At 51.6% G+C, this 44,015-nt stretch carries 45 protein-coding genes (1 of these 45 only partly in view); 29 read left to right on the plus strand and 16 right to left on the minus strand.

The window, feature by feature from the left end; translation table 11 throughout:
- The 6 genes from HMPREF1141_RS08215 to HMPREF1141_RS08240 all read left to right on the plus strand — a co-directional run.
- Window positions 1–549, plus strand: the 3' portion of a protein-coding gene (locus HMPREF1141_RS08215) for a CoA-acylating methylmalonate-semialdehyde dehydrogenase (protein WP_009063076.1). Its footprint begins 969 nt before the window's first position; the window shows 549 of its 1,518 coding nt (coding positions 970–1,518); its start codon lies beyond the left edge, outside the window; the stop codon is at window positions 547–549.
- 21 nt (window positions 550–570) lie between these two features.
- Window positions 571–1,875: a sugar ABC transporter substrate-binding protein gene (locus HMPREF1141_RS08220; RefSeq protein WP_242824576.1), complete on the plus strand. Its 1,305-nt coding sequence runs from the start codon at window positions 571–573 to the stop codon at window positions 1,873–1,875.
- Window positions 1,876–1,981: 106 nt separating this feature from the next.
- A complete protein-coding gene (locus HMPREF1141_RS08225; RefSeq protein WP_009063099.1) occupies window positions 1,982–2,860 on the plus strand; it encodes a sugar ABC transporter permease in 879 nt (292 codons plus the stop codon).
- Between the two features lie 2 nt (window positions 2,861–2,862).
- Window positions 2,863–3,699 (plus strand): carbohydrate ABC transporter permease, encoded by an 837-nt coding sequence (locus HMPREF1141_RS08230; protein ID WP_009063015.1) that lies wholly within the window; start codon window positions 2,863–2,865, stop codon window positions 3,697–3,699.
- A gap of 17 nt (window positions 3,700–3,716) precedes the next feature.
- Window positions 3,717–4,535: a transketolase gene (locus HMPREF1141_RS08235; protein ID WP_009063114.1), complete on the plus strand. Its 819-nt coding sequence runs from the start codon at window positions 3,717–3,719 to the stop codon at window positions 4,533–4,535.
- A complete protein-coding gene (locus HMPREF1141_RS08240; RefSeq protein WP_009063082.1) occupies window positions 4,528–5,460 on the plus strand; it encodes a transketolase family protein in 933 nt (310 codons plus the stop codon). The genes HMPREF1141_RS08235 and HMPREF1141_RS08240 overlap by 8 nt, the downstream gene beginning before the upstream one ends.
- Window positions 5,461–5,857: 397 nt before the next feature.
- Here the strand turns inward: HMPREF1141_RS08240 and HMPREF1141_RS08245 are convergent, their stop codons facing one another.
- Window positions 5,858–6,664, minus strand: coding sequence for a 5-deoxy-glucuronate isomerase (locus HMPREF1141_RS08245; protein WP_009063053.1), 807 nt, complete (start codon window positions 6,662–6,664; stop codon window positions 5,858–5,860).
- Between the two features lie 858 nt (window positions 6,665–7,522).
- Between HMPREF1141_RS08245 and HMPREF1141_RS08250 the strand changes: the two genes are divergently transcribed.
- Window positions 7,523–8,083, plus strand: a complete 561-nt coding sequence (locus tag HMPREF1141_RS08250; protein ID WP_009063048.1) for a hypothetical protein — start codon at window positions 7,523–7,525, stop codon at window positions 8,081–8,083.
- A gap of 152 nt (window positions 8,084–8,235) precedes the next feature.
- Here the strand turns inward: HMPREF1141_RS08250 and HMPREF1141_RS08255 are convergent, their stop codons facing one another.
- Window positions 8,236–9,072 (minus strand): MurR/RpiR family transcriptional regulator, encoded by an 837-nt coding sequence (locus HMPREF1141_RS08255; RefSeq protein WP_009063169.1) that lies wholly within the window; start codon window positions 9,070–9,072, stop codon window positions 8,236–8,238.
- Between the two features lie 511 nt (window positions 9,073–9,583).
- Here HMPREF1141_RS08255 and gltS point away from each other — a divergent pair.
- The 4 genes from gltS to HMPREF1141_RS08275 all read left to right on the plus strand — a co-directional run bounded on the left by gltS (window position 9,584) and on the right by HMPREF1141_RS08275 (window position 12,956).
- A complete protein-coding gene (gltS, locus tag HMPREF1141_RS08260) occupies window positions 9,584–10,804 on the plus strand; it encodes a sodium/glutamate symporter (RefSeq protein WP_009062963.1) in 1,221 nt (406 codons plus the stop codon).
- Window positions 10,805–10,877: 73 nt separating this feature from the next.
- On the plus strand, window positions 10,878–11,876 hold the full coding sequence (locus HMPREF1141_RS08265) for an aminopeptidase (protein WP_009063146.1): 999 nt from the start codon (window positions 10,878–10,880) through the stop codon (window positions 11,874–11,876).
- A gap of 189 nt (window positions 11,877–12,065) precedes the next feature.
- Window positions 12,066–12,377, plus strand: coding sequence for a hypothetical protein (locus HMPREF1141_RS08270; protein ID WP_009062982.1), 312 nt, complete (start codon window positions 12,066–12,068; stop codon window positions 12,375–12,377).
- Window positions 12,378–12,533: 156 nt separating this feature from the next.
- A complete protein-coding gene (locus HMPREF1141_RS08275; protein ID WP_009063108.1) occupies window positions 12,534–12,956 on the plus strand; it encodes a DUF523 domain-containing protein in 423 nt (140 codons plus the stop codon).
- Between the two features lie 97 nt (window positions 12,957–13,053).
- On the opposite strand, the gene nspC is transcribed toward HMPREF1141_RS08275, so the two are convergent.
- From nspC to speD, 6 genes are all read right to left on the minus strand, one after another.
- Complete coding sequence (gene nspC / locus HMPREF1141_RS08280; protein WP_035316815.1) at window positions 13,054–14,190, minus strand: carboxynorspermidine decarboxylase; 1,137 nt, start codon at window positions 14,188–14,190, stop codon at window positions 13,054–13,056.
- A 2-nt stretch (window positions 14,191–14,192) separates the two neighbouring features.
- Window positions 14,193–15,392, minus strand: coding sequence for a saccharopine dehydrogenase family protein (locus tag HMPREF1141_RS08285; protein ID WP_009063003.1), 1,200 nt, complete (start codon window positions 15,390–15,392; stop codon window positions 14,193–14,195).
- A gap of 97 nt (window positions 15,393–15,489) precedes the next feature.
- Window positions 15,490–16,389, minus strand: coding sequence for an agmatinase (speB, locus tag HMPREF1141_RS08290; RefSeq protein ID WP_009063049.1), 900 nt, complete (start codon window positions 16,387–16,389; stop codon window positions 15,490–15,492).
- Complete coding sequence (gene speE / locus HMPREF1141_RS08295) at window positions 16,370–17,230, minus strand: polyamine aminopropyltransferase (RefSeq protein WP_009063042.1); 861 nt, start codon at window positions 17,228–17,230, stop codon at window positions 16,370–16,372. Before speE ends, speB begins: the two co-directional genes overlap by 20 nt.
- 3 nt (window positions 17,231–17,233) lie before the next feature.
- Window positions 17,234–18,664 (minus strand): aminotransferase class I/II-fold pyridoxal phosphate-dependent enzyme, encoded by a 1,431-nt coding sequence (locus HMPREF1141_RS08300; RefSeq protein WP_009063122.1) that lies wholly within the window; start codon window positions 18,662–18,664, stop codon window positions 17,234–17,236.
- Between the two features lie 43 nt (window positions 18,665–18,707).
- The gene (speD, locus tag HMPREF1141_RS08305) at window positions 18,708–19,496 is read right to left on the minus strand and encodes an adenosylmethionine decarboxylase (RefSeq protein ID WP_009062947.1); all 789 of its coding nucleotides are present in this window, start codon (window positions 19,494–19,496) and stop codon (window positions 18,708–18,710) included.
- A gap of 997 nt (window positions 19,497–20,493) precedes the next feature.
- On the opposite strand from speD, the gene HMPREF1141_RS08310 reads away from it, so the two are divergent.
- From HMPREF1141_RS08310 to HMPREF1141_RS08330, 5 genes are all read left to right on the plus strand, one after another.
- A complete protein-coding gene (locus HMPREF1141_RS08310; RefSeq protein WP_009062880.1) occupies window positions 20,494–21,942 on the plus strand; it encodes a 4Fe-4S dicluster domain-containing protein in 1,449 nt (482 codons plus the stop codon).
- A 130-nt stretch (window positions 21,943–22,072) separates the two neighbouring features.
- Complete coding sequence (locus HMPREF1141_RS08315) at window positions 22,073–22,981, plus strand: ABC transporter ATP-binding protein (RefSeq protein WP_009063092.1); 909 nt, start codon at window positions 22,073–22,075, stop codon at window positions 22,979–22,981.
- On the plus strand, window positions 22,978–23,781 hold the full coding sequence (locus tag HMPREF1141_RS08320; RefSeq protein WP_009062966.1) for an ABC transporter permease subunit: 804 nt from the start codon (window positions 22,978–22,980) through the stop codon (window positions 23,779–23,781). Before HMPREF1141_RS08315 ends, HMPREF1141_RS08320 begins: the two co-directional genes overlap by 4 nt.
- Window positions 23,782–24,151: 370 nt before the next feature.
- Window positions 24,152–24,997, plus strand: coding sequence for a PHP domain-containing protein (locus tag HMPREF1141_RS08325; RefSeq protein WP_009062958.1), 846 nt, complete (start codon window positions 24,152–24,154; stop codon window positions 24,995–24,997).
- A gap of 102 nt (window positions 24,998–25,099) precedes the next feature.
- On the plus strand, window positions 25,100–25,363 hold the full coding sequence (locus HMPREF1141_RS08330) for a TIGR03905 family TSCPD domain-containing protein (RefSeq protein WP_035316816.1): 264 nt from the start codon (window positions 25,100–25,102) through the stop codon (window positions 25,361–25,363).
- Between the two features lie 245 nt (window positions 25,364–25,608).
- Here HMPREF1141_RS08330 and HMPREF1141_RS17540 read toward each other — a convergent pair whose 3' ends face one another.
- On the minus strand, window positions 25,609–25,749 hold the full coding sequence (locus HMPREF1141_RS17540) for a hypothetical protein (protein ID WP_009063155.1): 141 nt from the start codon (window positions 25,747–25,749) through the stop codon (window positions 25,609–25,611).
- Window positions 25,750–26,096: 347 nt separating this feature from the next.
- Here HMPREF1141_RS17540 and HMPREF1141_RS08340 point away from each other — a divergent pair, with 347 nt between their 5' ends.
- The 5 genes from HMPREF1141_RS08340 (at window position 26,097) to HMPREF1141_RS08360 (ending at window position 31,419) form a co-directional block, all read left to right on the plus strand.
- Window positions 26,097–26,546 carry a CtsR family transcriptional regulator gene (locus HMPREF1141_RS08340; protein WP_009063133.1) on the plus strand — a complete coding sequence of 150 codons (450 nt, stop codon included), beginning with the start codon at window positions 26,097–26,099 and terminating at the stop codon, window positions 26,544–26,546.
- Window positions 26,547–26,565: 19 nt separating this feature from the next.
- Window positions 26,566–27,093, plus strand: a complete 528-nt coding sequence (locus HMPREF1141_RS08345) for a UvrB/UvrC motif-containing protein (RefSeq protein WP_009063130.1) — start codon at window positions 26,566–26,568, stop codon at window positions 27,091–27,093.
- Complete coding sequence (locus HMPREF1141_RS08350; RefSeq protein ID WP_009062870.1) at window positions 27,090–28,109, plus strand: protein arginine kinase; 1,020 nt, start codon at window positions 27,090–27,092, stop codon at window positions 28,107–28,109. Before HMPREF1141_RS08345 ends, HMPREF1141_RS08350 begins: the two co-directional genes overlap by 4 nt.
- 17 nt (window positions 28,110–28,126) lie before the next feature.
- Window positions 28,127–30,592 (plus strand): ATP-dependent Clp protease ATP-binding subunit, encoded by a 2,466-nt coding sequence (locus HMPREF1141_RS08355; protein WP_009063046.1) that lies wholly within the window; start codon window positions 28,127–28,129, stop codon window positions 30,590–30,592.
- 176 nt (window positions 30,593–30,768) lie between these two features.
- Window positions 30,769–31,419 (plus strand): hypothetical protein, encoded by a 651-nt coding sequence (locus tag HMPREF1141_RS08360; protein WP_009062985.1) that lies wholly within the window; start codon window positions 30,769–30,771, stop codon window positions 31,417–31,419.
- Window positions 31,420–31,470: 51 nt separating this feature from the next.
- On the opposite strand, the gene HMPREF1141_RS08365 is transcribed toward HMPREF1141_RS08360, so the two are convergent.
- Window positions 31,471–32,400: a S1 RNA-binding domain-containing protein gene (locus HMPREF1141_RS08365; RefSeq protein ID WP_009062864.1), complete on the minus strand. Its 930-nt coding sequence runs from the start codon at window positions 32,398–32,400 to the stop codon at window positions 31,471–31,473.
- Between the two features lie 195 nt (window positions 32,401–32,595).
- On the opposite strand from HMPREF1141_RS08365, the gene HMPREF1141_RS08370 reads away from it, so the two are divergent.
- The 6 genes from HMPREF1141_RS08370 to HMPREF1141_RS08395 all read left to right on the plus strand — a co-directional run bounded on the left by HMPREF1141_RS08370 (window position 32,596) and on the right by HMPREF1141_RS08395 (window position 37,976).
- Window positions 32,596–33,366: a peptidylprolyl isomerase gene (locus HMPREF1141_RS08370; RefSeq protein ID WP_051044291.1), complete on the plus strand. Its 771-nt coding sequence runs from the start codon at window positions 32,596–32,598 to the stop codon at window positions 33,364–33,366.
- 87 nt (window positions 33,367–33,453) lie between these two features.
- Window positions 33,454–33,777: a thioredoxin gene (gene trxA, locus HMPREF1141_RS08375; protein WP_009063071.1), complete on the plus strand. Its 324-nt coding sequence runs from the start codon at window positions 33,454–33,456 to the stop codon at window positions 33,775–33,777.
- Between the two features lie 345 nt (window positions 33,778–34,122).
- Window positions 34,123–35,739 carry a CTP synthase gene (locus HMPREF1141_RS08380; protein ID WP_009062900.1) on the plus strand — a complete coding sequence of 539 codons (1,617 nt, stop codon included), beginning with the start codon at window positions 34,123–34,125 and terminating at the stop codon, window positions 35,737–35,739.
- 119 nt (window positions 35,740–35,858) lie between these two features.
- Complete coding sequence (locus HMPREF1141_RS08385) at window positions 35,859–36,548, plus strand: GntR family transcriptional regulator (protein WP_009063010.1); 690 nt, start codon at window positions 35,859–35,861, stop codon at window positions 36,546–36,548.
- Window positions 36,549–36,796: 248 nt separating this feature from the next.
- Window positions 36,797–37,555, plus strand: a complete 759-nt coding sequence (locus HMPREF1141_RS08390; protein WP_009063021.1) for an RNA polymerase sigma factor — start codon at window positions 36,797–36,799, stop codon at window positions 37,553–37,555.
- Window positions 37,556–37,667: 112 nt separating this feature from the next.
- Complete coding sequence (locus HMPREF1141_RS08395; RefSeq protein WP_035316819.1) at window positions 37,668–37,976, plus strand: carboxymuconolactone decarboxylase family protein; 309 nt, start codon at window positions 37,668–37,670, stop codon at window positions 37,974–37,976.
- A 274-nt stretch (window positions 37,977–38,250) separates the two neighbouring features.
- Here HMPREF1141_RS08395 and HMPREF1141_RS08400 read toward each other — a convergent pair whose 3' ends face one another.
- From HMPREF1141_RS08400 to HMPREF1141_RS08415, 4 genes are all read right to left on the minus strand, one after another.
- Complete coding sequence (locus HMPREF1141_RS08400) at window positions 38,251–38,712, minus strand: GNAT family N-acetyltransferase (RefSeq protein ID WP_009062989.1); 462 nt, start codon at window positions 38,710–38,712, stop codon at window positions 38,251–38,253.
- A 246-nt stretch (window positions 38,713–38,958) separates the two neighbouring features.
- Window positions 38,959–39,627, minus strand: a complete 669-nt coding sequence (locus tag HMPREF1141_RS08405; protein WP_009063031.1) for a redox-sensing transcriptional repressor Rex — start codon at window positions 39,625–39,627, stop codon at window positions 38,959–38,961.
- Between the two features lie 140 nt (window positions 39,628–39,767).
- Entirely contained in the window at window positions 39,768–40,499 is a 732-nt protein-coding gene (locus HMPREF1141_RS08410; RefSeq protein WP_009063013.1) for a TraX family protein, read from the minus strand.
- 199 nt (window positions 40,500–40,698) lie between these two features.
- Entirely contained in the window at window positions 40,699–41,637 is a 939-nt protein-coding gene (locus HMPREF1141_RS08415) for an AEC family transporter (protein WP_009063037.1), read from the minus strand.
- Between the two features lie 377 nt (window positions 41,638–42,014).
- Here HMPREF1141_RS08415 and HMPREF1141_RS08420 point away from each other — a divergent pair, with 377 nt between their 5' ends.
- On the plus strand, window positions 42,015–42,920 hold the full coding sequence (locus HMPREF1141_RS08420; RefSeq protein WP_009063083.1) for a glycoside hydrolase family 25 protein: 906 nt from the start codon (window positions 42,015–42,017) through the stop codon (window positions 42,918–42,920).
- A gap of 21 nt (window positions 42,921–42,941) precedes the next feature.
- Window positions 42,942–43,397: a phage holin family protein gene (locus HMPREF1141_RS08425; RefSeq protein ID WP_009063148.1), complete on the plus strand. Its 456-nt coding sequence runs from the start codon at window positions 42,942–42,944 to the stop codon at window positions 43,395–43,397.
- 54 nt (window positions 43,398–43,451) lie between these two features.
- Here the strand turns inward: HMPREF1141_RS08425 and HMPREF1141_RS08430 are convergent, their stop codons facing one another.
- Window positions 43,452–43,718, minus strand: coding sequence for a hypothetical protein (locus HMPREF1141_RS08430; RefSeq protein WP_155863559.1), 267 nt, complete (start codon window positions 43,716–43,718; stop codon window positions 43,452–43,454).
- 31 nt (window positions 43,719–43,749) lie between these two features.
- Window positions 43,750–44,015, minus strand: a 266-nt coding sequence (locus tag HMPREF1141_RS17625) for a hypothetical protein (protein WP_207636036.1), incomplete at its 5' end; no start/stop codon positions are given.

Consider the following 44,015-nt stretch of genomic DNA (forward strand, 5'->3'; position numbering starts at 1 on the left):
ACAAATTTAGGCCCTGTAATCAATGCGGATCATAAAAAGTCAGTCCTCGATTGGATCGAGCTGGGGATCAAAGAAGGCGCCCGTCTTGTTTTGGATGGACGAAACCCTTCCGTTCCCGGTTATGAAAATGGGTTTTACTTGGGCCCGACGATTTTTGATCATGTCGAGCCCGGTATGACAATCGGCGAGAGAGAAATATTTGGGCCCGTACTTTGCTTTAAGCGAGTAAAGGACTTTGAAGAGGGGATTGCGGTCATGAATACCAACCCGTTTGCCAACGGTTCGGTCATTTTCACGCAGAGCGGGCACTATGCGCGTGAGTTTGCAAAACGTACGGACGGCGGTATGGTAGGCGTTAATGTCGGCATCCCGGTTCCTGTCGGCGTATTCCCGTTTTCAGGCCATAAAAGATCCTTCTTTGGCGATTTGCATTGTTTGGGAAGAGATGGAATCCGTTTCTATACGGAGACAAAATCGGTAACCACAAGGTGGTTTGATGAGGAGGAAAAAGCGAAAAGTACAGTCTCCACATGGGATGGAACCATTTAACAGGAATATTGTGATTTAAAAATGGGAGGAAAGAAAATGTCTGGATGTAAAAAAGCGTTGACTATGATCTTGGCATTCGCGTTGTCCATCACTACACTGGCCGGTTGCCAGTCTGGATCCCAAAGCATTTCCTCTGCTGCAAAATCGGAAAGTCCCAATCAGCCCATTATTCTTAAGCACTGGTTTTGGCCTGACAGCGACATGCATACCCAGGTTATGCAAAGCATGGTGGATGATTTCAATGCGACCAACGGAAAAAACATTAAGGTCGAGCTTGAAATCCATCCGTGGGATGGCGGTCAGTATAGCCAGGATTTGTTTACCGCCGCGATGGGTGGAGGCGCACCGGATACCGCCGGGTTCAAGCTGACATCCACTCCTTTGTTTACAGCCAATCATTTATTAGAGCCGTTGGATTCTTACATTGATTCATGGGAGGATAAGGATGATATTCAGGATACGCTGTATAAAACATTGCGCAGCGTAACGAAAGACGACAATCTTTATTTAATGCCCTGGAACACACAGATCCTTTATGTTTATTACAGGCCTTCCATGTTTCAGGCGGCAGGTATCGATATTCCAAAGACCTATGAGGAATTTCTGCAAGACTGTCGTAAGCTGACCCGCGATACGAACGGGGATGGAAAAACAGATGTATACGGGTATGGCATTCGCGGTTCAAAAGGCGGCCAGGAGCCTTGGGGAAGCTTTATCTATGCCCGCGGCGGAAGCTTCGATAACCTGACATCGGACGCGTCAATTCAAGGCATGCAGGATTTCATTGATCTGTTTCAGGATGGATGCGCCCCGCCCTCGGCCCCCAATGACGGATTCAATGAAATCATTGCGAATTTCCAGTCGGGATTGACCGCTATGACCATACAGCATATCGGCACGTCGGTTAATATGGTAGAAAAATTCGGGGACGATGTCGGCGCCTTTGCGTTTCCGGATTCGCCTCAGGGCAGATGGACCTCCATGGGGGATACCGAAACGGTTATGTTCTCAAGCAGTAAAAACAAAGAGGCTGCTTTTGAATGGATGTCCTATCTGGCAACCGGCGCTGGTCAAAAAACATGGTGTGTGAAAACCGGGAACGTGCCTGTCAGTAAAACAGTCCAGCAGATGCCAGAGATTCAGAATAACCGTTTTATGAAGATATCGATTGAGGGCGCCCCATTTGCGGGAATCCTCCCCGTACTCGATACCACTACGGACTGGATCAACAATACATGGCCTGCGACGATTCAGGCGGCGCTGTTAGGAAAGATAACGGCGAAAGAGGCAATGGAACAATTGGACAAAGCGCTCTACTCAAAATAAATCTGTTTTCTGTAAGATAATAAGCTGAATTGAAATGACGGAATGGGTTGCTCAACGCTCAAAGAGCAGCCCATTTTATCATCAGCAGAAAAGAGGAGACTATTGTGTGAAGAAAGAGAAATTGTACATATGGCCGTACTTGTTAATTGCACCCGCATTATTCATTGTCGCGGCCGTTGTTTTTGTTCCGGTCGCCAATGCAATATTGATGAGTTTCCAAAGCTATGATCTTAGAAGACCCCGGGAAATTGTTTTTATCGGTCTTGCGAATTATATCGAGGTATTTCATGATCCGATCTTTTGGGGATCTTTGTTAAGAACCGCCCTGTGGGTGATATTCGGTGTGGGATTCCAGTTCCTTTTCGGTTTTATCCTGGCGAATTTTCTCAACAAGAGCTTTAAAGGGCGCGGCATCATTCGTTCCGTTAGTCTGATCCCCTGGGTTACCCCCGGCGTCCTGATCGGACTGATGTGGCGATGGATTTATGACGGCAGCTATGGCGTGCTGAACGATCTGCTGAAGAAGGTCGGCCTGATCGATATGCCGATCCCCTTCTTGGCGCAGGAATCCACGGTGATGCCATCGGTGATCGTGACGATCATCTGGCAGGGCATCCCGTTTTTCGCTCTGATGCTGCTTGCGGGCCTGCAGGGAGTCCCCGCCGAGTTGTACGAGGCTGCCGACATCGACGGTGCGAACGGCGCTCAAAAGCTGTTTCGCATTACGATCCCTTCCATTAAAAACACGATCTTCGTCACCACGCTGCTGCGTATCATCTGGGTGGCGAACTCGGTGGACGTTATTTTCAGCATGACAGGCGGCGGGCCGGCATATGCCTCCCAGACCCTGAGCGTTTACATCTTTAACAAGGCCAACTCGCTCAACCTGGGGTATTCCTCCACCATGTCGCTGCTGCTGACGCTGCTCTTGCTGGTGGTGGCGGTTCCATATCTGAAAAGTATGTTCAGGAATCAGGAGGGTTAAAAATGAAAAAAAGACACAGTGGTCTGATTGATTTTTTTGCCCTTTATCTCCCGCTGGGCGTGATCCTGCTGTTCTTGCTTTTCCCGTTTTACTGGACATTCGTGACGTCCATCAAACCGAAATCAGAGCTTTACGGCAGCGTAGTTACCTATTGGCCGCAGAACGTGGTTTTTGATTCTTACCATAAGCTTTTTGTGGATTTCAATTTTATCAAACCTATGGGGAACAGCCTGCTTGTTGCGGGCGTCACCACATTGGTCAGCCTGCTGGTTTCCATGCTGGCGGCATACGCGTTTTCGCGTTTCCGCTTTCCCGGCAGAAAAATATTTATGATTATGTTTTTGACCAACAATATGTTCCCAACGGTGCTGCTGCTCATTCCTCTGTATTCCATCATGCGCTCTATGGGAATCCTTTATACTCCAATCGCTCTCATATTATCCTATACTACGTTTACCATTCCGTTTTCCGTGTGGCTGCTGAATGGTTATCTGAACGATCTTCCCAAATCGCTTGAAGAAGCGGCCATGGTAGACGGAGCCAGCCGATCACAGGCGTTCATGCGCATCATATTTCCCGTATTAATCCCATGTCTTGTTGCCACCGGCGCTTATATCTTTATGACGTCCTGGAATGAATACACCTTTGCCGTCTTGTTTACCAATGAAACCAGCCGTACGATCCCTGTGGCGCTTAAAAACTTAATCGGCCAGTTGGGAGTGCAGTGGGATCTTCTGACGGCGGGCGGCATAATCACCATAATCCCTGTCTGCATCATGTTCTTTTTTGCACAGAAGCGGTTAGTCGCGGGACTTACTGCCGGAGCGGTAAAAGGATAAATAAAGGAGTTACAGCAATGAATCGTGAAATTCAGCAAGAAAAGGCAAGACAGTTGAGGGCCGATATTCTAAAGATGCTTTATCTCTGTCAGTCGGGCCACCCCGGCGGATCACTTTCCTGCGTCGAAATTCTTCTGGCTCTTTACTACAACAGTATGAAGATCGATCCGAAGAACCCTCAGATGGCCGACCGCGACCGTTTTGTCCTGAGCAAGGGCCACGCGTGTCCCGCTTTGTATGCCGTTTTGGCGGATCGGGGCTTTTTCCCGCGCGAGGATCTTTGGACGCTTCGCCAATACGGATCTCATCTGCAGGGGCATCCCGATATGAGAAAGACCGTGGGTGTTGACTGCAACACGGGGTCTCTGGGCCAGGGCGTTTCCATCGCGACTGGCATGGCAATGGCGGCCAAGCATGCAAAGGCGGATTATAAGGTGTACGTGCTCATCGGCGACGGTGAGATGCAGGAGGGCCTTGTCTGGGAGGCGGCGATGGCTGCGGCTCACTACCGGCTCGACAATTTGACCGTCCTGCTCGACTTCAACCACTTGCAGATCGACGGCTCCAACGATGAGGTTATGGGGGTCGGCAGCCCGATGGCCAAGTATGAATCGTTTGGATTTGAATGCTTTCGGGTGAACGGCCACGATGTCGACGCGATCACGCAAGCGCTGAAGGTTTCTGTCTTCGGCAAACCCAAGTTCATCTGCTGCGACACCCATAAGGGGCAGGGCGTTTCCTTTATGGTGGATCAGTTCGGGTGGCACGGCAAAGCGCCGAACAAAGATCAGTATATTGCCGCAATGAAGGAACTGGGGGTAGAAGTCGATGGCTGAGAGCAAATCTTTAAGAGTGGCGTACGGCGAAGCTCTGGTAGAGCTCGGCGCAAAAAACGATAAAGTTGTGGTCATGGATGCCGATCTGGCGCACGCGACCATGACAAGTACCTTCGCCGCAAAATATCCGGATCGTTTCTTCAACTTCGGCATCGCGGAGGCAAACATGGTGTGTGGAGCTGCGGGCTTTGCGCACTCGGGCTTTCTGCCGTTTGTCAGTACGTTCGCACTGTTCGGCGCGGGCCGCGCTTATGAGCAGATTCGCAATTCCGTCAGCTATGTCAATGCAAATGTGAAATTTGGCCTTTCACACTCCGGCCTGTGCGTCGGCGAGGACGGCGGCAGCCACCAGTCCATTGAAGATATCGCGCTGATGCGGGTGCTGCCCGACATGACGATCTTTGTTCCCTGCGACGCAGTTGAGATGAAAAAAGCCGTCTTCGCGGCCGCCGGGATTGATGGGCCGGTGTATATTCGCGTCGCGCGCCCGGTCTGCGATATTCTCACCAAAGAATCCGATCCGTTTATCCCCGGCAAGGCAAATGTTTTGAGGGATGGCGGCGACGTGTGCGTTATTGCAGCTGGCCTGATGATCCCGGAAGCCCTGAAAGCCGCCGAGCTGCTGGAAAAAGACGGTGTGAGCGCCGCGGTCGTCAACATGCACACCATTAAACCCATCGACAGCGAGATCATTTTAACAATGGCCGGGAAATGCGGGGCGATCGTTACCGCGGAAGAACATTCCATTATCGGCGGTCTTGGCTCCGCTGTGGCGGAGGTTCTTGCGGGCAGATCAGCGGCCAAATTTGCCCGCGTCGGTATCCAGGATAAATTCGGTCAGTCCGGCAAGCCTGCCGATTTGTTCAAAGCTTACGGGTTGACCGCAGAAAATATAGCCGAAACCTGCAGAATGATTCTGAAATAGAATACAGGCGAAGACAGGGGAATGGGCCGATTGTTCCTACCATTCGTCCGGTGGTGATCCAACCGTCCGCGTGGTGGAGACTGATGAGGACATACCGGGAACTCCGGATAGCTCGGTTGTTTTTTCTCCACATATTCGGGGTGCCCTAAAACCCGCGTTTTTTGTATCTGTATTACATTTGCAAAGCGAAGCCTCTCTGAAATCGGAGTGATTTCAGAGAGGCTTCGCTTTGCCGCTGGACAGGTGATTCAACTTTGCAAATCAGAATGAAAGCTGACTGGCAGGCCGAAATAATGGGGATATGGAAAAAGCCCAAAGTTGGAGGCATTCCGGTGAATCAGGAAAGGAAATGCAGGGCAAGCCGAGAAATCATCGAACCGGATTCATTCGATCCGAATCACTTCTTTTTCGGCTCCCAGATTTCAGTGCCTGGCTCCTTAATGTATGCATGCTCGGGCAGAAAATAAGGTGCGATATAGGGATTACCATCCAAATGGCGGATACACCACATATACCACAGGGCATATCCCGGCCCTGCAACCTGGGGATGTGTGTAGTTGGCTTCGAGGAAAACTGTATCGTTATTATGGACTTTAATGACGTCATCGCCCACTTCGCTGAAGCCATAACCGTTGGCCGGATTAAACTTATAATAATAGATTTCCGGCTGCGGATGAATATGGGGAGGATAGCTGGACCACTTGCCCGGAATATTAATGACTTCGCCCAGAATCATATTGGACCAGGGAGCATTGCTTTTATCAAATACAGTGCGTACGATACGGGTGCAGGTTTCTTTCATGGTACCGGCACCGCGAAATTCATCCGCCGTATCTTCAGGAGCGTAAAGGTTGGCGTCAAAAGCGGTATCGTTGTTGGTACGATGTACGGTAACCTCGCTGTCTTCGGCCTCGCCGGTGATGGAAACCTTTGTTCCGGCAGGCACATGCAGTACCCAGGGGGATTCATCAAAACAGTTTTTCCTGCGGATGGTTTTCTGCTTGCCTTCCCATTGAATGGTGACTTCGCCATAAATAAGCATATAAGCGCATTCCAAGGGCTGTTCTTCTTCAAAGTTTTGATTCTTCTTTAACCTTAGAACGCCAAAGTCCATGAGCATGCTGGCATGCGGTCCATTCATTTCGGCAATGCGCGTGTACCCATATGCCATTTCTTTTTCCCCTTTTCTAATACAATCGTACATTGCAAATCCTCCTTACAAAATAAGGGCCCTGTTTTATATTGAGTATTTTATGGTTATTTTTTGGATAACTTATTTTTATAATAGTCCGATACAATGTCTTTGTCAACCCGATTCGGGTGAAATTATTCATAAAATAATCTATTTTTTTAAAAATATGTAACTGTGTTGGTCTGGTGTTGCTAATGTTGTTCAAATTTGATCGTTTTATGCGGGCCTCAACTATAAACTCCTTGTCAAAGGACTTCCATGGATTTTGATGGGACAGGGGATGGAGGTGCTTCTTTTGCGACGCCAAGCTGCGCGCGAACCGCGATTACTGTAACGCGGTGCAATTTTCGCGCAAATGCCTGACGAATACCGCGCACGCCGGGCAGTTCTCCAGCGACCGCACGGTGCGCGAGTACGCGCGGGAGATTTGGGGCATTCCGGTTTCCCAATAAAAAACAAATGAAACAAAGAGGGCGTGCCGGTCAGCTGACACCCGATCAAGAAGTTTCGGGGAACATTCCGATTGGGCAGTCGGCAAACAGAGTGTGATAATAAAAGACGGACGATCGGCTAAAGCCGATCGTCCGTCTTTTGCGTTGTGAAGGGCAGGGCAAAACCGTAACACACTCAACGGGATTTTCAAATGAACAGCCGCTATTTTCTGATTGCACAGGCTTGGTTCTTTTACATTTGGATTTGTCAATGTTTTCATAAAAGCATAAATATCTTGCAAGTCTTTAGCGGTATTGATAAAATATACGTAAATCGATTTACATAATCAGCGCCGTCTTGGGTCGTCTTTGGTCAGTTTCGCATCACCGCAAAGACTCCGGCCCCATGGTTAATTGATAATAATAAGGAGTTTTATTCATGAAGGGGAATGTCAGTATCAAAGCAGGTCTATCTTTCGGGGGGATCATGGGCTTGTTCTTTGCTTTACTATTCGGAATAACGGCAGGTCAAAAAGACGGATTACACGGGCTTTTGTTAGGGATTCTATTGGGTTTGGCCGCAGGACTTCTTTCGGGTGTATTATTCGGCCTGTTCATGGACTTTTTTGCTATGGTACAGACAAAGAAATTTGAATCTTTACGCAGCCAAATGGCAATGAAATATAGAATTGTTTTTGAGAGTGGAGCAAACCATTTTATGAACAAAGAGAGCGTTGGCGGCTGGCTTTTTTTAACGTCTGAGGTCTTGCTTTTTAAATCGCATCAATTCAACATTCAAAATCATGAACTGTCGATTCCAATGAACATCATAAAGTCTGTCACCCCCTGCAAGGTACTTAACTTCGCAACAGGTCTGAAAATAGAAAAGACAGATGGCGAATGGGAAAAATTCGTAGTAAATAATAATAACGAATGGGCAGCAAAGATAAACGAATTGATTGTAAAGTGTGAGCAAAAAGAGAATTCCATGTGTATGTAGGCAGCAGCGGTTATATCCACTCCCCTGAGGGATATGACGCACTAGGTATCCCATTTAGCGTCGAAAAAACAGTATTTGTTCCATTAGATTTTTCTACGAAAGAAGGCCCGCACCTGCTGTCAGGTGCGGGCCTTTTTGTATCAATCCTGCTTTTACAAAAACATATCAAACGTGTTCCAGATGTTGTCGTATTCCTGAAGCCGCTTTTCCAGATCGGTGTTTTTGGCGCGGCCGATATAGGTGATCAGCATGTTGATAATGCTCAGCGGAGCTACAAAGGAATCGAGGAAGGTCGGCATTTTGGTGCAGCTCAGCAGATAATCGTCCGACCAGGGAATCAAGGGGGAGAGGAGCGTATCTGTGATCGAGATCGTTTTGCAGCCTTTTTCTTTTGCGAATTTCATCATCTGGTACGTCGCTTTCGAATACCGCTCAAAGCTCAATCCGATAAACAAATCCTCCGACGTAACGGATTCCAGCCGTTCAATGTCATCCGACAAAGAGGTGATCAGTGTGACGTTGTCGAGGATCATATTCAGGTAATACCAGAAAAAAGTGCCCAGTGAAGCGGCACTGCGGCAGCTGATGATAAAAATGTGCTTTGCAGAAATGATTTCTGCGCAGATTTTTTTCACCTTTTCAATGTCCGTGTTTTCGAGCGTCTGAAGAATATTGTTCACGTCGTCCTTCATCACGTCCAGAATCTCATTGTCCTGGTAAGCGTGGTACGACATGATCAGGCGGTCTTTGACGGAAAGATGCTGCTGCGTTGCCTCCTGCAAAGCTTCGCGCAGCTCCGGGTAGCCCTTAAATCCAAGAAACACAGAAAAACGAATCACAGAAGCTTCGCTTACTCCGGCCAATTGCGCCAGCTTGCGCACATTGTAAAAAGAAACGGAATTTCTGTTGTTCAGAATATAGTCCGCAATTTTGGTTTGCGTTTTACTCATTTGAGGCAGTTCGGCAGCCAGCTTTTGATAAATATCCATTTGATGACTCCTCTGCAAAACATATTGTACTGGAAATCATATCTTAAATAAGCAAACTGGGTTACAAAAACTCTATTATGACTTTCGTAACCGCCTGACTGATGATTCAATGCTCTCTCAGCCGCCAAAAGCTCTGCTTTTGCCTGCGGCGTGAGGTTATTATATCATCCACATCATACAAGCACGCAAAAACTTTCTTTCAGCATTCGTAATCGCCAAGCTGATGATTCAATGTTCTCTCAGCCGCCAAAAGCTCTGCTTTTGCCTGCGGCGTGAGGTTATTATATCATGTTTGCCAAAAAAAACAATGGACAAGCTTTGAAATATAAATTTCATAATTAAATAATTATGAAATTTATATTGACAAAACGAAATTTCAGTAGTATATTCAACCTATACAAATCGAAAAGCGCTTTCAAATTTGTACGGTTTACCATGGTTCCCTTTCATATGAGTGTGCACATTCCTGAGTAAGTTGAATTCGCAGGTGTCTATTGAGAGGAGGTAAAACATGGTTGTATCCCTGAATTTAATTCAAAGCGTATTTCTGGGGGTATTGGTATTCCTGATGGGAAACGCGATCGTCAAAAGGGTTCCCTTTCTGGAGAAATACTGTATTCCCGCCCCTGTGGTAGGAGGTTTGATCTTTTCCATTTTTCATCTGATCGGCGTTCAGTCAGGAGCCTATTCCTTCACCTTCGATATGGCGTTAAAAGATTTCTTTATGATCGCGTTCTTCTGTACGATCGGCTTCAGCGCCAGCCTGCGCATCATTAAAGCGGGCGGTATCGCGATTGCGATTTTGTTCGTGATTTCTTCCGTTATGCTGGTGATCCAGAATCTGTGGGGAATTACCATCGCACGCGCCTTTGGGCTGAATCCGCTTTTGGGCATGTGCGCTGGCTCCATTTCGCTGATGGGCGGCGTCGGCTCGTCCGCCGCGTTTGCCCCGATCATGGAGCAGAACGGGGCAGCGGGAGGGCTAACGGTCGCCATCACCTCCGCAACTTTCGGTCTGGTCATGGGCGGCTTGGTCAGCGGGCCGATCGCGAAGCGGCTGATCGAAAAGCACCGCCTGATGACCCGGCAGGAAAGCGATTCCACGAAGCCCCAGGTAGATTATTCCGCGCTTGCTGTGGAAGAAGAAGTGAAATCCGTTCCGACAGAGCATCTACATATGGGATTTTTCCAGATCGTAATCGCCATGGGCTTTGGAACGCTGATTTCAAAGGCAATCGAGATGACCGGCATGGTGTTCCCGGCATATGTCGGCGCGATTTTTGCCGCGGCGATCATCCTCAACAGCAGCGAAAAGCTGGGCATCCGCATTTATACCAAAGAAATCGAGGTATTCGGCAGTCTGTTCCTGAATGTGTTCCTCGCGATGACGATCATGTCCCTGGAAATCTGGAAGCTTGTCGAAGTCGCCATACCGCTGATTATCATATTGATCGGTCAGGTGATTCTGCTCGCGCTGTACGCCTATTTCATCGTTTACCGCGCGGTCGGGCGCGATTACGATGCAGCCGTGATGAGCGCCGGATTTTACGGGTACGCCATGGGGGCGACGCCGAACGCGATGGCCAGTATGAGCGCGGTGGTTTCCCACTTTGACAGACCTTCGCCAAAGGCCTTTTTCACCGTGCCGATTGTCGGCGGCTTCCTGATGGATTTTGCCATGGCGGTTTTGATCATGACGCATATGAATCTGATCCTGCAGGGAGTCTTATAGCAAAATGCCACGCTTGCGGCTTCTATAAGCCATAAGCTTTCTATCAAAATCATTGAAAGAGAGGTTTTTCATTATGGACAACAGAATCATTGAGTGTGTAGAGCGCGCGGACTATTTACTGTCGAATCTGATGGCGGTCAAACCGGGGGAAGAAGTGCTGATCGCCATAGACCCGCAGACGGATATGCGCATGGCAAATGCGATCGCGGCGGCGGCTCTGAAATGCGGCGCGGAATACAACATCAGCATGATGCCGATCCGCGGAAAAGATAAGGCGACGATTTTCCCCAAAACGCTGGAGAAAGCGATGGAGGCCTGCGATGTGTTTGTCGGCATGACAACGGCGTCCGGCGCGGCGATTTACAACAACCGCCTGAAAGAGCTGATCAACGAAAAGCGCCTGAGAGAGGTTTCCATCTGCCTGCGGAATATCGATAACTTTACCCGTGGCGGCGCGCTCGCGGACTATGAAAAGGTTTATGCCGACGGGCTTCGGCTCCAGGAAATTTGGAGAGGACATAAGATCGCGCGGGTGACGACTCCCGCCGGTACGAACATCACGATGGAAATGAACCAGATGGAACCGATCATTGAGTGCGGCATCGCCAGAAACCCCGGCGACGCCATGGCATGGTCGGACGGAGAGGTCTCCCTTGGCCCGGTCATCGGCACGACGGAGGGCACCATTGTGGTAGACGGGCCGATCTGCTATTACGGCTGCCCCACCATCCCCGTGGAGCTGCGCGTGGAAAAGGGACGGATCGTAGAAGTAGTCGGCGGCGATCCCAAAATCTGCAAAGAAATCCGCCGCCAGATCAAAGAGATCAAAGACAGCGACAATATCGCTGAAATTGGTCTCGGTCTGAACCCGGCCTGCATGTTCAACGGCGATTTTGAGGAAGAGAAAAAGGCCAGGGGAACCCTGCATTTTGCCATGGGCAACGGCTTCTATTACGGCCAGCCGCCGCGTTCCACGGTTCACATCGACATGGTGCTGTATAACCCCACCGTGTATTTTGATGATGTCCTGATCGAAAAAGACGGCAGGCTGATTTGCCTGGGCGAAGAGTAAAACATGAATAAATCATAAGAAGAGCGGCCGTGAATGAAGTTCACGGCCGCTCTTCTTTATGTCCCATATTGAGCATAACACTATCTGCCCATGATGCGGTATAATGGAGGGAATGAAGAGAGTGAGGGAAGAATCATTTCTAAATACTCTTAAAAAGCAGGGAATCAATCATGGAAAGGAATGAGAAAAATGATTGTCCGCAGTGTTCATCAAGAGCAGTATGAGCAGGTATGCAGTTATTTAAATCGGCAAGGGAAATCAGGTGCGTTTGACGCAAGCTATGAGGTGACGATACCGGTGGATGACTGCGAGTATCTGCTTCGGCTCCAGCCCTGCAAGAAACGGAAGCTTGCCGCCTTGCAGGCGGTACAGGTTTGCCGGGATGGAAAAGAGCGGCGTTTCAAACTGATTACGGATAACCTGCCGCTGTCTGCTCTGCTGGAATTGTTTCTGTTTCAGCAAAAGAAAAATACTGCTGAATCGAACCTCAGTGAGCGATGAAAAAAGGGGGCGGTACGTCACCACTCCCTTATTTTGCCGGGTGAATAGCGACTGACGATAGAAATCTGCCGCAATGCGTGTTATGATAGGACAAAGTAAAACGCGAGATTCCAAAGCGTTGCTTCGGAACCCCGCGAAAGAAAAGGGGGCCTTTCCGTGACGGTACTGGTCAGCGCATGCCTGCTCGGCGAAAACTGTAAATACAACGGCGGCAATAATAATAACCCGCACGTCGCCGCGTTTTTGGCGGATAAAGAGATTATCCCTGTCTGTCCCGAAATACTGGCCGGTTTGGGCGCTCCGCGCAATCCCGCGGAAATCCAAAACGGAAGAGTCGTGGATTGCCTGGGAAATGATGTGGATCAAAAGTTTCGGGAGGGGGTTCGTCTTGCACTTGAAAAGATCAGGGACGTGCCGGTCGATCTGGCCATTTTGCAGCCGAGGAGCCCCACCTGCGGCGTTCGGCAGATTTATGACGGCAGCTTCTCCGGTAAATTGATTCCCGGTCAGGGCCTGTTTGCCAAGGCGCTGCTCGATATGGGCATAAAAGGAATGGACGCCGACGAATTTTCAGAATAAAAACGCCTCCTGCCGCAGTCTTATTCTGCGATAGGAGGCTTTTTTCGTTATCATCCATTTTTTGCGGTATGGTTCCTTACGCAGGGGCTTTTACGGCTTATGACAGCCGCCCTTTAAAATCCTCATACCCAAAGGTTTTCTGTACCCGCAGCTTGCCGCTTTGGTCAAGAATCGCGATCGACGGCAGAGCCATCCCGTTGAACGTATTGGTTTTCACCATTGAATAATGGGCCATGTCGCCGAAAATCAGCCGGTCGCCGGGGGCAAGCGGATGATCAAAGGAGTAATCCCCGATGATGTCGCCCGCAAGGCAGGTAGGCCCGCCCAGACGGTAGCAGTGCGGCTTTTCCTCTGGAAGTCCCGCACCCGGCAGGGGCGGGCGGTAGGGCATTTCCAGCACATCCGGCATGTGGCACGCGGCAGAGGTGTCTAGGATCGCGTTGGCAATGCCGTTTTCCACGATCTCCAGCACGGTGCACACGAGAAAGCCAGCGTTCAGCGCGACGGCCTCGCCCGGCTCCAGATACACCCGCACGCCGTAGCGCTGCTGTGTGCGGTCGATCAGGGAAACCAGCTTCTCCACATCGTAGCCCGGGCGGCTGATGTGGTGCCCGCCGCCGAAATTCAGCCATTTCATTTGGGGCAGATAGGCCCCGAATTTTTCTTCCACGGCATCCAGTGTCCGCTCCAGCGCGTCGGCGTCCTGCTCACACAGCGTGTGAAAATGCAGGCCCGAAATGCCTTCCAGCAGCTCCGGGTGAAAATTCGCGGCCGTTACCCCCAGCCGCGAACCGGGGGAGCAGGGGTCGTAGATCGCGTGATCCTGCGTCGAGCATTCCGGGTTGATGCGGATGCCGCATTCACACCCGGCGGCCAGCGCGCGGCCCCCGAACTTCTGCCACTGAGAAAACGAGTTGAATACAATGTGGCCGCAGATGCGGGTGATCTCGTCAAACTCCTCGTCGCGGTACGCGGGGGAGAACACGTGGTTTTCCTTGCCCATTTCCTCAAAGCCGAGCCGCGCTTCATATAAGCCGCTGGCCGTCGCGCCGCTCAGATACTTCCCGATCAGCGGGTACAGCGAAAACATGGAAAAGGCCTTCTGCGCCAGCAGAATCCTGCAGCCGGTGCGCTCCTGCACCATTGCCAGCAGCTCCAGATTTTGAATCAGCAGGGCTTCATCCACCACAAAACAGGGGGAGGGGGCCTGTAAATAAAGCTCTGTTCGTTCCATCATCAGTCAACCAGCTCAGGGGCAAAGCTCTCCTGCCACGGCAGGCCCCATTTGTTCAGCGCGTCCATAAAGGGATCGGGATCGAACTCCTCAATGTTGTGCACGCCGGGCTTGTTCCACACGCCGGTCATCAGCAGAGCCGCGCCGATCATGGCCGGAACGCCTGTGGTGTACGAAATGGCCTGCGAGCCTACCTCGCGGTAGCACTCCTGATGGTCGCATACATTATAAAGGTAATAGGTTTTCTCTTTGCCGTCCTTCTTGCCCTGAAAGATGCAGCCGATGTTCGTCTTGCCCTTGGTGCGCGGGCCGAGCGAGGCCGGGTCGGGCAGAACGGCCTTCAAAAACTGCAGCGGCACAATCTGCTTGCCCTCAAATTCGATCGGCACAATCGAGGTCATGCCCACGTTCTCCAGGCATTTCAGGTGGGTCAGGTAGCTCTGGCCGAACGTCATGAAGAAGCGGATGCGGCGGATTCCCCTGATGTTGAGCGCAAGGGATTCCAGCTCCTCATGGTGCAGCAGGTACATATCCTTTTCGCCGATTTCGGGGAAGTTGTACACGCGCTTGATCTCCATCGGCTCGGTCTCGACCCATTCGCCGTTTTCCCAGTAGCTGCCCTTGGCGCTCACTTCGCGGATGTTGATTTCGGGGTTGAAGTTGGTGGCAAAGGGATAGCCGTGGTCGCCCGCGTTCGCGTCGAGAATATCGATGTAGTTGATCTCGTCGAACTGGTGCTTCTGCGCATAGGCAGAGAATACGCCGGTCACGCCGGGGTCAAAGCCGCTGCCGAGCAGCGCGGTGATGCCTGCCTTCTCGAAGCGCTCTTTATAGTCCCACTGCCATTTGTATTCAAATTTCGCGGTGTCGAGCGGCTCGTAGTTTGCGGTATCCACATAATTGGTTTTGGTCGCAAGGCACGCGTCCATGATGGTCAGATCCTGATACGGCAGGGCCAGATTCAGTACCACATCGGGCTTGAATTGTTCGATGAGCGCAATCAGCTCGTCCACGTTGTCGGCGTTGACCTGCGCGGTGTGAATGACGGTTTTCCCGCCGGAGAGTTTTTCTTTGAGCGCGTCGCATTTGCTTTTGGTACGGCTCGCGATGCAGATTTCCTCAAAAACGTCGCTGTTTTGGCAGCATTTGTGAATGGCAACGCTCGCAACGCCGCCGCAGCCGATGATCAGTGCTTTTCCCATAATATGATACCTCCTGTATTGTTCCCTTGCGGGGATTTGCCGCCCGGTGCAATTCCCGGCGGCCTGTATCGTTTCTCAAATAGACTCAGACGAATCGTTACGAACGATTTATTTGATCTCTTCTTTTTTCATCAGAAGCGGGGACAAGCATTAAAAGCAGCTCCCGCAGGATTTTGCAGGCGACCGCGGTAGAAACGCCGCTCTGGTCATAAACGGGGGAAAGCTCGTTTACGTCGCAGCCCACGACATTCAGCCCTTTCAGCGCCAGCACCGCGTGCAGCAGCTGCAAAAAGCTGACGCCGCCCGGCTCCGGCGTTCCCGTGCCGGGGAATACCGACGGGTCGAGAACGTCCAGATCGATCGTGACGTAGACCGGTTTGCCCTCAAGGGAGGTAATGGTTTTTTCCAGCCCCTCAAAGTTGAATTTGTGGGTGGACACATGCTGCCGTCCCCACAAAAACTCGCTCCGGTCGCCGGAACGGATGCCGAACTGAAAGATTTTTCCGTCGCCCACCAAGTCCCAGCAGCGGTGCAGCACCGTCGCGTGGGAGAGGGTCGCGCCCAAATATTCCTCTCGCAGGTCGGCGTGCGCGTCAAAATGCAGAATGTGCAGATCGGGATGCTTCTTCACCGCGGCCCGAACCGCGCCCAGCGTCACCAGATGCTCGCCGCCGATCATCACGGGAAGCTTGCCGTCCTCCAATATGCCCGCGGCGAATTCTTCGATCTGCGCAAGGGCTTTTTGGGTATCGCCGAAGCAAAGCTCCAGATCGCCGCCGTCAAATACGGAAATATCCGTTAAATCCTTGTCTTGATAGGGACTGTACGTTTCCAGCCCGAACGAGTCGCCCCGCATGGCGCGGCTTGCAAAGCGTGTGCCGGGGCGGAACGACGTGGTGGAATCAAACGGCGCGCCGAACAGCACGGCCCTTGCGGATTCGTATTCGCTGTCGCAGCCCAGAAAGGTTTCAATATTTTTAGTCAATGTGTTCGACATTTTTCAGGAGCTCCTCCACATAGTTTGGCAGGGCGAACGCGCCCCTGTGCAGCTTGGTGTTATAATAGCGGGTCGGGATTCCGCGTTCCTTCCAGCGCTTGGTATCCATATCTTTCAGCGGGTGATATTCCTTCGACGCAAACCCGAACAGCCAGTGGCCGGAGGGGTACGTGGGAATATGCGCCTGATACACGCGGCTGATGGGGAAGGATTTCACGATCCGTTTGTGCGCCCGCTGCATGGCCAGCGCGTCCACCGCGTAGAACGGGCTTTCGTGCTGGTTGACCATGATGCCGTTCTCTTTGAGCGCCTTGTAGCAGTTGCCGTAAAATTCCCGGGTAAACAGGCCCTCGCCGGGGCCGAACGGGTCGGTGGAATCGACCAGAATCAGGTCGTATTCCTCGCTCTGGCGGCGCACAAATTTCAGGCCGTCCTGAAAATAGAGCTTCACTCTCGGGTCGTCAAAGCCGCAGGCCGTAAACGGCAGGTGCTCACGGCAGACCGTGACTACCTGTTCGTCGATCTCAACTAAGTCGATCCGCTCGATTTCGGGGTAGCGGATCAGCTCGCGCACCGCGCCGCCGTCGCCGCCGCCGATCACCAGCACGCGCCGCACCTTGGGGTGTACCGCCATCGGGACATGGACGATCATTTCATGATAAATAAACTCATCGCGCTCTGTCAGCATCATGTAGCCGTCGAGCGTTAAAAAGCGGCCGAATTCTTCGGATTCAAACACATCGATGCGCTGAAACTCGCTCTGTCCGCTGTACAGCTGCCGGTCCACCCGGATGGAAAGCTTAACGCCGGGCGCGTGTTTTTCAGTAAACCATAAATCCACCGCTTATTCCTCCTTGATTACGTTGAGCCGTTCCAGATTCAAATCCTCCGGGCCGGTCAAAAAGCAGCCCTTTTCCTTGGCGTACTCAATATATTCCAGTATTTCGCCGGTAATCAGCTCGCCCGGGGCGAGGATCGGGATTCCCGGCGGATAGCACATGACGAACTCGCTGCAGATGCGCCCAGGGCTCTGCGCTAGGGGCAAAGCTTCCTTTTCGGCGTAAAAAGCCTTTTGCGGTGCAACCGCAACGATGGGGGAGATGTACTCCATGCGCAGCATGCCCGTTTTGTCGCGCTTGTAGTTGCGGCGGATCTCCGCGAGCGCGCCGACAAGCCGCTCCAGATCGCGGTGGCGGTCGCCGACGGACAGATACGCCAATATATTGCCAAGGTCACCGAATTCCACCTGAATATCGTATTCATCGCGCAGAATGTCGTAGACCTCGATTCCGGCCAAACCCAGCTCCAGCGTGTTGATGGAAAGCTTCGTGGTGTCGAAGTCGTACACGGTGTCGCCGTTGATGAGCTCGCGGGAGTAGGCGTAGTAATCGCCGATCTGGTTGATTTCGCCGCGGGCGTACTCGGCCATTTCCACCACCCGGCGGAAAATCTCTTTGCCCTCTGTGGCAAGCTTTTTCCGGGAAATATCGAGGCTCGACAGCAGCAGGTAAGAGCCGCTGGTCGTCTGAGTCAGGTTGATGATCTGCCGTACATATCCCGCGCTGACGCCGCCGTTTACCAGCAGAAACGAGCTTTGGGTCAGCGAGCCGCCGGATTTGTGCATGCTTACCGAGGCCATGTCCGCCCCGGCCTTCATGGCGCACAGGGGCAGGTCTTCGCCAAAATACAGGTGTGTGCCGTGCGCCTCGTCCGCCAGTACCAGCATGCCGTGCTGGTGCGCCAGCTCGGTGATGGCTTTCAGGTTCGAGCAGATGCCGTAATAGGTGGGGTTGTTCACGAGAACCGCCCGCGCCTTCGGGTGCTCGCGGATCGCCTGCTCCACGGCGGAAAGGCGCATCCCAAGCGAAATACCGAGCCGGTGGTCGGTTTCGGGATTGACATAGACGGGCGTCGCGCCGCACAGGATCAGCGCGTTGATCACGCTGCGGTGCACGTTGCGCGGCAGAATGATTTCATCCCCGTGCTTGCAGGCAGAAAGCACCATCGCCTGCACGGCAGAGGTAGTGCCGTTCACCATAAAAAAAGCGTGCGCCGCTCCGAATGCGTCCGCGGCCAGCTCCTCCGCCTCGCGGATGACGGAAACCGGGTGGCACAGATTGTCCAGCGGCTTCATGGAGTTGACGTCAAGCTGCATGCAGCGCTCGCCCAAAAACTGGGTCAGCTCGGGATTTCCGCGCCCGTGCTTATGCCCGGGTACATCAAAAGGAACCACCCGTTCCGCCTCAAAATCCAGCAGCGCCTGCCGGATGGGCATTCGGGTTTGGTCTAGTTTGCTCAACAAAGGGCCTCCTTTCCGTTCAGTACACGTTGCTGCCGGTGAAAATTTCAATCATCTCGCGCCGCAGGCTGTCTGTGATCTTCAGCCGTGCCTGGGGCGGCAGCTCGTAGACGTCGGTATTGAACAGATAGTTCTGCAGATTGATGTCTTTGATCAGCATCTTGGTATGGAACAGGTTCGATTGGTATACGTTCAGGTCGATCGCGTCGTATTTGCGCAGGGTCTTGTCATCGATAAAATCCTGAATCGACGTCATCTTATGATCCATGAACAGCTTTTTGCCGGTCACGTCGCGGGTAAAGCCGCGCACGCGGTAATCCATAGTGATGATGTCGGAGTCAAAACTGCCGATCAGGTAGTCTAGTGTGCTCAAAGGCGTGATCTCGCCGCAGGTGGCAACATCGATGTCGACCCGGAACGTTGCGAGGAAGGTGTCCGGGTGGTATTCGGGGTAGGTGTGCACCGTCACGTGGCTTTTGTCGAGATGTGCCACCATCGTTTCGCCGGAAAGCTCCGCGCGCGTGCCGGCCCTGCGTCCTGCCAGCATCGATTCCTCCGCAATCAGGAAGGTGACACTCGCGCCCTGCGGGTCGTAATCCTGTGTTGAGATATTCAGTACATGCGCGCCGATCATTTCAGTCACGCGTTCCAGAATCCCGGTCAGCCGTTCGGAATTATATTGTTCGTCAATATAAGCGATGTAATCCCGCTGTTCCCGTTCGCTTTTGGCGTAGCAGACGTCATAGATGTTAAAGCTGAGGGATTTGGTCAGATTGTTAAAGCCATATAATTTCAGTTTGTTTTCCATACCGTCACCTGATTTCCGGCGTATTTTTTGTGGGGAGAAAATAAAAAAAGACCCAAAGTGAGCGCGGCGTGTGTCGCACTTTATCACTTGAGTCACAATTCTGTCGATTTTGTTTTATTTCGAGCGGGCCATGCGCAAAGGCGCGTCAGTCCGCTGTTATTTATTCAAAAGTACAGAGAATCAGAGTCTATATAGCAATAACTTACTTTTACTACTCTTATTGATTGTTTCACAAGCGTAATGTGCGAAAAGCACACGGTTTTAAGTAACCAACTTATAAAATTTGAGCAACGGCTCAATCAATAAGGCAACGAAAGTTGCCAACCGGCATTTTGACCCAGCTGTCCGTATGGCGTTTGATTTCTCCCGCAAGGTGCGAAAGAAATGGTCAAAAAAAGTTGTTGCCGCGAGGGTGAAGGCTCACCTTCGCTCAAAATAGGCTTTGATCCTACTTTTCTTTCGAGATGCATTGTACTATAAACAACCGCAAAATGCAAGAAAAATTTTATTTTATTTTTTTAAACTTTGCGTTATATGAAGAATAATTCATCGAAAAATCAGGAACTTTTTCCCATGGCCTCTTTTGCATTTTAGCAAGTTCAGCAAATTCGCCGGAGCAGGGACTGCTGTCCTCTGTTGGAGTACATATGTATTACATAAGTGATCTGGTGAAAATTGATATTTATGAATTATTTTGAATAAAAACGTATGAAAATTGAAAGAAAGGCTGCCCAGTATTTCAGAAAACCCACATGGAATCACAGAAAAAACCAAAGAATCCTGTGCGGTTCACAGGATATATCATTTCGTTTTTTTTTCTGTTTTTTTGCAGATCATTTTTATTTCTCTCTTGTTATTATACAGTTGAAATGTTATAATAATCACAAAGATAACATGAAACTGTTTCCGCAACCCTTTGTGAAAGCTGCGGAACGTTTCTTATGCTTTTAATTGTACGCAATAAAAATACAATGATAAAAGTAGGGTGGATTTTAGCATGAAGTATGACAATGACGCAAAGCAGCTCAAGTATAGAGTGCTGTCTTCGGTGGCACGCCTGAGTTATGACAATCAGTTGTCAGAGCATCTGGGGGATATTCCCTATGAAATCATCCCCGGCCCGCAGCCCGCATTTCGCTGCTGCATTTACCGTGAGCGCGAAATCATCCGTGAACGCGTTTCGGCGGCCTGCGGCGAAGATCTCCCCCGCCAGGAGGACAAGGCCGTAATGGGTGTGCTTCCGGCCGCGTGCGAGGGGTGTCCGATCAACCGCTTTAATGTTACGGATAACTGTCAGAAATGTCTGGCGAAGAAATGCGTGGCGGCCTGTCCCTTTGGGGCGGTCAGCGTTACCGGACGCGGCGCGTATATCGACCCGGCAAAATGTAAGGAGTGCGGCCGCTGTGCCGCTGCCTGCCCGTACAACGCAATTTCAGACACCATGCGCCCTTGTCTGCGGTCCTGCCCGGTCAACGCCATCACCATGGACGAGTACCGTCTGGCCGCGATCGATTACAGCCGCTGCATCAGCTGCGGCGCGTGCATGGCCGGCTGCCCGTTCGGCGCGATCACAGACCGTTCCAGCATGGTGAGCGTCATCCGTGAGATTCAGTCCGGCGAAAAGGTATACGCCGTGTTTGCCCCCGCCATTGAGGGCCATTTCGGAACCGCGAATGTCGGTCAGCTCAAAGAGGGCCTGCGCCGGCTTGGCTTTGCCGATGCGGTAGAGGTTTCTCTGGGCGCGGACGCCACCGCCTACCACGAAGCGCAGGAGCTCAAGGAAGTGGTTGCGGAGGGCAAGAAGATGACCACCTCCTGCTGCCCGGCGTTTGTGGATATGATCGAAAAGCATTTCCCGAAGCTCGAGCCCAACATTTCTCATACGGCGTCTCCCATGACGCTGACCGTGCGGTACTTAAAGGAAAATGAGCCGGACATAAAGGTTGTCTTTTTTGGCCCCTGTGTGGCGAAGAAGCTCGAAATTCAGAAGGCGGAGAATACTGCCGATTATGTGATGACCTTTGAAGAGCTGGCCGCCATGTTCAGCGCCAAAGAGATCGAGGTAGAAACTCTTGAGGTGGAGAACGTGCAGGACGGCAGCATCAAGGGCAAGAACTTTGCCGTTAGCGGCGGTGTTACCGCGGCGGTAGAGGCTGCTCTGGCCGAGGACGGCTTTGACCAGCCGGTTTCCTGCGTAAAATGCAGCGGCGCCAAGGAATGCAAAAAGCAGCTGATGGTGATGAACGCCGGCCGTATGCAGGAAGACCTGATCGAAGGCATGGCCTGCGAGGGCGGCTGTGTTGCCGGGCCTGGCGGCGTAGAGCCGGTGCAGAAGCTGATGAAGAACCGTCAAAAGCTGCTGGCCGCTGCCGACAAACGCGGCATTAAAGAAAATTTGGAGCAAATTCACGATCTGACGCACATTCACATGGAGCAGAGAGCATAATAGATTCATGTACTTTCAAACGGTCTGATACCAATATAGCGGTTTCTTCCTCCGCCGCAGGCGGGGGAAGAAACCGGCCGCTTTATCATGCGGCATGACTGATCGTATCGAAAAGGAGGCGGATGACCCAATGAACGCCATAGCTGCGCAGGGCCTGGGAAAATCGTATGACGGGAAGACCGCCGCACTCTCGGAGCTGACTCTTCGGGTGCCGCAGGGGGGCGTGTGCGGTTTTCTGGGCCCAAACGGCGCGGGCAAAACGACGACCGTCAAGCTTTTGACCGGGCTTCTGCGTCCCACCGCCGGCGAATGCTCCGTGATGGGCCTTTCGCCGCAGAACGAGCCGGAGAGGGTTCACGCCCTGTGCGGGGTCATGACGGAAACCGCCCATCTATACGGTAATATGACCGGTCAGCAGAATCTGGAGTTTTTCGGCCAGACGGCCGGGCTCGTCCGGGCCCAGGCCAAAGAGAGAGCCGAGCTGCTGCTGCGCGAGCTGGAGCTTTGGGAGGCCCGGGATCAGAAGGCGGGCCAGTATTCCACCGGAATGATGCAGCGCCTGTCTTTGGCCCGCGCGCTGATGCACGAGCCGCAGGTTCTGTTTCTGGACGAGCCCACCAGCGGCCTTGACCCCGAATCGGCCCAGGCGGTGAATGAAATGATCTCCACCCTGGCGAAAAAGAGCGGCGTTACCGTCTTTTTGTGTACGCATCAGCTGCGCTATGCGCAGGATCTGTGCACCACCTACGGGATTTTGTACCGCGGCCAGATGATTCTGCAGGGGGATTTTGCCGCCCTGTGCGAAGGCGCCGGGTGCCATATCAAAGCGGGCATCCGCACAGAGCCGGAGCAGACCCTGCACGGCTTTGTCAAAAACGGGGAGTACTGGGAAACGGAAATCGCGTCCGAGGCCGAAATGCCCGCGATTCTGCGTGATCTGGTCGCGCAGGATATTCCGGTGTATGAGGCGAGGCTGATCCGCCCCACACTCGAGGATGTTTATTTTTCCTGCCTGCAAAGTCAGGAGGTGGCGAAATGAAATTGCTGTCTGAGCCGGAGCTCGCTGTTTTTAAGAAGGATTTTAACGAGGTCTGGCATATTCGCAGTGTGCGCGGCACGCTGATTGGCGTGCCGATCTGCATGGTGGTGCTTCTGCCGGCGCTGTATCTGTTTCTGGTGCTGTACGCTCCGTCCGATCAGCTCAACGGGGTGGACAACATGATGAAGCTGATGCCGCCGGAGCTTTTGGACGATTTTGATCTGAAGCAGTCCATGTTCTATTTGATGGTGAACTTGGTTTGTCCCATGTTCTTCCTGATGATCCCGCTGATGTCCTCCACCACGTCGGCCGCGGCCAGCTTTGTGGGGGAGAAGGAACGGGGAACGATGGAGACGCTGCTGCTGACTCCGCTTTCGGCCCGCAGCCTGTTCAAGGCAAAGGTAGCGGGGTGCGCGGCGCTGTCCTTTCTGATTTCGACCATTTCCTTTGTCACGTTTTCCATTGTGGTCGGGGCAGGCAACCTGATTCTGAACATGCCGTTCTTTCTCAACTGGAACTGGCTGGCGCTTGTGTTTGTGCTCTCGCCCGCCGCAACGGTGTTCGGCGTCATTTTCATGGTGCTGCTTTCCGGCCGGTCGAAAAGCTATCTGGAATCCATGCAGCTTTCGGGTTATATCGTCCTGCCGCTGGTGCTGGTGCTGATCGGCCAGTTTACAGGGCTGATTTACCTCGATGCGTTCTGGACTCTGCTGGCCGGCCTTGTGCTGATTCTGGCAGATGTGCTTCTGCTGTTTTTGTCCGCGAGAAAGTTCAATTCAGAGTTGCTTCTGAAAAAATAGAGCTCTGTCTGTATTGCGAATTTATTTGAAAATAATTTTCTGTGAAAATAGTAATTTTCCCTTGCCAAAGGCGAGGGAGCATCCAATGGCTTTTTTGAAAGTAAAATTACTGTATGATTGCGCAGGGACAAGCCGGGCTTGTAAAAGCTTTGGCTTGTTCCCTTTTTCCTGTGTCCTCATCTGATGATAACGGATTAGAAACAATGTAACTTTAAAATGACTGCGGTTTCTTCCCCGCTCTCGGCAGGGAAGAAACCGCCATTTTCAGGGAAGCCCGCTTCGATCCGTTGATGATACACGAAGAAATGGCTTACATTTTATTTTTCGATTTGATATACTAAATATGAAGGATTGATGGGGGGATTATGATATGGCAGCGGATTTGCATTGTCATACAAGAATGTCGGACGGCGCGGTTTCTATTGATGAACTGGTGATGCTGGCGAAAATAAAAGGGATCGGTACGATTGCGGTAACCGATCACGATACCTTTGCGGGCGCGACCCGCGCGAAGATTTTTGGGGATCGCCAGGGGGTAGAGGTCATTCCCGGAATCGAAATCTCTGCTTACGATAACGCACGGGGCAGGAAAGTACATATTCTGGGGTATGACTGTGAAAGCCCCGACCGGCTGGAGGGGCTGTGCAAGCGCATCGGTGAATCGCGCAAACGGGCCGCCAATATTATGATGCAGAAGGTCATGCGGCTGTATCCGATTCCGGCAGAAATGATCCTGCGCCGCGCGCAGGGCTGTACGAATATTTACAAGCAGCATATCATGCACGCGCTGATCGACGCGGGGTATACCACCGAAATGTTCGGTTCGGTGTTTCATAAGCTGTTCAGCCCGCGCGGCGGCCTTGCTTACTGCGCGATCGAATATCCCGATGTGCACGATGTCATCCGGCAGATTCACGAGGCGGGCGGCGTTGCGGTGATGGCGCATCCCGGCCAGTATGACGGCCACGATCTGATGCTGGAGCTGGCCGATCGGGGAGAGATCGATGGGATTGAGGTATGGCACCCTCTTCACAAGGAAGAGGATGTCCCCCAGTACATCGCGCTGGCGCGCCTGCGGGGCCTGCTCATGACCGGCGGCTCCGACTTTCACGGAATGTACACCTCACATTCCTGCGCGCTGGGGGCTTTTACCGCTCCCGACGAGCAGCTCGAGGCGCTCAAAAAGAAAAGCCGCAAGATCAAATCCGGCGGCTGATTGGCAGCTGATCTAAAAAAATGATGATTTCTTCCCCGCCGAAAGAAGAGGGAAGAAATCACCGGTTTGAGCATTCTGAAAAACAGAAAAGGGGGCAAAGCAATGCAGTATGAATTTCGTCCCAGCGGTGTATGTTCTTCAAAAATCGTTCTCGATGTGGACGGCGATACCGTCCAGCAGGTGCAGTTTGTCGGCGGCTGCAGCGGCAACAGCCAGGGGATCGGCGTTCTGGTGCAGGGGATGAAGATCGACGATGTGATCAGGCGGCTGCGGGGAATCCGCTGCGGGCGCAGAAATACGTCGTGTCCCGATCAGCTCGCGCAGGCGCTGCTGTTATACCAATCCAAAAACGAAACAAAAAACTAGGCCTTGTTTATCAAAGAAGAATCGGCGGATTTTCGGGATGAAATGATGCCCGGCAGGGAAGCGGCACAGGAATACTTACCGTATTCCTGGCATGGTTGACGCTGCCGGACGCAATTTTAGCCGAAACAGGCGAGACTCTTGATTTGATAAACAAAGCCAAAAGCTTGCTTGCGAAAAGGGAGCTGTGGGGTTTCCACAGCTCCCTTTTCGTGTGCGGGTTAGACGGTAGTTTGCTGATTGTGGAATTAGCAGCCGCAGCCGCCGCAATTGTTGTTGCAGCCACAATCGCCGCATCCGCTATTGCCCCAGCCGCCGCAGCAAAACAGAATGAGGATTAAAATGATGATCCACCAGCAGCCACCAAAGCCATTATTATTGTTACACATTATTGTATTCCTCCTTTCGGTTTACACTATAGTATATTGCATGCGGAGAAATGGTGTTACAATAATTTTGCTGCGTCATTTCTAGCGGGAAATTCTCCGCAAATACTTTTTTTCGGCGCTTGAAATCCGCCCAAATGAATACAATAGGAGAGGGCGGGGCAGCAAAAACGCAAGAAATAATTTATAATCGTTAGAAAATAATATGCTGAGCGAGTTAAATTGCTACTGTTTGGTAAAATAAGTGGAAATTGACTTTAACTGACTTTGACTATCGAGCGGCTGCTCTTTATAATAAGATTTATAAAGTCAAAGAAAGTCAAAATCAAACTTCGACTGGAAGGGTGATTATGAAAATCAGTGATCATGTTGCCAATTATATATTGGCACTGTTGGAAGAAGAAAACGGAAGAGCAGAAATTCAAAGAAACGAGCTGGCCGAATCGCTGGGGTGCGTTCCCAGTCAGATCAGCTATGTGATTACCTCTCGCTTTACGCCCGAACAGGGCTACCTGGTAGAAAGCCGGCGCGGCGGCGGCGGGTATATCCGCATCACACAGATTCAGATGGACGCAAGCAGCGCGATCATGCACACGGTCAACTCCGTCGGGGATTCGCTCGACAGCGCGACGGCGCGCATTATGCTCTCAAATTTGCTTCAGCGCGATATTATTTCGGAAAAAGCGGCAAACATTATGGCAGCGGCTCTGAACGACCGATGTTATCAGAATGTACCGAAAGAAAACCGGGATGTGCTTCGCGCCGCGATTTTTAAGCATATGCTGATGACACAGATCTGAGCTTTTAGGAGGGATTGTCATGAAATGTCAGATGTGCGGGAAAAACCCGGCGACCACGTATGTAAAAATCATTGTGAACGGCGAATTGACCGAATACGCTCTGTGCGGCGAATGCGCGCAGAAAGCGGGGTACGGCAATTTTTTGTACCCCTTTGCGCTGGATTTTAACAGCCTGCTTGGCAGTTTCTTCGGGAACCCCGTTCCCGAAATGACAGACACCGTCCGCTGCCCGGGGTGCGGCTCTTCCTTTGGGGAGATCGCCCAGAGCGGCAAGGTCGGGTGTGCCGAATGCTACAATACCTTCCGCGACCGCATGATGCCGTCGATCCAGAGGATACACGGCAACACCAAGCACTTTGGCAAGCGCCCGAGCAGCCGGGCCCTGCGGGTAAAGCCCGAGGCAAAGCTGAGCGTGGCCCCGCAGGAGGATACGGAGCTCAGCCGCAAAAGGAAAGAACTGCGCGAGGCGGTCGAAAGCCAAGATTTTGAGCGTGCGGCGGTGCTGCGCGACGAGATCAAAGCGCTGGAGGGGGGCGGCAAAGCATGAAGAAATGGTATGAAAAAAGCGGGCAGGAGGCCGACGTGGTCATCAGTACCCGCGTGCGGCTGGCCCGCAACCTGAGCGATTATCCGTTCCCGGTAAAGATGACCGCCGAGCAGCGGGAAAAGGTGGAGCAGGCGGTGCGCGATGCCGTGATGCGCGGCAACAGCTCCATTTCCAATGATTTTCGGTTCATCAGTCTCGACGACATCAGCCAGAACGAGGCCGTCTCCCTGGTGGAACGCCATCTGGTCAGCCCGGAGTTTATCTCGGCGCCGAACGGCCGCGGTCTTCTGCTGACGCAGGACGAAACCGTTTCGGTCATGATCAACGAAGAGGATCACCTGCGGATTCAGGTGATGTGTGAGGGCCTTGATCTGGAGGGCGCCTACGAGATGGTAGACCGTGTGGACGCTCTGCTGAATGAGAGCCTGCATTTCGCGTTCGACGAGGATTTGGGTTACCTGACCCAGTGCCCCACCAATCTGGGCACCGGCATGCGGGCGTCTTTGATGCTGCATCTGCCGGCGCTTCAGGAAAGCGGCGCCATGCGCCGGGTAGCGTCCAGCCTGTCAAAGCTGGGCCTTGTGATCCGCGGCATTTACGGCGAGGGCAGCGAGCCGGTGGGGGCGATCTATCAGCTTTCCAATCAGGTGACGCTGGGCCTGAGCGAGCAGTCTGCGATCGCGAACCTGAAAAGCATCGCGGGCCAGCTGATCGCGCAGGAGCGAGCAGCCCGGGCGGAGCTGGTGAAAACAGTGGAAACGCAGGACCAGATCTTCCGTTCCATCGGGATTCTGAAAAGCGCCCGTGTTCTCAGCAGCGACGAATTTATGCGGCTGATCTCTTACGTGAGAATGGGAGTCGCCACGGAGCTTCTCACCGGAATTTCGTACGACACCATCAACAGTTTGATCGTGCAGGTACAGCCTGCTACCATGATGCTGACAAAGAAAATGACCACAGCCGAGCGGGATGCGCTTCGCGCAAGCATTGTATCTCAGCGGCTGAATGTAACATAAAAAAGGGGGGACGATCTATGTATCGTTTTAACGGATTTACAGAAAAAGCAAACACTGCGCTGAACCTTGCCATTGAATCGGCGGAAAATCTGGGGCATACCTATATCGGCAGCGAGCATATTGTGCTAGGCCTGCTGAAAGAGGGTACGGGCGTGGCCGCCACAGTATTGAATAAGCTGCAGGTGACAGCCGCACAGCTGGAACAGCTGATGTCCGAAAAGATCGGAACCGGCACAAAAACCAGCCTTTCCGCGGATGACTTTACGCCCCGCAGCAAGCGGATTCTTCAGATCGCCGTCATGGAGGCCGCACGGCTTGGCCATAACTACGTGGGAACCGAGCATCTGCTCATCGCGATTTTGTCGGAGGGCGACAGCTACGGTGTGCGCTTCCTCCAGTCGCTTGGCGCGAAGTCCGGCGACATTCTGAATGAGATCAGCTCCGCTCTGAGCAGCGGGGAGGATTCCGCTCCCGCTCCCGGCATGTCATCGACTTCGTCCGGCAAGGGCGGTAAAAGCGCTACCAAAACGCTCGATCAGTTCGGGCGTGATCTCACCGCGCTGGCTGCAAAAGGCGGCATCGATCCGGTGATCGGCCGTCAGACGGAAATTGAGCGCGTGATTCAGATTCTGTCCCGCCGCACCAAGAACAATCCCTGCCTGATCGGCGAGCCCGGCGTCGGCAAAACAGCCGTCGCGGAAGGTCTTGCCCTGAAGATTGCGGAGGGCCAGGTGCCGGAGCTTCTGAAAAACAAGCGCGTGATTACATTGGACCTCACCGGCATGGTTGCCGGTACCAAATACCGCGGCGATTTCGAAGAGAGAATCAAGGCCGCAATGGACGAGGTGCGCAGCGCGGGGAACATTATTCTGTTCATCGATGAGCTGCATACCATCATCGGCGCCGGCTCCGCGGAGGGCTCCACAGATGCCGCGAACATTTTAAAGCCTGCGTTGGCCCGCGGTGATTTTCAGGTGATCGGTGCGACCACCATCAACGAGTACCGCAAATATATCGAAAAGGACGCCGCTCTCGAGCGCCGGTTCCAGCCCGTCATGGTCGGCGAGCCGAGCGAAGAGGAAGCGATCGAGATTTTGAAGGGTCTGCGCGACCGGTACGAGGCGCACCATAAGGTCAAGATCACCGACGAGGCGATCGACGCCGCCGTGAAGCTTTCTTCCCGCTATATCGCAGATCGCTTCCTGCCGGATAAGGCCATTGACCTGATGGACGAAGCGTCCTCCCGTGTGCGCCTGCGTGCCTTTACCGCTCCTACCGATTTGCAGGAGCTGGAAAAGAGCATCAAGGAGCTGGAGCAGGAGAAAGCCGCCGCCATCAACGCGCAGGAATTCGAGCGGGCCGCCAAGGTGCGCGACGAAGAGAAAAAGGCCAAGGAAGAGCTGGAAAGGCAGAAGAACCTGTGGACCGAGAAGCGCTCGCATGAGGGCGGAGAGGTCACTCCCGAGGATATCGCAAACGTGGTGTCTGTGTGGACAGGAATCCCCGTGGTCCAGCTGACCGAAGAGGAAAGCGAGCGCCTGCTGCATCTGGAAGAAACTCTGCATCAGCGTCTGGTTGGGCAGGAAGAGGCCGTCAGCGCTGTGTCCAGAGCCATTCGCCGCGGCCGCGTCGGCTTGAAAGACCCGAAACGCCCCGTCGGCTCGTTCATCTTTCTCGGGCCGACCGGCGTTGGTAAAACCGAACTGACCAAGGCCTTGGCCGAAGCGATGTTTGGCGACGAAAACGCGATGATCCGTCTGGATATGTCGGAATATATGGAGAAGCACACCGTGTCCCGTCTGGTTGGCTCGCCTCCCGGATATGTGGGCTACGATGAGGGCGGTCAGCTGACTGAGGCCGTGCGCCGCAAGCCGTATTCGGTGGTGTTGTTCGACGAAATCGAAAAGGCGCATCCGGATGTGTTTAACATCCTGCTGCAGATTCTGGAGGATGGCCGTCTGACCGACGCGCAGGGCCGGAAGGTCGATTTCAAGAATACCGTGATCATCATGACCTCGAACGTCGGCGCACGCCTGATCACCGAGAAAAAGGGCAGCCTTGGCTTTGCGTCGGAGGAGAACCAGAAGCTGGACAGCGAAAAGGTCAAGGAACTGGTGCTCGGCGAGCTGAAAAGCACGTTCCGTCCCGAATTCCTGAACCGTGTGGACGACATTATTGTGTTCCATAAGCTCACCGATGAGGATATCCGCGAAATCGCAGGGCGTATGCTCAAGACCTTGCAGAAGCGCCTGAGTGAAATCGGTATCTCTGCAGAGTTTGCCGAGGCCGCCGTGGCGGAAATCGCCAAAGAGGGCTTTGACCCGATCTACGGGGCTCGTCCGTTGCGCCGCGCGATTCAGACAAAGCTTGAGGATCGTCTTTCGGAGCTGATGCTGGAAGGAAAAGTGCACGCGGGGAACCGGGTTGTATGCGATTTCGAAAACGGTGAATTTATTTTTGTAGAATCCCCTCTTGAGAAATAACTGGACTGCGGATATAATAACCTCACGGCGCAAGCCGAAGCAAAGCTTCGGGCGCCTGAGAGAGCATTGAATCATCTGTTTCGTGATTCCGGAGAACCGGGCGAATCTTTTGCTGGCTTGTATCGGAATTTATGATATAATAGAGGCATTCATAGAAGTGAAAGTGGGTGTTGTCAATGGAATCCGCAGCCAATAGCCGCCCGGATTTAGCGGCAGCTTTATTCCGATTAATCGGGGCCTCGATCCCTGTCAATTATACAGAAGAGGAAGAGGCGCAGCGTTTGTATGCAAAGCTCCAAAATGATCATGAACGTCTGAGCAAGGTGATTTCTCTTTGTGGCACTCCAAAAACGCCGCAGCAGCTTTATATTGCCGCCACCGCGTGCAGCTGGCTGGGCGGAAATGACGAGCTGACGGCCAAATATGCCCAGCAGTATCTGGAAACCTCGGGATGGGACCGCCTTTCTTACGGGACGATGATCCAGGACGGCGTCACCATCAGCCGATGGGCCAAAAGCCGCGCGGAGATGTATGTGATTCTGGCGCAGGCACAGGAAAATCTGGGGAAGCACGAGGCCGCTCTCACCAATTTTGCCGAAGCCTATCGTCTGGAGCCATATGACGCGATGTACGCCGTAAAAATGGCGGGCGTGATTGAACACGCGCGCAGCCGCAAAGAAGCCCTGCAGTTTTTAAAGCAGCAGACGCTGACCCCGCATTACCGCCCGCTGCATTACAAGGATGAGCATGGCAATCGCGGCAGCAACCAGACCTTCCGCCAGATTATCGATTCTCATATTCTAAAGCTCGAGTCAAAAGAAGACTAAAAAAGGCCCGCGAAGCAGTTTGTGTTACTGCTTCGCGGGCCATTTCTGTTATTATAGAAACTCCGTTATGATTTGCTTATCGCTGCATTCCGGCGAATAGACAAAGCGATCCATGTGATCTCCCTTAAAAAAGTATTTTGGCGGAATCGGGCGGTAAGAATAATCAAAGGTATCGATAATGACAAGTTTGATTTTCATGCGCGAGGGCAAAATGCTTTTAATGTAAACGCTGGCCTGCTGCCCCGGCAGTACGCCCTCTTTGATTTCGGCCAGCCCGGCCAGATTCGGCGCCAGCTCGACGAAGATTCCATAGGGTTCGGTGGAGCGGATGATCCCCGCCACGGTTTCGCCCGTGTGGAACAGGGCGACGTTTTCTTCCCAGGTGCCGAGCAGCTCCTTTTGGGTAAGGGTAATGCGGTCCCCTTCAATCGATTTGATGATGGTGCGAACATCCATCCCCACGGTAAACCGCTCTCTGGGGTGGTCGATGCGCGAAACGGAAATCGCGTCGATCGGCAGCAGCGAGATGATCCCGCAGCCAATGTCCGCAAAAGCGCCGAACGTTTCCAGATGTGTGACCCGGGCGTCCGTCACGTCGCCGGGGCGCAGCTTCTCTATGTACTCTCTCCGGCATTTTTCCTGCGCCGCCCTGCGCGAGAGCACAGCAATCGGATTGCCCGCATCATCCTTCTGAAATCCGGTTATGATAAAGCAGACAGGCCGGTTCACGCGGGAAATGATGGCAATATCCCGGGTGGTGCCCTCCCGAATGCCCAGAGCGCCCTCTTCCCGGGGAATCAATCCTTTCATGCAGCCCAAATCCACCAGCAAATTGTGGAAGCTGTCACAAACTAGCGCCCGGCCCTCCAGTATTTTTTCATCCCGGCATGCGTCCATCAGGGCGGTCATGCTTGCCATGGCAGCCCGGTTCTCCGGCGTATCAATCTTCCAGCCCTCGGGTTTATAAGTATTCAGGCCCATTCTTTTACCTCCTTTTTCCGGTCAGAACATCTATATGCAAAAAACCGCGCGCCTAATACAGAAATCAAAATGTTCCGCCGATTCAGGCCCCCCGGCGTGCATCATATGGCATCGATTTCTGCTGGGAAAGCTTGCATATTTTCATGAAATAGACTAAAATATTACCAAATTGATCGAAAAAAGGATGGTGGTTTGATGCGCAAAAGAATCCGCGCGGCGCTGGTTGGTTTTTCCCTGCTGCTGCTTTTAACGGCCTGTGGCGGCCAGCAAAAAAAAGAGCTCGGTTATCAGCTGGACAAGCCCGCGGCCGGCGAGGAAATCGCTGTGATGGAAACCAGCATGGGTGAGATGAAGCTTCGTTTCTTCCCGGAGGCTGCGCCGAAAGCGGTAGGTAACTTTAAGCAGTTGGTGCAAAAGGAGTATTATGACGGAATTACCTTTCACCGGGTTATTGATAATTTTATGATTCAGGGCGGCGATCCCACCGCGACGGGCACCGGCGGTGCAAGCGCATCCGGCGCGCCGTTTGAGGATGAATTCAGCGAATCGCTGATCAATCTCCGCGGCGCGGTGTCGATGGCGAATTCCGGCCCCAATACCAACGGCAGCCAGTTCTTTATCAATCAGGCCCCGGCCTCTTCGTTTTCGGGCTGGGAGTATTATCAGCAGATTTACGATTTGTACAAGAAGGATTCCGATGCATTTATTGCCCAGTACGGTGAAGTCAGCTTAGTGGATATGAGCAAGATTTCGGATACCTACAAAAAGCTGTATACGGAAAACGGCGGCAATCCCACGCTCGACGGCGCTTACAGCACCACCAAGAAGGGCCACACCGTGTTCGCTCAGGTATTTGAGGGCATGGATGTGGTAGACAAGATCGCAGCGGTAGAGGTCGACGGCAGCAACAAGCCCACTGCCGACGTGACAATTACAAAGATCACTCTGGAAAAATACCAGGGCTAATTTCTGAAGCGTGTGTGCAGATCGAGAATAAACCGTTCCGGAGTTTGCCGACACGCTCTTAGGATCACAGAAAAGGAGATCATAACAATGGAACTGATTCATGCAACCGAAGAAAATTTTGATCAGCTGATCACTGAAAATCCGCTGGTGCTCGTCGACTTTTGGGCCAGCTGGTGCGGCCCCTGCCGCATGGTGGCCCCGATTGTGGAAGAGCTCGCGAAAACCTTTGAAGACAGCCTGACCGTTCTCAAGGTAGACGTTGACGATAACCAGGAGCTGGCCCGCCGCTACGGCATCATGAGCATCCCCACCATCATTCTGTTCAAGGACGGCCAGAAGCAGTGGACAGAGGTGGGAGTAAAGCCGCAGAAGCATTTTGAAGAGCAGATCCGGCAGTCACTTGAATCATAATATCCCTGCTGATTGAGGTAAGTTCCCTTTTGGAAAATCAAAATCATTCGCGGCTTAGCGTCTTCTTGTGATTTTGAAAAAGATTTTTCGTACGCCGTTCCATCTGTTTTTGCAAATTGTGATGTGAAAAATCCATTTTGCAGGTGCAATGGATTGATTGTTCCGGGAAAAAAGTGTTGTTTTTTCTCTTATCTTTGGAACTCCTTACGAATCCGACAAAATATCGCCTATCCCGATTGACACCCGCTGGGATAGGCGATATAATAAAATGCGGTAATTTGTGTTCCCCAGCAGTTTGGTGGGGAATTTATTTTTTAAAAGGGCAATTGCTGGTAGGAGGAAATTATGGCAGCGAAATTTGTATTTGTGACCGGCGGTGTAGTGTCTGGCCTGGGAAAAGGAATTACTGCAGCATCTTTGGGGCGTTTGCTGAAGTCGCGCGGACTGCGTGTGACCATGCAGAAGTTTGACCCGTATTTGAATGTTGACCCAGGTACGATGAACCCGTTTCAGCACGGCGAGGTATTTGTAACCGATGACGGTGCAGAGACCGATTTGGATCTGGGACATTACGAGCGTTTTATCGATGAAAACCTGACGCAGAACAGCAACGTGACCTCGGGCCGTGTGTACTGGAATGTTCTTCAGAAAGAGCGCAACGGCGATTACGGCGGAGCAACCGTACAGGTGATCCCGCATATTACAAATGAAATCAAGAGCCGCATCACGGCCGGCAAAGAGAATGTGGATGTAGCGATCATTGAGGTCGGCGGCACGGTGGGCGACATTGAGAGCCAGCCGTTTTTAGAGGCGATCCGTCAGTTTGCGACAGAGATCGGCCGCAATAACTGCCTGTTTATCCACGTGACGCTGGTGCCGTATCTGGCCGCGTCTCACGAGCAGAAAACAAAGCCTACTCAGCACAGCGTAAAAGAGCTGCTTTCCATCGGAATTCAGCCTGATATTATTGTTCTCCGTTCCGAACTGCCGGTCGGTGAGGATCAGAAGAAGAAGATTGCCCTGTTCTGTAATGTAAAAGAAAACTGCGTGATCCAGAATCTGGATCTTCCGCTGTTGTATTCCGTGCCGCTGGCTTTGAAAGAAGAGCGGCTGGATGATATTGTCTGCAAGCACTTTGGTCTGGATACCCACGGCGCGGATTTGACGGAATGGATCAAAATGGTCAACACCGCCATGGCGCTGACGGAAACCGTCACGATTGCCATGGTGGGCAAATATGTGGATCTGCACGACGCCTACCTGAGCGTGGCCGAAGCGCTGACCCACGGTGGCATCGGCAATCACGTCAAGGTGGATATCCGCTGGGTCGATTCCGAGCTGATCACGTCCGAAAATGTGGCGGAGGTTCTCGAGGGAGTGCAGGGCATTCTGGTACCCGGCGGCTTTGGCCAGCGCGGGATCGAGGGCAAGATCACCGCGATTCGGTATGCGCGTGAGCGCAAAGTACCGTTTTTGGGTATTTGTCTTGGCATGCAGATGGCGATTGTGGAATACAGCCGCCATGTCCTTGGCCTGGAGGACGCGAATTCTGCTGAGTTCGATCCCCAGACCAGCAACCCGGTCATCGATCTGATGCCCGAGCAGAAGGATGTGGTTCAGTTGGGCGGAACCATGCGCCTTGGCAAATATCCCTGCAAGCTGCTGGTTGGCAGCAAGGCATCTGAACTGTACGATGAGCAGCCGCTGATTTCGGAGCGCCACCGCCATCGTTATGAGGTGAACAATGATTACCGCGATCGCCTGGAGGCGGCCGGAGTCGTATTCTGCGGCAGATCCCCCGACAACCGGATTGTTGAAATGATGGAGCTTCCGAATCACCCGTGGTTTATGGGCGCACAGTTCCATCCGGAGTTTAAGTCCCGTCCGAACCGCCCGCATCCGTTGTTCCGCGGTTTTGTCGGCGCTGCCAAGGAATATAAAAGAGAAGCTTCGGTTGAATAGTATCACTTGAGACAATGAACGACTTCTTCCCCCGCCGCAGGCGGGGGAAGAAGTCGTTGAACTCACATGAGGTCATATTGTAAAGTGAATTGATGATAATACGAAAGGGTTAGAATTTCATGGAGCATAAAATCAAGGTATCTGCTCCCGTATATCAACAGATTGCGGCGGATATTGCCGCAAAGATCGTTGAGCGCAGGTACCAGGTGGGCGACAGGCTGTATGCCCGGTCTGCACTGGCCAGCCAGTACAGTGTTTCGCCCGAAACGGCTCGCCGTGCAATTGCCGTTTTGTCTGATCTCGAGATCGTTTCGGTGGTAAAAGGGAGCGGAGTCGTGATTCTCTCTTACGATAACGCGGTCCGTTTCGTTCAGCAGTTTATGGATATTAAGTCCATGTACGACCTGAAAAAGAATATTATGGACAGCCTGGATCGGCAGCGCAAAGAGGCCGAGCACATGGCGGAGTCCATTTCTGAAATATTGGACAGAACAGAACGCTTTCAGGCATTCAACCCCTTTATCCCGTTTGAAATTGAAATCACATCCAAAACACCGTATTTGAATCTTTCGATTTCCGATATTAATTTCTGGCATTATACGACCGCAACGATTCTGGGGATCCGCAGGGGAGAGATGATGATGGTTTCTCCCGGGCCCTACGCGGTTCTCTGCGAGGGCGACGTCCTCTATTACTGCGGCGATACGGACTGCCAGCAGCGCGTCCGCAACTTCCTGTACCCGGAGCATCCGCCGGAAAAGGCGATTCTTGATAAATTACGTGCTTCCCACCGAGATGGGAAGGAATAAAAACGGCATCCTTTCCTTTGCCTTTACCGGGCAAAGAAAGGATGCTGTTTTTTCATGTGGAGTTTATCCGTGTATATCGATCTTACAAAATCCAGCGATTCCGTCTGATTACAGAGAGTTTCCCTGCCTGTTATAGAAAATCAGCATCTGCTTTACGATGGTGGTTTGCTGTGCTAAAATATCTACAGCAAATATCGCAGCATTGATAAAAATGAGCATATAAATCGTGCTTCTTACGAGGATACAAAATGAATCTATGTGATGTGTATCAAAACTATTATCAGTATATTTTCAACTATGCTCTCAAATTGACCTGTCATCCTGAGGATGCACTTGATGTAACGCAGGACACTTTTTTAAAAGCAATGCAAAAGCTGGATACCCTGGAAAATGAACAGGCATTGGCAAGCTGGTTAAGAACAATCTGTTTCCATGAATTCGTTAACAGGGCCAAAAGGGACCCGAAGAAATATTTAATGGAACCAGTCGAATGGGAAAAGCTGGAGAGGGAAGGCGTTCTGCTGATCAATGCAACACCGCAGCCAGAGGATGAAGTGATCGTTGAGGAAGAAATCAGGAGCTTGCAAAACGGGTGTTTTTTGGCGATGGTAAGAAAGCTGACGCTACATCAGCGTATCGCATTTTCTCTAGTGGACATGTACGGGCTTCCGATCGAGCATGTCGCCGGAATACTGGACATCTCCAAGGGTGCGGCAAAAGGACTGTTATACCGGGCCAGAATGAATATCGATTCTTTTTTCGCCGATCACTGCAGTATCATTTATGAAAAGAACCCTTGTTCCTGTAAAGCGTGGATCGCATTTTCTCTGAACCGTTCCAACCTGCAGAGCAAGGCGAAAAAACTGATTGACAGATTAGATTTTGAACAGAAAAACTATACTTATGATGAAAGTGTCAGAAAAAGAGTCATGTACTTGTATCGTCATATGCCGGAACAAAAGCCGCCTGATGAATGGTATCAAAGTGTTTTGACCATGCTGATGTGAAGTAATCCTAATAATTTATTATTTTTTATTCAAACCGTATTTTTTGCATTTTGATTTTGTCTTTATAGGTAGTTGTTTTAAAACAATGCACAAAAGAAAGGATGAAATCATCATGGAAAAAGTAACAAACGGTTTTGAATTGTTTATGACAGAAACAAACGGTGTGGGTCAGGCATTTATGGATGCTATCTTTCAAATGTCGGAGAAAAGCGCTCTTGATAAAAAGACGCATGAATTAGCATATATTGCTGTTCTTGTGTCGACAAAGATGTATGGAGGACTGCCATTTCATATTCACCGCGCAACAGAACTCGGCGCAAGTAAAGATGAGATCAAAAGCGCCATGCTGGTATCTATGCCAATTGTCGGCATACAGGTTGCAGATGCTTTGCCCTATTTGACTGAGATGATGGAAAAATAGATATCACGTAAAATTCAGCGAAACGGGTCATCCGGAAAATTCACCCATTGTCAAAAAACGATACAGAAAAACAGCATCCTTTCTTCGACCATTATCAGGCAAAGAAAGGATGCTGTTTTTGTATAAAAGATTATCTGCGTTCCGATTTGCTCTGCAAAAAGAAAAACGCCGTGTCAGGAGCAGGTTTCAAAAGGAAATTGCAGCAAGAGCGGTGAAGCGATCTGTATCCCGTCATTCTTTGTTCGTATTCATCCCATAACCGCGCAAAATATCATTATGATTGATCGTTGGAAAGAATGCGCCATAAAATATGCGCGTTCATAACAAAACCATACTTTTCATATAATCTCTGCGCTGCGGCATTCCCATCAATTATTTTTACTTCCACATGCTTCGCGCCGTATTCACGAAAGGCTTTCATTGCCCAATCCATCAGCAGCGCCCCATAGCCCCTGCCGCGGTATTCCTCTTTGACAATCAGGTAATCAAGCTTTCCTTTTTCTCCGTGTATATCGATCTTACAAAATCCAACGATTCCGTCTGATTCTTCTATCGCAGAGATCATCGACGTTTTGCTGTTCAGAACTTCCCGAAACAGCTCCAGCGTATCCTCGATAGGGCGCCCCGGGTAGAATCCCGAATGATGGGCGGAAACCTGATTGTGGTATTCTGCAAGAGCTTTTAAACATTCCGCTAACTGATATACTTCGCCGGGCAGTATGTTTTTTGTTATCATAACGGCCACCTCTCTATGAACAATATCAATATGGAATACACACATAGCAAGCATGCGGATATGCTTGCATCAATATTTTATATGGCGGAGCGCCATCGTAAAGCAGAGGTTGATTTTCTTTGACCGGTCGCCATGTGATTTGCATGGATATCACATGGAGCCGGGATACATCCTTAAGTTCCAAGCTAAAAAAGAAAGGTGAACGGCCGAAGCTGTTCACCCTGATTTCTTTATTCCGCCTTATTCTTAAACAGCAGTATCATCCGAAGCGTCTTTTTCCTCCTGATGATCGGAAATGCGGTAGCACAGCGTCATCAGGCTGTCGTTCAAATGGACGTTTTCCACTACGGCGTCCGGGTACTTCATCGAAATGTCAAAATGACTGAAATTCCAAAAGCTGCGGATGCCGAGGCTGTACAGCTGTTCAGAGAGCTTTTCGGCGCTTTCCCGCGGGATGCAGAGGATCGCCATGGCCGGCTGCTCCGCCTCGCAGAATTCTTTCAGGCGCTGTGTGTCGGTTACCGTAATGCCGTTGATCTCGGTGCCGATTTTTGATGGCGAGTTGTCGAAGATTCCCACCAGCTGGAATCCCTGCGTGGTAAAGGCCATATGTAGCGCCAGAGCCTGTCCCAGGTTGCCGGCACCGATCAAAATGGCCTTGTAAGAGTTCGAAAGCCCGAGAATTCCCCCGATTTCCCGCTGCAGCTGATCGACAATGTAGCCGTAGCCCTGCTGTCCGAATCCGCCAAAGCAGTTTAAATCCTGGCGGATTTGAGAAGCAGTCAGACCCATTTTCTCAGACAGCTCTTTGGAAGAGATACGGGTCATCCCCATTTTTTTCAGATGCGTTAGAAAGCGGTAATAACGCGGGAGCCGCCGGATCACGGACATGGAAACGTTTTCCCGTTTAGACATTCAGTCCACCTCCAATAATTTTAAGTATTCCTTTGATACAGATTGCCCACAAAACAGTAGAAAGAAACTTTCAGTTTCTCCCCCGCCTACGGCGGGGGAGAAAGCTCTTTTTTCGCCCGTTTTATGAAAGATTAGTACACTTAGATAACAAATTGATGAATCACTGTCAAAACAATCAGGTGCAAGGGGTAAAACACGTAAAAAAACCATTTGCCCGCAGGGGAAGTGCCGCGCTGCCCATTGTAGCGGAGCAGCAGGGGAACAGCCAGAAGAAGCCCGAACTGGAAGAATCCGCCCCACGGCGGCGCGTCGCTGAGCAGAGAATTGCTCCAGGCCAAAAAACCGGCGGTGGCCGCGGCAGCTCCCGTGAACACAAACATCTGACGCTTTGGATTAAGCCGGTTTGCTGCGAAGATCATCGTAAAGATTACCGCAAAGACTGACCAGTCGCCAAAGGAAGCCAGCAGCATCAGAAGCATCAAGCCCAGCCACCAGAAAGGCTGATACCGCATCCTGTCCAGAATCGAAAGAGAGAGAAGAGCGAACAGGAGTGTGAACAGCACGTTCAGGCGAACAGGGGCAGACAGGACATTCAGGTTTCCCGTCATAAAATAGTGATAGGGTATCTGAGAAATCACCGCGAAGACAGCCAGCCTCGCCGCATATCTGGTACGGCTGCGGGTCTGGTAATATCCCTGCGCGATGAAAAAGCACATGATTGGAATTGTGGTTCGCCCGATCACGTGGAGAAGCTGGCCGGGCGCACTATAGGTTCCCAAAAACAGCCATGCAAAATGGTCCGCCAGCATGGCGGCGGCTGCGATCAGCTTCAGGGAATGCGCGGTAAAACCACGATAAGCGTTCTTTTTCAATCGGCTTGTCTTTCCCTTCTGTTGGGATGAGGGTCTCTGTTCGTGCAGAGAAACTAAAAACAAGTGAAACTTATTATGAAGTAAAACGAAAAGCTTGTCAATGCCTTTCAAAGAATCAAACGCGAGATCGATAAATTTTTATCGTTCAATTAGACGATATTTATACGTCTATGCCCAAAATTGGAAAAAACTGTGAATATTACATCACTCCAAGCTGTTTCAGACCGAAAATCAAAAGAAACATGGTCACAATGGAACAGATGGAGGTGTAAACCACCAGCTGACCCGCGAGCTTGCCGTCAGAGCCCATCTGCTGCGCCATCGTGTAAGATGACACCGCCGCGGGAGCACCCAGCATACCCATCAGTGCCGCCAGCTCTTCATTGCGGAAGCCCAACGCGACGGCGACGGAAAGAAAAAGCAGGGGGGCGAGAATCAGTCTGTTGAATACACCGATTATCAGCGGCTTGCGGTAAACCCGAGTGTCGGCGAATGAGAAGGAAGCGCCCAGACCGATCAAAGCCAGAGGAGTGGCCGAACCAGCAATATCGCCGACGATTTTCTCCGCCACATTCGGCAGGCGGATACCGAAAAACAGGCAGCTCAGACCCAATACCGCGCCGATGATGAGCGGATTTGTAACGATCTTTTTTGCGATCGAACCAATCTGGATTTTCTGGCCGCGGAACACTTCCAGCAGAATCACAGAGAGAAAATTGTACATCGGCACGATCAAAGAGATCAAAAGAGCTGTGATTCCGGCTTTCTCCGGGCCGAACAGCGAAGCGGTGACCGGCAGGCCGAAAATGACGAAATTGCTGCGGAACGAAGCCTGCGCCACAGCGCCCCGCTGGCGGTTGTCCTTCAGCGTCAGCAGAACGATCAGGATCGATAAAAAATACATGCACAACATCGCGATAAAGCCGTAAATCATCAGACGCGGACGCACCATACCGCTCAGGTGTGTTTGATAGATATTGTAAAACAGCATGGTCGGCAGAAAAATACGGAAAACCAGATTATTCAGCTGGTCTACCGTTTGGTCGCCGATCATTTTTTTCATTTTTACAAAGTAGCCAAGAGCCATTAAAGTGCAAAGAGGAGCGATTACCTCTGCAGATAAGATTAAATTATCCATTCAGGTCGTTGTATCCTTTCCAGAACAAGGGCGCGGGGAAAACAAATACTTTCTCCAGTGGTTTTTACCGGAACTGTCATCAGCGCGGCGATTTGCCCTCTGTATTCGGCGGGAGAAATCAATGCAATTTTTTCAATTATAGTATATTTTATAACAAATGGCTATACCTAACGGGGCCTATGGCAAAAAAATATCATGCAATCTCTGCCGTGGGAACTTCTGCTTTCGGACAAATCCATAAAAACCATCTGATTTTCCCAAAGGGAGAGCGAACGAAGAATTCTGCAATCAAAATATAAATAAGTGGGGGATTACTTGCATAAACAAGAGCAAGTTTCCCCTTTTTTGCATCTTATGGTAGGGAAAGGAGCGTTATCATGTCTACCAGAAAAGGAATCGATGTCTACAATGGGACAGGTAAGGTTGACTGGCTGCTTGTAAAAGAAGCCGGGTACGACTTTGCCATGATAAAATCCAGCGAAGGACACACACTGGCAGATCAAAGCATGAGTGAAAACCTGACAAAGGCCGCGGTGGCCGGGCTGCATACCGGCGTCTATCACTGGCTGCATGCCGTTACAACAGAAGAAGCGGCAAAAGAAGCCGCGTTTTTTCTCAATGTGGTCCGGGGCTGCAAAATGGAATACCCTGTGGCTTTGGATGTGGAACAGGATACTATTCTGAGACTTCCGCGAGATCAACTGACGGATATTGTAACGACCTGGTGCAATCAAGTGCAGCAGGCCGGGTATTACGTGGCAGTCTACGCAAATCTGAACGTTTTGCGAAATCATCTGGACTGGAGCCGAATCAAACAGTTTGATCTGTGGCTGGCTCAATATCATACGCAAATGTCGAATGAATTCCCCGCATCTATTTGGCAGCACAGCAATACGGGGCGTGTGCCCGGTGTAAAAAATGGAACGGGAGATGTTGATTTAAACCTTTCCTTTAAGGATTATCCCGAAATCATACGCAGGGGAGGCTTTAATAATTTTCCGGCGACCGCACCTCCGGTACAGACAGATTCCCCTCTTTCTCTTGATACCAGAAGCAAGGATATGTCCCCGGGTGAAATTTACACTGTTCTGGCCAGATGCAAAGAAAAACCGGAAGTAACTGTAACGGGCCGGGATGTCATCCAGGCTTCGGAGCCGCGTCTGGATGCAAAGGGGCGCGGGTGGCTGATCGATGTTACGGCACTGAAGCCGCCGGTGCGCCACGCGCACATTCAGGTACGATCAAAGGAAGAAACCGCCAACTGCAATTTCAATGTTTTGTAAGCGGTGTCTGGGGGCGAAAATATGGACAAAATCAAAGCCGGTCTGGCTGCCATGTTTGCGGTGCTTTCCGCCCGGCTTGGAATCCTCGCGGTTCCCGTTTATCTTTTGGTCCTTTCCAGTCTGGCCGACTATATTACAGGGATTATGGCTTCTATTTACCGAAAAGAAGCGGTCAGCTCCTACCGAAGCATCCGGGGGATCATTAAAAAGATCCTCATGTGGGCTCTGGTGGGCGTAGGGGTCGCGATTGATTACCTGCTGATGTATGCGGGCAGTCAGACCGGATTGGAACCTGTTCCGGTCCGCTTTGCGGTGGCCTCTCTGGTCGCTGTCTGGCTGACGGTAAACGAGCTGCTGAGTATCCTGGAAAATATTCAGGCGGCCGGCGTTGCGCTTCCACCCTTTTTAACACGGATTCTGCAGGGAATCCAGAAATGCGTTGAAGAGCAGCGGGACGATACGCAGCCAAAAGAATAAAGGAACAACAGAAAGCGCCTTCCTCCCATCTACTGCGGAGAAAGGCGCTTTCATTTACAATGTAAAATCATCCATGTCGTATTCCCGCAAGGGGGGCAGCGCGCGCGGGGTGCGCATCAGCGGATCATAAGCAAAGCGGCGGCAGGAGCCATCCTCCTTGATCGTCAGGCCTTTGGAACACTTGGGCTCCTCTTCGGTTCCTGTATTGTGGCTGCAATAATCGCAGTTGATTTCAATTTGACTTCCGAACAATTTTTTCTTCAGACCGAACAAAACAAATTCCTCCATTGATTGGCAGGCCAATGCTGGTGCCTGTGACATTTTAACAAATATCCTTTTGAAGCTTCGTTCTTCACAATAAGTGAGAAAAACAATTTTTACAGAGAACCTCCGCGAAGGTTTCTATTGGCGGAGGGGTTGCCCTTATGCCGGGATAAAACCTTTTTTTATTTTTGGTATAAAAGAGCAAGTTTTCAACGGGTTTCCCCGCGTGAGTTTCCGCTTGCGCGGGCATGCCCCTCGTGCCGGGGCGGGCACTTCCTTTCTTTGCGAAAAGAAAGTAAGCAAAGATTCGCCAAAGGGGAGAGTTTCGATTCTCTCCCCCTTGGAACTCCCTCA

The sequence above is a fragment of the Clostridium sp. MSTE9 genome (assembly GCF_000277625.1).
GTDB lineage: Bacteria > Bacillota > Clostridia > Oscillospirales > Acutalibacteraceae > Faecalispora > Faecalispora jeddahensis.

What these genes read in the sequence shown, in the direction of transcription:
- HMPREF1141_RS08355 (WP_009063046.1), top strand. Translation starts at nt 28,127, where the DNA reads ATGTATCGTTTTAACGGATTTACAGAAAAAGCAAACACTGCGCTGAAC.
- HMPREF1141_RS08340 (WP_009063133.1), top strand. Translation starts at nt 26,097, where the DNA reads ATGAAAATCAGTGATCATGTTGCCAATTATATATTGGCACTGTTGGAA.
- HMPREF1141_RS08360 (WP_009062985.1), top strand. Translation starts at nt 30,769, where the DNA reads ATGGAATCCGCAGCCAATAGCCGCCCGGATTTAGCGGCAGCTTTATTC.
- HMPREF1141_RS08270 (WP_009062982.1), top strand. Translation starts at nt 12,066, where the DNA reads ATGATTGTCCGCAGTGTTCATCAAGAGCAGTATGAGCAGGTATGCAGT.
- HMPREF1141_RS08365 (WP_009062864.1), bottom strand. Translation starts at nt 32,400, where the DNA reads ATGGGCCTGAATACTTATAAACCCGAGGGCTGGAAGATTGATACGCCG.
- HMPREF1141_RS08395 (WP_035316819.1), top strand. Translation starts at nt 37,668, where the DNA reads ATGGAAAAAGTAACAAACGGTTTTGAATTGTTTATGACAGAAACAAAC.
- HMPREF1141_RS08250 (WP_009063048.1), top strand. Translation starts at nt 7,523, where the DNA reads ATGAAGGGGAATGTCAGTATCAAAGCAGGTCTATCTTTCGGGGGGATC.
- HMPREF1141_RS08235 (WP_009063114.1), top strand. Translation starts at nt 3,717, where the DNA reads ATGAATCGTGAAATTCAGCAAGAAAAGGCAAGACAGTTGAGGGCCGAT.
- HMPREF1141_RS08230 (WP_009063015.1), top strand. Translation starts at nt 2,863, where the DNA reads ATGAAAAAAAGACACAGTGGTCTGATTGATTTTTTTGCCCTTTATCTC.
- HMPREF1141_RS17540 (WP_009063155.1), bottom strand. Translation starts at nt 25,749, where the DNA reads ATGTGTAACAATAATAATGGCTTTGGTGGCTGCTGGTGGATCATCATT.
- gltS (WP_009062963.1), top strand. Translation starts at nt 9,584, where the DNA reads ATGGTTGTATCCCTGAATTTAATTCAAAGCGTATTTCTGGGGGTATTG.
- HMPREF1141_RS08400 (WP_009062989.1), bottom strand. Translation starts at nt 38,712, where the DNA reads ATGATAACAAAAAACATACTGCCCGGCGAAGTATATCAGTTAGCGGAA.
- HMPREF1141_RS08405 (WP_009063031.1), bottom strand. Translation starts at nt 39,627, where the DNA reads ATGTCTAAACGGGAAAACGTTTCCATGTCCGTGATCCGGCGGCTCCCG.
- nspC (WP_035316815.1), bottom strand. Translation starts at nt 14,190, where the DNA reads ATGGAACGAACAGAGCTTTATTTACAGGCCCCCTCCCCCTGTTTTGTG.
- HMPREF1141_RS08385 (WP_009063010.1), top strand. Translation starts at nt 35,859, where the DNA reads ATGGAGCATAAAATCAAGGTATCTGCTCCCGTATATCAACAGATTGCG.
- HMPREF1141_RS08370 (WP_051044291.1), top strand. Translation starts at nt 32,596, where the DNA reads ATGCGCAAAAGAATCCGCGCGGCGCTGGTTGGTTTTTCCCTGCTGCTG.
- HMPREF1141_RS08265 (WP_009063146.1), top strand. Translation starts at nt 10,878, where the DNA reads ATGGACAACAGAATCATTGAGTGTGTAGAGCGCGCGGACTATTTACTG.
- HMPREF1141_RS08380 (WP_009062900.1), top strand. Translation starts at nt 34,123, where the DNA reads ATGGCAGCGAAATTTGTATTTGTGACCGGCGGTGTAGTGTCTGGCCTG.
- HMPREF1141_RS08240 (WP_009063082.1), top strand. Translation starts at nt 4,528, where the DNA reads ATGGCTGAGAGCAAATCTTTAAGAGTGGCGTACGGCGAAGCTCTGGTA.
- HMPREF1141_RS08220 (WP_242824576.1), top strand. Translation starts at nt 571, where the DNA reads ATGGGAGGAAAGAAAATGTCTGGATGTAAAAAAGCGTTGACTATGATC.
- HMPREF1141_RS08245 (WP_009063053.1), bottom strand. Translation starts at nt 6,664, where the DNA reads ATGTACGATTGTATTAGAAAAGGGGAAAAAGAAATGGCATATGGGTAC.
- HMPREF1141_RS08325 (WP_009062958.1), top strand. Translation starts at nt 24,152, where the DNA reads ATGGCAGCGGATTTGCATTGTCATACAAGAATGTCGGACGGCGCGGTT.
- HMPREF1141_RS08315 (WP_009063092.1), top strand. Translation starts at nt 22,073, where the DNA reads ATGAACGCCATAGCTGCGCAGGGCCTGGGAAAATCGTATGACGGGAAG.
- speD (WP_009062947.1), bottom strand. Translation starts at nt 19,496, where the DNA reads ATGGAAAACAAACTGAAATTATATGGCTTTAACAATCTGACCAAATCC.
- HMPREF1141_RS08285 (WP_009063003.1), bottom strand. Translation starts at nt 15,392, where the DNA reads ATGGGAAAAGCACTGATCATCGGCTGCGGCGGCGTTGCGAGCGTTGCC.
- HMPREF1141_RS08310 (WP_009062880.1), top strand. Translation starts at nt 20,494, where the DNA reads ATGAAGTATGACAATGACGCAAAGCAGCTCAAGTATAGAGTGCTGTCT.
- HMPREF1141_RS08430 (WP_155863559.1), bottom strand. Translation starts at nt 43,718, where the DNA reads ATGTCACAGGCACCAGCATTGGCCTGCCAATCAATGGAGGAATTTGTT.
- HMPREF1141_RS08300 (WP_009063122.1), bottom strand. Translation starts at nt 18,664, where the DNA reads ATGCCCATCCGGCAGGCGCTGCTGGATTTTGAGGCGGAACGGGTGGTT.
- HMPREF1141_RS08390 (WP_009063021.1), top strand. Translation starts at nt 36,797, where the DNA reads ATGAATCTATGTGATGTGTATCAAAACTATTATCAGTATATTTTCAAC.
- HMPREF1141_RS08330 (WP_035316816.1), top strand. Translation starts at nt 25,100, where the DNA reads ATGCAGTATGAATTTCGTCCCAGCGGTGTATGTTCTTCAAAAATCGTT.
- HMPREF1141_RS08255 (WP_009063169.1), bottom strand. Translation starts at nt 9,072, where the DNA reads ATGGATATTTATCAAAAGCTGGCTGCCGAACTGCCTCAAATGAGTAAA.
- HMPREF1141_RS08425 (WP_009063148.1), top strand. Translation starts at nt 42,942, where the DNA reads ATGGACAAAATCAAAGCCGGTCTGGCTGCCATGTTTGCGGTGCTTTCC.
- HMPREF1141_RS08415 (WP_009063037.1), bottom strand. Translation starts at nt 41,637, where the DNA reads ATGGATAATTTAATCTTATCTGCAGAGGTAATCGCTCCTCTTTGCACT.
- HMPREF1141_RS08345 (WP_009063130.1), top strand. Translation starts at nt 26,566, where the DNA reads ATGAAATGTCAGATGTGCGGGAAAAACCCGGCGACCACGTATGTAAAA.
- HMPREF1141_RS08350 (WP_009062870.1), top strand. Translation starts at nt 27,090, where the DNA reads ATGAAGAAATGGTATGAAAAAAGCGGGCAGGAGGCCGACGTGGTCATC.
- HMPREF1141_RS08320 (WP_009062966.1), top strand. Translation starts at nt 22,978, where the DNA reads ATGAAATTGCTGTCTGAGCCGGAGCTCGCTGTTTTTAAGAAGGATTTT.
- speB (WP_009063049.1), bottom strand. Translation starts at nt 16,389, where the DNA reads ATGTCGAACACATTGACTAAAAATATTGAAACCTTTCTGGGCTGCGAC.
- HMPREF1141_RS08420 (WP_009063083.1), top strand. Translation starts at nt 42,015, where the DNA reads ATGTCTACCAGAAAAGGAATCGATGTCTACAATGGGACAGGTAAGGTT.
- trxA (WP_009063071.1), top strand. Translation starts at nt 33,454, where the DNA reads ATGGAACTGATTCATGCAACCGAAGAAAATTTTGATCAGCTGATCACT.